Source organism: Streptomyces sp. HD, assembly GCF_028369295.1.
GTDB lineage: Bacteria > Actinomycetota > Actinomycetes > Streptomycetales > Streptomycetaceae > Streptomyces.
On sequence record NZ_JAQMYP010000026.1, the window covers coordinates 1 to 55,895 of the forward strand.

Here is a 55,895-nt window from a genome sequence, read left to right on the forward strand (position 1 = left end):
GCCCCCCCCCCCCGGGGCGCGCCCCCCCCCCCCCCCCTCGGCCGTGGGGAGCAGTGCCCCCCTACGTCGGGGTGACCAGCCCGCTACCCCTCCCGGACGCGCAACGCCCGTGCCAGGTCGTCGAGTTGGTCGACGAGCTTACGGCGCAGCGCCGGGATCGGCTCGCCGTCGCGCAGACAGTCCTCGCCCAGTCGCAGGGTGTCGGCGTCGACGGCGTGCGCCGGGAAGGCCCAGCGGCCGGCGGCGTCGGCGATGGCGGGGCCCCGGCGGGCGGCCACGGCGACCGCGTCGGCGTAGTAACGCGGCACGTACTGCCGTACGAGGTCAGCCTGTTCGGGCTGCCAGAAGCCCTGGGCGGTGGCGGTGAAGAGGTAGTTGGACAGGTCGGTGCTGTCGTCGGTGGCGAACATCGCGGCCCATGCCCTCGCCTTGGCCTCCTCGTCGGGCAGGGCGGCCCGGCAGCGGGCGGCGCCCTCCTGGCCGGTGGCGCTCGGGTCGCGTTCCAGCTCGGCGGCGATGGCGGCCTCGTCGACGGCGCCGAGGACGGCGAGGCGGCCGAGGACGCGCCAGCGCAGCTCGGGGTCGAGTTCGGGTCCGCCGGGCACGGTGCCGTCGGCGAGCCAGGCGGCGATCGTGTCGGGGTGGGCGGCGACGTCGATGAAGTGGCGTACGGCGATCAGGCGCAGGCCGGGGTTGTCGCCGTCCTCGGTGCGGCGGATGAGGTCGCGGCACAGGGCGGAGAGGGTGGCCAGGGCGGCGGGCCGCTCCTCGGGGGTGAGGTAGCGGGGGGCGATCTGGGCGGTGGCGAAGGCGAGGACGCCCTGGACGAGGGCGAGGTCGGTCTCGTGCGGCAGATGGGTGCGGGCGGCCTCCAGGTAGGCGGTGGCGGCCAGTTCGCCGTCGCGGACGGCGTCGCGCAGGGCGTTCCAGACGACCGCGCGGGTGAGCGGGTCGGGCAGTCCGGCGAGGCCCTTGCGGACGGTCTCGAAGGACTCGGGGTCGAAGCGGACCTTGGCGTAGGTCAGGTCGCCGTCGTTGAGGAGCAGCAGGGCCGGGCGCTTGCCGATGGGCTGTGGGTCGGTGTGCGGGACGTCGAGGTCGAGGCGTGCGCGCAGGGCGAGGTGGCCCTCGTTGTCGCCGAGGTCCTGGTCGTACAGGCCGACGGCGATGCGGTGCGGGCGGCTGCCGGCGCGGTCGACGGTGAGGTTGTAGGTGCCGTTCTCGCCGGGGGTGACGGCCGGGGTGAGGGTGTCGACGCCGGTGGTGCGCAGCCAGGTGTCGGCCCAGGCGTGGACGTCGCGTTCGGTGTTCGCGGCGAGGGAGTCGATGAAGTCGGCGAGGGTGGCGTTGGCGAACTTGTGGCGGGCGAAGTGGGTGTTGATGCCGGCGAGGAAGTCCTTCTCGCCGAGCCAGGCCACGAGTTGGCGCAGCGCGGAGGCGCCCTTGGCGTAGGAGATGCCGTCGAAGTTGAGCAGGGCCGCGGCGGTGTCGTCGACCGCTTCGGGGGCGACGGGGTGGGTGGAAGGGCGCTGGTCGGCGTCGTAGCCCCAGGCCTTGCGGGCGACGCCGAAGTCGGTCCAGGTGTCGGTGAAGCGGGTGGCCTCGGCGCAGGTCTGGTAGCCCATGTACTCGGCGAAGGACTCGTTCAGCCAGATGTCGTCCCACCAGCGCAGGGTGACGAGGTCGCCGAACCACATGTGGGCCATCTCGTGGGCGATGACCATGGCGCGGGTCTGGCGCTCGGTGTCGGTGACGGCGGAGCGGTAGACGAACTCGTCGCGGAAGGTGACCAGTCCGGGGTTCTCCATGGCGCCGGCGTTGAACTCGGGGACGAACGCCTGGTCGTAGGAGTCGAAGGGGTACGGCTCGTCGAACTTCTCGTGGTAGCGGTCGAAGCACGCGCGCGTGACCTCGATGAGTTCGTCGGCGTCCTGGTCGAGGTGGGGGGCGAGCGAGCGGCGGCAGTGCAGGCCGAAGGGCAGGCCGCGGTGCTCGGTGCGCACGGAGTGCCAGGGGCCGGCGGCGACGGCGACGAGGTAGGTGGAGATCAGCGGGGTGGTCGCGGCCCGCCAGTGGCCGTCGCCGAGCTGTTCGGTGATGCCGTTGGCGAGGACGGTCCAGCCCTCGGGGGCCCTGACGGACAGGTCGAAGACGGCCTTGAGGTCCGGCTGGTCGAAGGCGGCGAAGACGCGCTGGACGTCGTCCATGAACAGCTGGGTGTAGACGTAGGTCTCGCCGTCGGTGGGGTCGGTGAAGCGGTGCATGCCCTCGCCGGTGCGGGAGTAGCGCATGGCCGCCTCGACGCGCAGTTCGTGCTCGCCCGCGGTGAGGTTCTTCAGGGGCAGCCGGTTCCCGTCCAGGGTCTCGGGATCCAGGGGTTGTCCGTCCAGCGTGACGGAGCGCAGCTCGGCCGGCTTGATCTCGACGAAGGTGTCCGTGTCCGCGTGGTCCGCGCGCGTGGTGAACCGGACGACGGTGCGCGAGTCGAAGGTCTCGTCCCCGGTGGTCAGGTCGAGTTCGATCGTGTAGCGGTGGACGTCGAGGAGCTGGGCACGGGTCTGCGCTTCGTCGCGCGTCAGTACGGACATGCAGGACATGCTGCCTGATGCCGCTGACATGGCACAGGGGCGGATCGGTAAGTGCGTTATGTCCCGTCCGCAGTTGGCGTCATGCCGGGTTTGCGCATGGCGTCAGGTCCGGTCCGTGGTGGGTGTCGCCGCCTGGATGTCACGCTGCGGCGGGACACGGGCGTCGGGGTGGGGCAGGCCGGGGCGCGGGCCGTGGCCCTCGGCCCCGGGGTCCTCCTTGATCAGGGCGCGTAACTCTCGGACCTCCTGTTCCAGTGCCCGATGGCGCTGGTGAGCGTCGTACAGATAGCGGACCTTGGTGCGCAGGGCCCAGGGATCGATGGGCTTCATGACCAGGTCGGCGACACCGAGCCCGAAGGCGGTGGACACCAGCTCCTGGTCCGCTCCGAAACCGGTGAGCAGGACAACCGGTATGAGCTGGGTCTGTTCCACCCTCCGCATGTAGCGCACCACGTCCAGGCCGCTGACGCCGGGCATCCGGACGTCGAGGAGCAGCAGGCCGACCTGGCCGCGGAGCACTTGCTTGAGCGCCTCGTCACCGCTGGTGGCACGGGCGAGCCGGTAGCCCAGCGGGGCCAGGGCGCTCTCCAACGCGTACAGCGTGTCCTCGTGGTCGTCGACGATGAGGATCTTGGCATCCGACGGCATGGCTCGACGTCCCTCCCGCGTGGACATCGAAGGGTCTGTCCAGGTCGCTGACGGGGAGTACGTGTCAGCTGACTTGGAGTGCACAGCGCAGCATGCCCGGCACGGGCCGCCGTGTCACTCCCTCGGGAGGCCTGGTTCGGGCGCTGTCGTCACTTTCACGTCCTACGCCCGCCCGGCCAGGCCAAACGCGGAGGCACGTCCGGGGTCAGTTCGCCGTGGGCGCAACGCCGTTGACGGTGTCCTCGGCGATGCTCTCGTGGTGCCTGATGACCTCGGCGATGATGAAGCCCAGGAACTTCTCCGCGAACGCCGGGTCGAGCTTGGCGTTCTCGGCGAGGGTGCGCAGCCGGGCGATCTGCCGGGCCTCGCGCGCGGGGTCGGCGGGCGGCAGCTGGTGCCGGGCCTTGAGGTGGCCGACCTGCTGGGTGCACTTGAAGCGTTCGGCGAGCATGTGGACGACGGCCGCGTCGATGTTGTCGATGCTGTCGCGCAGCCGGGCGAGCTCCTCGCGGACGGCGGGGTCCACGTCGCCGGGGGACGGGTTGCTGGTGGTCATGGGGGCCCAGCCTACGGTGCGCTTCACGTGGTCGTTCGTTCGATCCTGGGTGGGTCGGCCGGGTCGGGGACCTGGTCGCTCCAGCCGCCGGGGACGGCGCGGCCCTGCTGGGCGCGGAAGCGGACGGGGGCCGTGCCGACGCGGCGGGTGAACAGCCGGGAGAAGTAGGCGGGATCGTCGTAGCCGACCCGGCGGGCGACGGCGGCGACGGGCAGTTCGGTGGCGGCGAGGAGTTCCTTGGCACGGCCCAGACGGATGCCGAGCAGATAGTCCTTGGGGCTGCATCCGGCGCCGCGCCGCACCGCGGTGCGCAGTTCGGCGAGGGTCATGCCGTGCCGGGCGGCGTGGTCGGCGACGGTCAGCGGCAGACAGGCGTCACGGGCGAGGGCCCTGAGGACCAGGTCGCCGTCCGGGGCGAGGTCGGCACGCGCGCGCCGCAGGGCGACCAGGAGCTCATGGACGGCGGCGCCCGTCTCGACCTCCAGGAGAGGGTTGTCGCGGCGGGCGGCGCGGGCCATGCGCCCGATGACGGCACGCGGGCCGGAGGCGTCGGAGAGGGGCACCACGGGGCGGTCCGGCTCGATGTAGCCGAGTTCGGTGTACGGGGCGGTGGCGGGCCCGGCGAAGTCCACGAAGCCCTCGTCCCAGCCGGTGCCGGGGTCGGGCGCGTAGTGGTGCGGGACGCCGGGGGTGAGCCACAGCAGCGCGGGCGCGGTGACGGTCGTACGGCGGCCGTCGGGGGCTGCGTACCAGCCGGCGCCGGTACTGATCACCACGGCGACATGGTGGTCCAGGACCCGGGGGCCGACGGTGGGCAGGGCGCCGTGCTGGAGGCCGACGCCGAGGCAGACGAGGCCGAGGCGGTGGTGGGCGGGGCCGGGCGTGAAGAACCGCATCCAGGTCTGGTACATCCCGTGCCTCCCATCCGTTCCCCGGGTCCAAGCAGCGCCGATCTTTGTCCATGGACGTGATCAGCGTCCAGAGGTGAGGGTGGGGCGCATGAGCGACTTCGCGGTGGGGGACGAGGACTTCCTGCTGGACGGACGGCCGGTGCGGCTGCTGTCCGGCGCGCTGCACTACTTCCGGGTCCACGAGGCGCAGTGGGGGCACCGGCTGGGGATGCTGCGGGCGATGGGCCTCAACTGCGTGGAGACGTACGTGCCGTGGAACCTGCATGAGCCGAGCCCGGGGCGGGTCCGGGACGTGGGGGCGCTGGGCCGGTTCCTGGACGCGGTCCGTCGGGCGGGGCTGTGGGCGATCGTGCGGCCGGGGCCGTACATCTGCGCCGAGTGGGAGAACGGCGGGCTGCCGTCCTGGCTGACGGCGGAGGTGGGCGCACACGCGCGTACCCGTGACAAGCGCTATCTGGGCCATGTGGCGAACTGGTTCGGGCGACTGCTGCCCGAGATCGTGCCCCGGCAGATCGACCGGGGCGGACCGGTGATCATGGTGCAGGTCGAGAACGAGTACGGCAGCTACGGCTCGGACGCCGAGTATCTGCGCCGCCTGGCCGGTCTGCTGCGCGAACTCGGCGTCACGGTGCCTCTGTTCACCTCGGACGGCCCCGAGGACCACATGCTCTCCGGCGGCTCGATCCCGGGCGCCCTGGCGACGGTCAACTTCGGCTCCCACGCGCGCGTGGCGTTCGAGACGCTGCGCCGGCACCGCCCCGAAGGGCCGCTGATGTGCATGGAGTTCTGGTGCGGCTGGTTCGACCACTGGGGCGGCGAGCACGTCGTACGGGATACCGGGGACGCGGCGGCCACCCTGCGGGAGATCCTGGAGTGCGGGGCCTCGGTCAACCTGTACATGGCGCACGGCGGGACGAGCTTCGCGGGCTGGGCGGGCGCCAACCGGGGCGGCGGCGCGCTGCACGACGGCCCGCTGGAGCCCGATGTGACGTCGTACGACTACGACGCCCCGATCGACGAGTACGGCCGCCCCACACGGAAGTTCTGGGCCTTCCGCGAGGTTCTCGCCGAGTACGCCGCTGCCCCGCCGCCCGAAGTCCCGCCCGCGCCCGCGCCGTTGGGCGCGCTCGCCGAGGTGGCCCTGACCCGCTGGACGCCCCTGGGCGACGTACTGGAGGCGCTGGGCGGCCCGGAGACGTCCGGCCCCGTCCCGCCCGCTTTCGAGGAACTCGGCGTCGAGCGGGGCCTGGTGCGCTACGAGGTGAGCGTGCCGGGGCCGCGGCGGCCGTACCCGCTGACGGTGCGCGGGCTGCGGGACCTCGCCGTGGTGTACGTCGACGGGGAGCGGGCCGGGGTGCTCACCGAGGACGACGTGCGCCTCAAGGAGCCCGTCGCCGGGTACGCGCGCGTGGAGCTGTGGGTGGAGTCCCTGGGGCGGGTGAACTACGGGCCGCGGCTGGGCGAGCCCAAGGGGATCACCGGGGGCGTTCTGCACGAGCGGCAGTTTCTGCACGACGTACGCGCGCGTGGGCTGCGGCTGGAGGCGCTGGACGACGGCGAGCGGGTCCGGGCGGTGCCGGCGCGGGAGCTGCCCGAGGACGGTGCCCCGGGGCTCTACCGGGGCACCGTCACGGTGCGGGGCGCCGGTGACGCCCGTCTGGAGCTGCCGGGGCTGACCCGCGGGTTCGTGTGGATCAACGGCTTCGGCCTCGGCCGTTACTGGTCCGCGGGGCCACAGTGCTCGCTGTACGTCCCGGGACCCGTGCTGCGGGAGGGCGACAACGAGGTGTGGCTGCTGGAGCTGGAGCGGACGGCCCGGTGCGGGTCCGGCGAGGCGGGTGCCCCGGTGCTCCGGGCCGTCTGACGTACCCCGGGTGACATACCCCTGGTGCGGCGATCGCCTACAGGGCGTTCGCCGCGCGGGCTATGTCCTTCGCGAAGGTGCTGACCTCCGTGTAGACGCCGGGCACACCCGAGCGGGCGCAGCCGTCGCCCCAGCTGACTATGCCGACCTGGATCCACTTGTTCGCGTCGTCCTTGCGGAACATGGGACCACCGGAGTCGCCCTGGCAGGTGTCGATGCCGCCGCGTTGCCAGCCGGCGCACAGTTCCTCCTTCGACACCAGCCGGTTCCCGTAGTGACGCTTGCAGGTGCGGTCGGCGACGAAGGGAACGGTGGCCTTGCGGAGCTTGGTCGTGCCCTCGCCGGCTCCCTCCTTGGTGTCGCCCCAACCGGCGATCGTGAACATGCCGCGGTTGTAGCGGTCCGTGGTGGCGATCTTCAGCGTCGGCTTGTCGATGGGCCGGGCGAGCTTGATCAGCGCCCAGTCCTTGCCGTTGCCGTCGTAGCCGGGGGCCACCTTGACCTTGGTCGACTTGACCTTGATCGCGGCGGAGGAGGTGATGTCGTTGACACCGGCGGTGACGGTGATGCTGGTGTTGTTGCCGGAGCCGTCCATGCAGTGGGCCGCGGTGAGGACGACGTCCTTCTTGTAGAGCGCCCCGCCGCAGCCCATCGAGAGATGGACCATGAACGGGAACTCGTTCTGCGCGGCGGGCGTTCCACCGACGACACGGGTGGACGCGGCGTTCGCGCTGAGGGGCTGGAGGGAGGCGACCGCGAGGGCGACGGCACCCACCGCCGCGGCTCTCTTGGCCAGGGTCATGCCGCTTCTCTTCGGCGAGCTGAGGGTCAACATACGTCCTTTCATGGCGAGTTGAGCGGCCCGCAGTATGAAGATCAGGTGGCAGGTTTGACAAGGACGGATCTCACGCCCCGGGTGTGGAACCTCGCCGGGGAAAAACCCCTCACATCCCCGTAGAGTGGGATTGGGTTCAAGGCGTCTTGGGGGTACGGGCGTGGCGAACGGCGGACCGGTCCAGCACGGCTTCCCACACCTGGAGACGGTGCGGGCCTCCATCACCGCGCTCTACCGGCGGCTGTCGTACGACACCGTCCAGACGTTCTCGGCCAGCGTGGCGCCGGCCGACGTGGCGTTCGCCGACGCGGACGATCTGCATCTGGGCGCTCAGCGCGTGGCCCGCGAGCTGGTGCGGCACTATCGCCTTCCGGACGCCCGGCTGATCGTCGGCTTCCGGGAGATGCACCATGCGGCGAACGTCGAACTCGCCGCCGGGCCCGAGTACTTCGTCGAGCTGAACGACCGGTTCCGCACGCATCGGCGGGACATCGGGGCGGCCCTCGCGCACGAGGTGATGCATGTGTATCTGCACCGGCTCGGGCTGTCCTTCCCCGGCACGCGCGACAACGAGATCCTCACGGACACGGCGGCGACGTATCTGGGGGCGGGCTGGCTGCTCCTCGACGCGTTCCGGGAGGACGCGGCGTCCTCGCAGAAGCTGGGGTATCTGACGCCGGAGGAGTTCGGGTACGTCCTCGCCAAGCGGGCGCTGGTGTTCTCCGAGGATCCGTCGGTGTGGTTCACCAGCCCGCAGGCCTACACGGCGTATGTGAAGGGCCTCGCCGAGGCGCGGCGCGACGAGGAGCAGCCGCCGTTGACCGCGGCCGGGTGGGCGGGGCGGCGACGGTACGCCCGGGACCGGCGGCATGCGCAGGACCGTCACGGGGGTGGGGGTGGCGGTGGGGGCGGAGCCGTGGCCGGGGGCCGACCGGGGGTGCCGTACGCGTTCACGCCGGACGGGCGGGGGCCGTTGCGGGTGTCGTTCCCGTGCCCTACGTGTCAGCAGCGGATTCGGGTGCCGGTGCGGGGGCGGGTTCGGGCGCGGTGTGGGTTGTGCCGGACGGTGTTGGAGTGCGACACGTAGGGATTTCGCCCCGCCGCCCCTACCCGTCCCATCCTGAAGGGGCTCCGCCCCTTCGACCCCGCCAGGGGGCGCTGCCCCCTGGACCCCCGCTCCTCAAACGCCGGAGAGGCTGGTTCTTCAGCCCGTCCGGCGTTTGAGGACGAGGCCCCTTCAGGGCCGAAGCGGGGTCTGGGGGCGGCAGCCCCGAGGGAAGGGACGGGTAGGGGCGGCGGGGGCGAAAGTCGCTCACGCCCCGTACACCGCCCCCGGCACCCCCGCCTCCCCCAGCAGCTTCAGCGCCGCCTCCCCCGCCTCCCCCGGCGTCCAGCGCGCCCCCTTGTCCGCTGTCGGCCCGGCGCGCCACCCCTCCATGACCGTGATCCGGCCGCCCTCCGCCTCGAAGACCCGGCCCGTCACCCCCTCGCTCGCTGCCGAGCCCAGCCAGACGACCAGCGGGGAGACGTTCTCCGGGGCCATCGCGTCGAAGCCGGCTCCGGGTGCTGCCATCGACTCCGCGAAGGTGCGTTCCGTCATGCGCGTGCGGGCCGCCGGGGCGATGGCGTTGACCTGGACGCCGTAGCGGGCGAGCTCGGCCGCCGCGACCAGGGTCAGGCCGACGATGCCCGCCTTCGCGGCGCTGTAGTTGCCCTGTCCGAGCGAGCCCAACAGCCCTGCCCCGCTGCTTGTGTTGACGATCCGGGCGTTCGGGGCGCGGCCCGCCTTCGCCTGCGCCCGCCAGTGCGCGGCCGCGTGCCTCAGGGGAAGGAAGTGGCCCTTGAGGTGGACACGTACGACGGCGTCCCAGTCGTCCTCGTCGAGGTTGACCAGCATCCGGTCGCGCAGGAACCCGGCGTTGTTGACGAGGGTGTCGAGACGGCCGTACGTCTCCAACGCGGCCGCCACCAGGGACGCCGCCCCGGCACTGGTGGCCACGTCACCGCCGTGGGCGACGGCCTCACCGCCCGCGGCGCGGATCTCGGCGGCCACCCGCAGCGCGGGGCTGTCGGCGGCCGGCGTCCGGGCCGCGTCGGCGTCCCCTGGTGTGCCGTCGAGACCGACGTCCAGGTCGTTGACGACGACCTTCGCCCCCTCGGCCGCGAACGCGAGCGCGTGCGCACGCCCCAGCCCCCGCCCCGCGCCGGTGACCACGACGACCCGCCCCTCACACATCCGGCTCATGTCATGCCCCCTTCTCCTCCTTCTTCTTGTTGACCGTCGCGGCGTCCAGGAACGCGGGCCGCTCTCCCCCGCCGTGCACGAGCAGGCTCGCCCCGCTGATGTAGGCGGCGGCGTCGGAGGCGAGGAAGACGGCGGCCGCGCCGATGTCGGCGGGTTCGGCGAGGCGGCCCAGCGGGACGGTGCGGGAGACGCCTGCGATGCCGTCCGCACCGCCGTAGTGGAGGTGCGACGACTCCGTGCGGACCATGCCGACGACCAGTGTGTTGACGCGCACCTCCGGCGCCCACTCCACCGCCATCGAGCGGGCCAGGCTCTCCAGCCCGGCCTTCGCCGCTCCGTACGCCGCCGACCCGGGAGACGCCCGGCCGCCGCTGACGCTGCCGATCATCACCACCGATCCCCGCACCCGTTTCAGTTGCTCGTACGCGGCCAGGGACGCCGTCATCGGCGCGACGAGGTTGAGCTCGATCACGCGCGCGTGCCGCTCAGCGCCCGTGTCCGTCAACCGTCGGTACGGTGTGCCACCCGCGTTGTTGACGAGGACGTCCAGCCGGGGCAGGGCCGCGAAGAAGGTGCGTACGGCCTCCGGGTCGCGAAGGTCGAGTGGCCTGAACTCGACGCCCGTCAAAGGGACTTCGGGCGGTCTGCGGGCGCAGACCACGACCTCCGCGCCGGCCTCGGCGAAGGCTCTCGCGATCCCCGCACCGACGCCCCGCGTACCGCCCGTGACGACCACGACCTTCCCGTCCAGCCCCATGCGCGGCTACCCTTCACCTAACAAACGTTTGGTGGAAAGGTAGCTGATGCGGCCATGGGTGTCTCCACCTCGTCCCCGGAAAAGGGGTCCGAAGAAGCGGGAATCGCCGTCGTCACGGTCGACTTCCCACCGGTGAACGCCCTGCCGGTGGACGGCTGGTTCGCCCTGGCCGACGCCGTGCGGGCGGCGGGCCGCGACCCGGAGATCCGCTGTGTCGTCCTCACGGCCGAGGGGCGCGGGTTCAACGCGGGCGTGGACATCAAGGAGTTGCAAGGGGGCGGGCACAGTGCGCTGATCGGCGTCAACCGCGCCTGCGCGGAGGCCTTCGCCGCGGTGTACGACTGCGAGGTGCCGGTCGTGGCGGCCGTGCACGGCTTCTGCCTGGGCGGCGGTATCGGCCTGGTGGGCAACGCGGACGCGATCGTGGCCAGCGAGGACGCCACCTTCGGGCTGCCCGAGCTGGACCGGGGTGCGCTGGGCGCCGCCACCCATCTGGCCCGGCTGGTCCCCCAGCACCTGATGCGCGCGCTGTACTACACCTCGCGCACGGCGACCGCGGCCGAGCTGCACGCGCACGGCTCGGTGTGGCGGGTCGTACCGCGCGAGGAACTGCGGGCCGCCGCACTGGAGCTGGCCCGCGAGATCGCCGCCAAGGACGGGCAGCTGCTGCGCCTGGCCAAGGCCGCCATCAACGGCATCGACCCGGTCGACGTGCGCCGCAGCTACCGCTTCGAGCAGGGCTTCACCTTCGAGGCGGGCCTGAGCGGGGTGGCCGACCGGGTCCGCGACACCTTCGGAAGGGACGGTGGCTGAGTGAGCGACAAGACGACGACCACGGACGAGGTCGTGTCCCGGCTGCACAGCGGTATGACCCTGGGCATCGGCGGCTGGGGCTCGCGCCGCAAACCGATGGCCCTGGTCCGCGCGCTGCTGCGCTCCGACCTCACCGACCTCACGATCGTCTCGTACGGCGGCCCCGACGTCGGCATGCTCGCCGCCGCCGGACGTGTCCGGAAGCTGGTCACCCCCTTCGTCACCCTCGACTCGATCCCACTGGAACCGCACTACCGCGCGGCCCGCGAGAGCGGCGCCTTCGCACTCATGGAGATCGACGAGGCGATGTTCATGTGGGGACTGCACGCCGCCGCGAACCGGCTGCCGTTCCTGCCGGTGCGGGCCGGCATCGGCTCGGACGTCATGCGGGTCAACCCGGCTCTGCGGACAGTGACTTCGCCGTACGACGACGGGGAGACGTTCGTGGCCGTGCCCGCCCTGCGTCTAGACGCCGCCCTGGTGCACGTCAACCGCGCCGACCGGCAGGGCAACGGCCAGTACCTGGGCCCCGACCCCTACTTCGACGACCTGTTCTGCGAGGCCGCGGACACGGCGTACGTCTCGTGCGAACGGATCGTCGACACGGCCGAGCTGACGAAGGAGGCGCCCCCGCAGTCGCTGCTGATCAAGCGGCACACGGTCACGGGGGTCGTGGAGGCCCCGAACGGAGCGCACTTCACGTCGTGCGCTCCGGACTACGGCCGGGACGAGGCCTTCCAGAAGGCGTATGCGACCACACCGTGGCGGGAGTTCGCGGCGCGGTTCCTCGGCGGGGGCGAGCAGGCGTACCAGTCGGCGGTCAGGGAGGGGTCGTGGAGGTCATGAGGGACGTCAGCCGCACCGAGTCCACAGGAGTCGACCGCGCCGAGTCCGCAGAGGTCACCCGCGCCGAGTACTGCGTGATCGCCTGCGCCGAGGCCTGGCGGGACAACGGGGAGGTGCTGGCCAGCCCGATGGGCCTGGTCCCGTCCATCGGCGCCCGGCTGGCCCGCCGCACCTTCGCGCCGGACCTGCTGCTGACCGACGGCGAGGCGATGCTCGTCGCGCCGGACGGCACGGTCGAGGGCTGGCTGCCGTACCGGCAACACCTCGCCCTGGTCACCGGCGGCCGCCGGCACGTGATGATGGGCGCGAGCCAGATCGACCGGTACGGCAACCAGAACATCTCGTGCATCGGCGACTGGGCGAGGCCGAAGCGGCAGCTGCTGGGGGTACGGGGCGCCCCGGTCAACACCCTCAACAATCCGACCAGTTACTGGGTCCCGCGGCATTCCCGGCGGGTCTTCGTCGAGAAGGTCGACATGGTGTGCGGGGTCGGATACGACCACGTGGGCGACGCCGCCCGGTACCACCGCATCCCCCGTGTCGTCTCCGACCTGGGCGTCTTCGACTTCGACACCCCCGACCACTCGATGCGGCCGGTCTCCCTCCACCCGGGCGTCTCGCCGGAGCAGGTCAGGGAGGCGACCTCCTTCGAGCTCGCCGTCCCGGACGACGTGCCCCGCACTCGTCGGCCCACCCCGGAGGAGCTCCGGCTCATCCGCGAGGTGATCGACCCGGGCAACACCCGCGCCAGGGAGGTCGGTGCGTGATGGAGACGGCGCTGACCCGGCTGGTCGGGGTCCGCCACCCGATCGTGCAGACGGGGATGGGCTGGGTGGCGGGCCCCCGGCTGGTCTCGGCGACGGCGAACGCGGGTGCGCTGGGCATCCTGGCCTCCGCGACGATGTCGGTCGACCGGCTGCGTGCCGCGATACGGGAGGTCAAGTCCCGTACGCAGGCGCCGTTCGGGGTGAATCTGCGGGCTGACGCCTCGGACGCCGGCGACCGGGTCCGCGTGATGATCGACGAGGGGGTGCGGGTCGCGTCCTTCGCACTCGCGCCCTCGCGTGAGCTGATCGCCGAGCTCAAGGGCGCGGGCGTGGTGGTCATCCCCTCGATCGGCGCCCGGCGGCATGCCGAGAAGGTCGCGGCGTGGGGCGCGGACGCGGTGATCGTGCAGGGCGGAGAGGGCGGCGGACACACCGGTGAGGTGGCGACGACGGTGCTGCTGCCGCAGGTGGTCGACGCCGTGGAGATACCGGTCGTGGCGGCGGGCGGCTTCTTCGACGGGCGGGGACTGGTCGCGGCGCTGGCCTACGGGGCGGCGGGCGTCGCCATGGGCACGCGGTTCCTGCTGACCTCGGACTCGACGGTGCCGGACGCGGTGAAGGCGCGGTATCTGGCGGCGACCGTACGGGAGGTCACGGTCACCCGGGCCGTGGACGGCCTGCCCCACCGCATGCTGCGCACCGACCTGGTCGACGCGCTGGAGCGCTCCGGCCGGGCGCGGACGCTCCTCCATGCGCTCCGCCGGGCGGCGGGCTACCGCAAGCTGTCCGGCACGAGCTGGCGCCGCATGCTCCTCGACGGCCGGGCCCTCAGGCACGGCAAGGACCTGACCTGGAGCCAGGTCCTGCTCGCCGCGAACACACCGATGCTGCTGAAGGCGTCCATGGTGGACGGCCGCACGGACCTGGGCGTGATGGCGTCCGGGCAGGTCGCCGGAGTGATCGACGACCTGCCGTCGTGCGCGGAACTGGTGGAGCGGATCATGAAGGAGGCGGAGGAGGCAAGGAAGCGACTGACCGGCTCCTGGCAGCCCACGGTGGGGCAACGCCCCTAAGGGGCGCGGGGCTGTGACATGTGCGGCTCCGCCGCGTGGGCGCGACCAGCCACGACGGCGCCGCAGACGAACGACGACACATCGCGGTCATCACACCCGTTCGATGATCGTCACATTGGCCTGTCCCCCACCCTCACACATCGTCTGAAGCCCGAATCGACCCCCGGTGCGCTCCAGTTCATGCAGCAACGTCGTCATCAGCTTCACACCCGTGGCCCCCAGCGGATGCCCCAGCGCAATCGCCCCGCCGTTCACATTGACCCTGCCAGGATCCGCACCCGTCTCCTTCAGCCAGGCCAGGACGACCGGCGCGAACGCCTCGTTGATCTCGACGAGGTCGATGTCGTCGATCGACAGACCGGTCTTCTTCAGGGCGTGGGCGGTGGCGGGGATGGGGGCGGTGAGCATGCGGATGGGATCCTCACCGCGCACCGAGAGATGGTGCACCCGGGCCCGGGGCGTGAGCCCATGCTCGCGCACCGCCCGCTCCGAGGCCAGCAGCATCGCCGCCGCGCCGTCGGAGACCTGCGAGGAACAGGCCGCCGTGACGGTGCCGCCGTCGATGACCGGCTTCAGTGCGGCCATCTTCTCCAGGGAGGTGTCCCGGCGCGGCCCCTCGTCCACGGCGACCTCCCCGTAGGCCACGACCTCCCGCTCGAAGCGGCCCTCGTCGATCGCCCGCAGCGCCCGCCGGTGCGAGCGCAGAGCGAACTCCTCCTGGTCCTGCCTGCTGATCCCCCACTTCGCGGCGATCATCTCGGCGCCGACGAACTGGTTGACCGGCTTCTGCCCGTACCGCGCCCGCCAGCCCTCGCTGCCCGCGAAGGGCCCCGCCGTGAGGCCGAGCGGCTCGGCGGCCTGCCGGGTGGCGAAGGCGATGGGGATCATCGACATGTTCTGCACGCCGCCCGCGACCACCAGGTCCTGGGTGCCGGACAGCACGCCCTGCGCCGCGAAGTGCACGGCCTGCTGCGAGGACCCGCACTGCCGGTCCACGGTCACGCCCGGCACCTCCTCGGGCAGCCCGGCCGCCAGCCAGCAGGTCCGCGCGATGTCGCCGGCCTGCGGCCCCACCGCGTCCAGGCAGCCGAAGACGACGTCCTCGACGGCGGCCGGATCCATGCCCGCCCGGAAGACGAGTTCCTTCAGCACATGCGCGCCCAGGTCGGCCGGATGGACCCCGCTGAGCCCTCCTCCGCGCCGCCCCACCGGCGTACGGACCGCTTCGACGATGTAGGCCTCGGCCATGGCAACTCCCCAGCCTTCCCCATGGGTTACGTGCGTACGGCGATCCCGTCCAGCACCATCGACAGGTACTGCCGGGCGATCTCCTCCGGGCTGTGCTGTCCGCCGGGCCGGTACCAGGACGCGGCGACCCACACCGTGTCCCGCACGAACCGGTAGGTGAGCCGGACGTCGAGGTCGGACCGGAACACTCCGGCGGCGACCCCGCGCTCCAGCGTGGACAGCCACGCCTTCTCGAACCTGCGCTGCGACTCGGCGAGGAACGCGAACCGCTCCTGCGCCACCAGCTGCCTGTTCTCCTTCTGGTAGATCGCGACGGCGGCGCGGTGCCGGTCGATCTCCCGGAACGACTCGGTGACCATGGCTTCGAGGGTCTCGCGGGGGCCCAGCTCGGCGCCCAGGACGGCGTCGTAGCCGCCCCAGAGCTCGTCGAGGAAGGTCCGCAGGATCTCCTCCAGCATCGACTCCTTGGAGTCGAAGTGGTAGTAGAGGCTGCCCGCGAGCATGCCCGCATGGTCCGCGATCTTGCGTACGGTCGTGGCGTTGTAGCCCTGCTCGGCGAAGACCTCGGCGGCGGTGTCGAGGAGTTCGCGGCGCCGGGCGGCCTGAGCGGCGCCGGCCGCGGGCTTTCCGGCGGCGGTCACCTGGGGCTTCTTCTTGGTCGGCACGGGTCCATTGTCGTCTGTCGTCCTAGGGGTGCCTGCTGCTGACGGAGACGATCTCCCCGGTCATGTACGACGAGTAGCCCGACGCCAGGAAGACGATCACGTTGGCCACCTCCCAGGGCTCGGCGTACCGCCCGAAGGCCTCGCGGGCGGTGAGCTCCTCCAGCAGTTCCGGGGTCGTCACCTTGGCCAGGTGGGGGTGCATGGCCAGGCTCGGCGCCACGGCGTTCACCCGCACCCCGTATTGGGCGGCTTCGACCGCCGCGCACCGGGTCAGCGCCATCACCCCCGCCTTCGCGGCGGCGTAGTGCGCCTGCCCGGCCTGGGCGCGCCAGCCGACGACGGAGGCGTTGTTGACGATCACGCCGCCGCCGGTGTCCCGCATCCGGCGCAGGGCGGCCCGGGTGCATCTGAAGGTGCCGTTCAAGGTCACGTCGAGGACCTTCGACCACTGCTCGTCGGTCATGTCGACGAGCGGTGAAGTGCCGCCGAGCCCCGCGTTGTTGACGACCACGTCGAGCCGGCCGTGTTCCCGCACGGCGGTGTCGAACAGCGCCCGCACCTGTGTCTCGTCGGTGACATCGCACACCGCGGACGTCACCGCGCCCTCGAACTCCCGGGCCAGATCCGCCTCGTGCTCCTTGATCCGCCGCGCGTGCGCGTCGCTGATCAGCACACGGGCGCCCTCTTCGAGGAAGCGGCGCGCGGTCGCCCCGCCGATGCCGGTGCCGGCCGCCGCGGTGATGACGGCAGTGCGTCCGCGGAGCAGTCCGTGCCCGGGAACGTACGTCGGCGCCTCGACGTTTGTCATGGCAGCACGCTAACCTACCAAACACTTGTTAGGGAAGGATGGTGACGGTGGACCTCACGCACTCTCCGGCCGACGAGGCGTTCCGCGCCGAGGCCCGCGGCTGGCTGCGCGCACATGTGCCGTCCGATCCGCTCCCCTCCCTGGAGACCGAGGAGGGGTTCGCGGCACACCGCGCGTGGGAGGCCGAGCTGGCCGCGGACCGCTGGTCGGTGGTCAACTGGCCGGCCGTGTACGGCGGCCGGGACGCCACGATCGTGCGGTGGCTGCTGTTCGAGGAGGAGTACTACGCGGCGGGCGCGCCGGGACGCGTCGGGCAGAACGGCGTCAGCCTTCTCGCCCCGACCCTCTTCGACCACGGCACGGAGGAGCAGCGCGCGCGTGTGCTGCCGTCCATGGCCACCGGTGAGGTGATCTGGGCGCAGGCGTGGTCGGAGCCGGAGGCGGGCTCCGACCTGGCCTCGCTCAGGTCGAGAGCCGTGCGCACGGACGGTGGCTGGCTGCTGTCCGGCCAGAAGACCTGGTCCTCGCGCGCCGCCTTCGCCGACCGCGCGTTCGGCCTGTTCCGCACCGACCCGGACACCCCGAAGCCCCACCAGGGCCTGACCTACCTGATGTTCGATCTGCGCGCGCCCGGCGTCACCGTCCGCCCGATCGCCCGCCTCGACGGCAAGCCCGCCTTCGCCGAGCTGTTCCTGGACGAGGTGTTCGTGCCGGACGAGGACGTGATCGGCGAGCCGGGCCAGGGCTGGCGGATCGCAATGTCCACGGCGGGCAACGAACGGGGGCTGATGCTCCGCTCCCCCGGCCGTTTCCTGGCGAGCGCCGACCGCCTCCACTCTCTCTGGCAGGCCCAGGGCGGCCCGGAGAGCACGAAGGCCCGGGTGGCCGACGCCCTGATCGGCGCCCGCGCCTACCAGCTCTTCACCTTCGCCGCCGCCTCCCGCTTCCTGGACGGCGAGTCGATCGGTCCGGAGTCCAGCCTGAACAAGGTCTTCTGGTCGGAGTACGACATCGCGCTGCACGAGACGGCCCTCGATCTGCTGGATGCCGAGGGCGAGTTGACCGACACCGACTGGTCCGAGCGCTACGTCTTCTCCCTCGCCGGCCCCGTCTACGCCGGCACCAACGAGATCCAGCGCGACATCATCGCCGAGCGCCTGCTGGGCCTGCCGAAGGGGCGACGCTGATGACGCCATGGATGCCGGGGGTGCGGTACTGATGCGCTTCCTTCTCGACGCCGAGCAGCGGGCCTTCGCCGGATCGCTGGGCGCGATGCTGGCGAGGTCGGACACGCCGTCGGTCATACGGGACTGGAGCCGGGGCGAGCATGCGAGGGGCCGTGCTTTGTGGTCCCGTATCGCCGAGGCCGGGGTGTTCGCGCTGGCGGTTCCGGAGGCGTACGAGGGGCTGGGGCCCCGGCCTGTTGAACTCGCCGTGGCGTTCGTGGAGTTGGGGCGTCATGCGGTGCCGGGACCTTTGGTGGAGACCGTCGCGGCCGCGGCGCTGCTCGCCGGGATACCGGAACCCGGCCCGGCCAAGCGGCTCCTGCCCGCGCTGGGGGCGGGCGAGGCGATGGTGACACTGAGCCACGCCGGTTACGCCCTGGACGCGGATGCGGCGGACCTACGGCTGGCGGTGTCGGGGGCGGATGTCCCTACGGGGTCGGCGGCAGGCCCAGCCGGGACAGGCCGCCCGGCGCATGAGCTGCGGCTGGCACCGGCGCCCGCCCCCGGCGCCCTGCGCCCCTCCCTCGACCCGGCCCGCCGTCTCAGCCCGCTCCCTTCCGGCGGGGAACTCCTCGCCGCAGGTCAACAGATCGTCGTGTCCGCCGCCGACGCCCTCGCATACGCCCGTCTCACCACCGCCGCCCAAGCCCTGGGCGTCGGTGAGGCCCTGCTCGACAAGACCGTCACCTATGTCAGGCAGCGCACCCAGTTCGGCGCGCCCATAGGCTCCTTCCAGGCCGTCAAGCACCGTCTGGCCGACGCGAAGATCGCCCTGGAGTTCGCCCGGCCCCTGCTGTTCGGCGCCGCGCTCACCATGGCGCCCGCCGACATCGCGGCCGCCAAGGTCACGGCGTGCGAGGCGGCGTACGCCACCGCCCGTACCGCGCTCCAGCTGCACGGCGCGATCGGCTACACGGCGGAGTACGACCTGTCGCTCTGGCTGACCAAGGCCCGCGCCCTGCGCACCGCCTGGGGCGGCCCGGACGTGTGCCGGGCCGAGGTGCTCAGTGGTGATCGCCGCTGGTGACCTCGCGGTACTCCTCCACCGTCGGCTTGGTGATCCGGGTCCGGGGCCCGAACATCGCCTTCGCCAGCCGGGCCCGCACCCGCGCGCTCGCTGCCACCCGGCGCCGCACGCCGTTGGCGTCGACCGGCGGGCCGACCTCGTAGGGCGGCGGCTGCTCGTGCTGGGTGAGGGTGAACAGCTGCCCCTGGGTGAGCGGCTCGTGGACCTCGATGTACTCGCCCTGCGGAAGCCGCTTGATGGTGCCCGTCTCCCGGCCGTGCAGCACCTTGGCCCGGTCCCGGCGCTGCAGCCCGAGACAGATGCGCTTGGTCACGGTGAAGGTGATGACCGGTGCCACGAAGACCGCGACCCGCACGAACCAGGTGATCACGTTGATGGACAGATGCAGATGCGTGGCCACCACGTCGTTGCCGCCGCCGATCAGCAGCACCGCGTACAGACTCAGCCAGGCCGCGCCGAGGCCGGTGCGCACGGGCATGTTGCGGGGCCGGTCGAGGATGTGGTGCTCGCGTTTGTCGCCGGTGACCCACGCCTCGATGAAGGGATACACGCCGAGCGCGAGCAGGATCAGCGGGAAGAGCGAGAAGGGGATGAAGACACCCGGCTCCAGAGTGTGGCCCCAGAGGTTGATCTCCCATCCCGGCATCACCCGGATCAGGCCCTCGGAGAAGCCGAGGTACCAGTCGGGCTGCGCGCCCGTGGTGACCATGTCCGGCCGGTAGGGCCCGAAGGCCCACACCGGGTTGATGCTCGCTACGCCGCCCATGAACGCCAGCACGCCGAAGACCAGGAAGAAGAAGCCGCCCGCCTTGGCCATGTACACCGGCAGGAAGGGCATCCCGACGACCGACTTCTGGTCGCGGCCGGGGCCGGGGTACTGCGTGTGCTTGTGGTAGAAGACCAGGATCAGGTGGGCGACCACCAGGCCCAGCATGATCCCGGGCAGCAGCAGGATGTGGATCGGGTAGAGCCGGGCGATGAAGTCCTCGCCGGGGAACTCCCCGCCGAAGAGGAAGAACGCCACGTACGTCCCCACGATCGGGATCGACAGGATGGCGCCGTGGGCGAACCGCAGACCGGTGCCGGACAGCAGGTCGTCGGGGAGGGAGTAGCCGGTCAGGCCGGTGATGATGCCGAGCATCAGCAGGGTCCAGCCGAACACCCAGTTCAGCTCGCGCGGCTTGCGGAAGGCGCCGGTGAAGAACACCCGCATCATGTGCACCAGCATGCCGGTGACGAAGACCAGCGCCGCCCAGTGGTGGATCTGCCGGATGAGCAGCCCGCCGCGCACGTCGAAGCTGATGTCGAGCGTGGACTCGTAGGCCCTGGTCATCAGGACGCCGTTGAGCGGCTCGTAGGTGCCGTTGTAGACGACCTCGTTGGTGCTCGGCTCGAAGAACAGGGTGAGGTAGACGCCGGTGAGGATCAGGACGAGAAAGCTGTAGAGGCAGACCTCGCCCAGCATGAACGACCAGTGGTCCGGGAAGACCTTGCGCATATTGGCCTTGGCCAGGGCATAGATACCGAGTCGCCCGTCGGCCCAGTCGGCGATCTTCTCGCCCTTCGGCGGCGGAGCCGGTCGCCGGGCCGCCGCTCCCTCGTTCCCCGATCGTGCGCCGTCCATGAGTCGTCGCCTTCCCGTCGGATCACCTCAGAGTGACACGGCCCCCTGGGCCGGGCCAACGGTGCGGGCAACCGGTCGACGGGTCAGGCCGGCGGGACGATCCCCTGGGCCCGCGCCGCCGCCAGCCACTGCGGGAACTCCCCGACCAGCCGGTCGTACAGCTCGGCGTCGGACACCTTGCGCGGCTGCGAACCGGCGTGGAAGAACCCCGCGTTGTCGACGATCCGCTTGTGCGGGACGGACAGCTCGTCGAGCTTGCGCAGATAGTCGAACTGCTTGCTGTCCGGATCGCCGAAGCCGATGAACTGCCAGAAGAGCGGAAGCCGGGCCGCCTTGCACAGGTAGCGTTCCGCGGCGAGCTTGTTGATGGGGCCGCCGTCGGTCTGGAACACGACCAGGGCGGGGTCCGTCGAGCCGCTGTCCAGGTAGTGGTCGATGACGGCGTCCATGGCCAGGTGGTAGCTGGTCTTGCCCATGTGCCCGAGCCCGGCCACGATCCGTTCGATCCGCCCCTGGTGGTCGGCCAGCACGATCTCGGTCTCGGCGTCGACGTCGGTGGAGAAGAACACCACCGGCACGGTCCCGTCGTCGTCGAAGTGCGCCGACAGCCCCAGCACCCGGTCGGCGAGCGCCTGCACGCTGCCGTCCTTGTAGTACGGCTTCATCGACCCGGAGTAGTCGACCACCAGATAGACCGCGGCCCGCACCCCGTCCAGCCCGTTCCTCCGGAGCGAGACCCCGGCGCTCTTGTACAGGCTGACCAGCGCGGGCGCGGTCTCCTCGACCTTGCTGAGACTGATCGCGGCCATGTCCTGTTTCCCCCTTGACGCACTGGTCCGGCTGCCGAGGTTACGACACCGTGGCCCCACCTCTCCCTCCGTCCCCGGGCATTGGCTATTTTGTTCGACGCCGTCCCCACCGGCTCATCGTTCGTCCAGTCCCCATGAGGAGCCGGCCGTGGAGTCCGAGTCCACCGTCACCACCTGCTATCGCCATCCCAAGGTGGAGTCCTACGTCAGCTGCACGCGCTGCGAGCGCTACATCTGCCCGGACTGCATGCGGGAGGCGGCCGTCGGCCACCAGTGCGTGGAGTGCGTGAAGGAGGGCGCCCGGTCGGTGCGGCAGGCCCGGACGATCGTCGGCGGCCGGATCTCGGCGACGCCGCTGGTGACCTCGGTGCTCATCGGGCTGAACATGCTCGCCTATGCGGCCGAGGTGGTGCGCCCGGAGATCGTGGACCGGTTCGCGATGCTCGGCGCGCGGATGGTCGGCCCGGACGGCGGCTACTACGTCTACGACCCGGGACACCCCTCGGACTTCCACGCCGAGGGCGTGGTCGCCGGGCAGTGGGAGCGGCTGCTGACCAGCGGGTTTCTCCACCTGCCGCCGACCGAGGGCACCTTCGGGCTGCTGCACATCGTGATGAACATGCTCTCGCTGTGGCAGCTCGGCCGGATCGTGGAGCCCATGCTGGGCCGGGTCCGGTACCTCGCGCTCTATCTGCTGGCGACGCTGGGCGGTGCGGTGTTCGAGCTGGTGCTCACCGACCAGCACGTGGAGTCGGTCGGCGCGTCGGGCGCGATCTTCGGTCTCGGTGCCGCCTACTACGTCCTCGCCCGCCGGGTCGGCGCCGACATGCGCTCCGTCAACCGGTTCATGGTGTTCCTGCTGCTGTGGCTGCTGCTCTCCGCGAGCGTCACCTCCTGGCAGGGTCACCTCGGCGGACTGCTGACGGGGGCCGCGGTCACCCTCGCCTACGCGTACACTCCGCGAGGGCCCCGGCAGGCCCTGATCCAGGCGGTCGCCTGTGTGGGCCTGCTGGTGCTGCTGGCGATGGTCGCGGTGGCCAGGGCCTCGGAACTGGCCGGCGGAGGGGTGCCGCAGTGAGACGTACCGGCATTCTGCTCTTCGCGGCCGTCCCGGTCGCCATCACGGCGGCCGCCTACTTCCTGGTCCCCACCGATTCCGCCGACGGCCCCGCGGGCCCCGCCGTCACCGACGCCCGGCAGGATGCCCGTCAGGAGGCCAAGAGCCGGGCCGAGCAGGAGCGTGCGGCGGACGACAAGCTGATCGCTCAGCTGCCGCCGGGGCTGGCCGACCCGGCCGAGAAGGAGCTGGCGCAGCAGATCGTGGCCAGCGCCGAGAACTCCACCCTGAACTGGCGCGGCGCCTACGGCTACATCGAGGACATCGGCGACGGCCAGGGCTACACGGCCGGCATCATCGGCTTCTGCACCGGCACCCACGATCTGCTCACCCTGGTCGAGAACTACACCAAGGCCCATCCGGGCAACGGTCTCGCCGCGTACCTGCCCGCCCTGCGCAAGGTCGACGGCAGCGACTCCCACGAGGGCCTGGACCCCGGTTTCACCGCCGCCTGGAAGGCCGAGTCGAAGGTCGCCGCCTTCCGCAAGGCGCAGGACACCGAACGCGACCGCGTGTACTTCAACCCCGCGGTCCGGCTCGCCAAGCTCGACGGCCTGGGCACGCTGGGCCAGTTCGTCTACTACGACGCGATGGTCTTCCACGGCCCCGGCACCAACGCCACCAGCTTCTACGGCCTGCGCGAAAGCGCCCTGCGGGAGGCGAACTCCCCGTCCGAGGGCGGTTCGGAGAAGGCGTACCTCGACATCTTCCTCGACGTCCGCGAGAAGGCGATGCGGAAGAAGAAGCAGGACATCGACACCACGCGCATCGACACCGCCCAGCGCCGGTTCCTCTACGACGGCAACTTCAAGCTCGCCACTCCCTTGGTGTGGCAGGTGTACGGGGAGACGTACAAGGTGCCCTAGTCGCCCTGGCCAGACGTACGAGACAAAAGCCGCCTCCGCCCACCATTGACGAAAGATGGCGTCTCATCGACGTTAATCACCCCAAGGGGGAACAACGTCAAACAAGGGGGACGCCATGGCAGCCGACACGGCCGAACCGGCCGCCGCCGGTTCGGGGTTCGGGCCCTACCAGGTCGGACCGGAGGTGCTGGCGGGTCTCGTCCAGCTGGCCGGCAAGGGGCCGAAGGCGGTCCAGTACACCGAGGTCGACGGGCAGCCCGTGTTCGAGGGCGACATCGTCCTCGACCTGATCGAGTCCAAGCAGATCTCCGTCGAGCACGCGGTGGCGCTGGAGGAGAACGGGGTCATCCTGCCCGGCCAGCAGTTCCGCTGGGTGAACGGCCTGGTGCCGTACGAGATCGACCCGGCCCTGCCCGACCAGGCCCGGGTGACCGGCGCGATCGACCACTGGGTGCGCAACACCCGTATCCGCTTCGTGCAGCGCACGCCCCAGAACGCGGCGCAGTACCCGGACTTCATCCGGTTCGTGCCCGGCGGCGGCTGCAGTTCGGCCGTGGGCCGGCGGGGCAACGTCCAGCAGATCACGCTGGGCCAGGGCTGCGAACTGGGCGCCGCCATCCATGAGATCGGGCATGCGGTCGGGCTCTGGCACGAGCAGAGCCGGGAGGACCGGGACCAGTTCGTCACCATCCACTGGGCCAACATCCAGCAGGGCATGGCCCACAACTTCAACCAGCACATCACCGACGGCGACGACGTCGGCGCCTACGACTACCACTCGATCATGCACTACCCGCGCTGGGCGTTCTCCGCCAACGGCCAGGACACCATCGTGCCCCGGCAGAACATCGAGATCGGCCAGCGGCAGGGCCTGAGCCCCGGCGACTGTCTCGCGGTCCGCACGATGTACGCCGCCCTGGAGTCGCCGGCGCGGTTCTCCGGTGTGCAGTTCACGGGGCGGGTCGCGGCCGGGCAGGTCGGGCGCTGGTTCACGCACAGCTGGCCGGCGCACTGGTACGTCCACTGGACGGTCGTGCCGACCGCGCCCGTGGTGGACGGGGAGGCGCAGATCGAGTCCTGGGTCCAGGTGACCCGGCAGTCGGGTGGACTGCTCAAGTACTTCCTCAACATCCGCAATCTGACCGGCGGTCCGGTCGACATCCAGGCCCGCTACGACGTGCTGGGCTGGGGCGCCAACGCGACCTGACGGGGTCCGGGAAGCACTCGCGATCCGAGAAACAGGGGGAACCATGCAACCGATGGGAATGCCGGGCGAGTCCATGCCCGCGGGCTGGGCCGACGCGGTCGACGCGGGTCCGGCGCCGAGCCTGAGCGGGGCGCCGGACGCGCCGGCGGGAACGGCCGTCAGCGGGACCGGCAGCGGCATCGGCGGGCCCGAGTTCGCGGGCGCCGGATACGCGCCGCTGGGCGCCGCACAGGACGGCGGAGGCGTCGCGGGGGTCCCGGCCGCGGAGAGTCTGCAGGACGGCGGGGTCGCACCGGAGGCCCCGAAGGAAGGGGGAGAGTCATGATTCTGGGAGTGCAGTTCCGCGGACAGGTACCGGCGAACACCAGCCGCCGCTGGTTCACGCACAGCTGGCCGGAGGCGTGGCGGGTCGACTGGACGGTCGTACCGACGTGGCCCATGGTGGACGGCAACGCCCAGGTCGAGTGGAAGATCCAGGTGGACCGTCAGGCGAGCAACCTGATCAAGTACTTCATCGAGATCCGCAACCTCACGGGCGGTCCGGTCGACATCGAGGCGCGGTACGCCGTGCTCAACTCCTAGCGAACGAGCGTGACATGGCCACTGTCTCCGGGCGGGTACTGCTCACTCCCGACCTGGGCGCCTTCGACGAGGCCGTCCTGCGGGTGAGCGTGCTCGACGTGACGGTGGCCGACGCTCCCTCACGGGAACTCACCGCGACGGCTCAGGACGTCTCGTACGACGGGCACGGCACGGTCAGCGTGTCCTTCCGGCTGTCGGCGGACTGGGGGCCACGGCAGCGGGTCGTGGTGAACGCCCACCTCGACCGGTCCGGCAGCGGAGTCGTGGAGAGTGGGGACGCGCTGACCGTGGAGTCGCTGCCCGTGCCGGATGATCCGGCCCCGGTGACCGTGCGACTGCGAGCCATCTGAGAAAGGCGACGGCGCCTGCCCATTCGTCCGGTCGGGGACAAGGGGCAGGCGCCGTCTGTGTTCCGTACGCCGTTGTACGGGACGTATGTGAGTGACCGTCAGGTCACCGGTGGTGCCGTCAGACCATCAGCGAGCGGTCCGTCGGCCTGATCGGTGCCGGCAGGTCGCTGGCGCCGGTCAGGAAGCGGTCGCAGCCGCGGGCGGCCGAGCGGCCCTCGGCGATCGCCCACACGATGAGCGACTGGCCGCGGCCCGCGTCACCGGCGACGAAGACGCCCGGCACGTTGGTCTGGAAGTCGGCGTCGCGGGCGATGTTGCCCCGCTCGTCGAGGTCCAGGCCGAACTGCTCGACGAGGCCGTTCTCCCGGTCGGTACCGGTGAAGCCCATGGCGAGGGTGACCAGCTGGGCGGGGATCTTGCGCTCCGTGCCCGGCTTCGGCGTCAGCTTGCCGTCGATGAACTCGACCTCGGTGAGGTGCAGCCACTGGACGTTGCCGTCCTCGTCGCCCTCGAAGTGGGTGGTGGAGACGGAGTAGACCCGCTCGCCGCCCTCCTCGTGCGCGGACGTGACCTTGTACAGCATCGGGAAGGTCGGCCACGGCTGGTGCGCGGCACGGTCCTCGCCCGGCCTGGGCATGATCTCCAGCTGCGTGACGGAGGCCGCGCCCTGGCGGTGGGCGGTGCCCACGCAGTCGGCGCCGGTGTCGCCACCGCCGATGACGACGACGTGCTTGCCCTCGGCCGAGATCGGAGCGGTGACGAAGTCGCCCTCCTGGACCTTGTTGGCCAGCGGCAGGTACTCCATGGCCTGGTGGATGCCCTTGAGCTCACGGCCGGGGACCGGGAGGTCACGGGCGGTCGTGGCGCCGGCGGCGATGACGACCGCGTCGTACCGCTTCTTCAGGTCGGTCGCCTTGAGGTCGCGGCCGATCTCGATGCCGGTGCGGAAGCGGGTGCCCTCCGCGCGCATCTGCTCGATACGGCGGTTGATGTGCCGCTTCTCCATCTTGAACTCGGGGATGCCGTACCGGAGAAGGCCTCCGATGCGGTCCGCGCGCTCGTAGACGGCGACGGTGTGGCCGGCCCGGGTGAGCTGCTGGGCGGCGGCCAGGCCCGCGGGGCCCGAGCCGATGACGGCGACGGTCTTGCCGGACAGGCGCTCCGGGGCCTGCGGAGCGACGGTGCCCGCGTCCCACGCCTTGTCGATGATCGAGACCTCGACGTTCTTGATGGTGACGGCCGGCTGGTTGATGCCGAGCACACACGCCGACTCGCACGGGGCCGGGCACAGGCGGCCCGTGAACTCCGGGAAGTTGTTGGTGGCGTGCAGACGCTCGGACGCGGCCGACCAGTCCTCGCGGTAGGCGTAGTCGTTCCACTCGGGGATGAGGTTCCCCAGCGGGCAGCCGTTGTGGCAGAACGGGATACCGCAGTCCATGCAGCGGCTGGCCTGCTTGCTGATGATCGGCAGCAGGGAGCCGGGGACGTAGACCTCGTTCCAGTCCTTCAGACGTACGTCGACCGGGCGGGACTTGGCGACCTCGCGGCCGTGGTTCAGAAAGCCCTTCGGGTCAGCCATTGATCGCCGCCTCCATCATCTTCTCGGTGATCTCGGTCTCGGACAGACCGGCTCGCTCGGCGGCGTCCTTGGCGGCGAGCACTGCCTTGTACGTGCTGGGGATGATCTTGCTGAAGCGCTCGACCCCTGCTCCAGGGGTGTCCCACTCGGCCAGGAGCTTCTCGGCGACCGTGGAGCCGGTCTCCTCCTGGTGGCGGCGGACCACGTCGTGCAGCCACTGCTTGTCGGTGTCGTCGAGGGCCTCGACGGCGCTGACGTTGCCGACGTTGACGTTGTCGCGGTCGAGGTCGATGACGTAGGCGATGCCGCCGGACATACCGGCCGCGAAGTTACGGCCCGTCTCGCCCAGGACCACCGCGTGGCCACCGGTCATGTACTCGCAGCCGTGGTCGCCCACGCCCTCGGAGACGACCGTCGCGCCGGAGTTGCGGACGCAGAACCGCTCGCCGGTGCGGCCGCGCAGGAACAGCTCGCCGCCGGTCGCGCCGTAGGCGATGGTGTTGCCCGCGATCGTCGAGTACTCGGCGAGGTGGTCGGCGGCCCGGTCCGGGCGGACGATCACACGGCCGCCGGAGAGGCCCTTGCCGACGTAGTCGTTGGCGTCGCCCTCCAGGCGCAGCGTGACACCGCGCGGGAGGAAGGCGCCGAAGGACTGGCCGGCGGAGCCCGTGAAGGTGATGTCGATGGTGTCGTCGGGCAGGCCCGCGCCACCGAACTTCTTCGTCACCTCGTGGCCGAGCATGGTGCCGACCGTGCGGTTGATGTTGCGGACCTTGACCTGGGCGCGCACCGGCTGGGCGTCGGTCGCGGAGTCCGCGGCGAGCGCGTCGGCGGCGAGCTTGATCAGCTCGTTGTCGAGCGCCTTCTCCAGGCCGTGGTCCTGCTCGATCAGCTGGTGGCGCACCGCGCCGTCGGGCAGCGCGGGCACGTGGAACAGCGGGGCCAGGTCCAGGCCCTGCGCCTTCCAGTGGTCGACGGCACGCGTGACGTCCAGCGTCTCGGCGTGGCCGACGGCCTCCTCGATGGAGCGGAAGCCCAGCTCGGCGAGGATCTCGCGGACCTCTTCGGCGATGTACCGGAAGAAGTTCACGACGTACTCGGCCTTGCCTGTGAACCGGTCCCGCAGGGTCGGGTTCTGGGTGGCGATGCCGACCGGGCAGGTGTCCAGGTGGCAGACGCGCATCATGACGCAGCCGGAGACGACGAGCGGCGCGGTCGCGAAACCGAACTCCTCGGCGCCGAGCAGCGCGGCGATGACGACGTCACGGCCGGTCTTCAGCTGACCGTCGGTCTGGACGACGATGCGGTCGCGCAGGCCGTTGAGCAGCAGCGTCTGCTGGGTCTCGGCGAGGCCGAGCTCCCAGGGACCGCCCGCGTGCTTCAGCGAGGTGAGCGGCGAAGCACCCGTACCACCGTCGTGCCCGGAGATCAGGACGACGTCCGCGTGCGCCTTGGACACACCCGCCGCGACCGTGCCGACGCCGACCTCGGAGACCAGCTTGACGTGAATCCGCGCCTGCGGGTTCGCGTTCTTCAGGTCGTGGATCAGCTGGGCCAGGTCCTCGATGGAGTAGATGTCGTGGTGCGGCGGCGGCGAGATCAGACCGACACCCGGCGTCGAGTGACGCGTCTTGGCGACCCACGGGTAGACCTTGTGGCCGGGCAGCTGGCCGCCCTCGCCGGGCTTGGCGCCCTGGGCCATCTTGATCTGGATGTCGTCGGCGTTGACCAGGTACTCGGAGGTCACACCGAAGCGGCCGGACGCGACCTGCTTGATGCTGGACCGGCGCGCCGGGTCGTACAGACGGTCCGGGTCCTCGCCACCCTCACCGGTGTTGGACTTGCCGCCCAGCTGGTTCATGGCGATGGCGAGGGTCTCGTGCGCCTCCTTGGAGATGGAGCCGTACGACATGGCGCCGGTGGAGAAGCGCTTGACGATCTCGCTGGCCGGCTCGACCTCGTCGATCGAGATCGGCTGGCGGTCGGACTTGAAGCCGAAGAGCCCGCGGAGCGTCATCAGGCGCTCGGACTGCTCGTTCACCCGCTCGGTGTACTTCTTGAAGATGTCGTAGCGACCGGTGCGCGTGGAGTGCTGGAGGCGGAAGACCGTCTCCGGGTCGAACAGGTGCGGCTCGCCCTCACGGCGCCACTGGTACTCGCCGCCGATGTCCAGCGCGCGGTGCGCGGGAGCGATGCCGGAGGCGGGGTAGGCCTTGGCGTGGCGGGCGGCGACCTCCTTGGCGATGACGTCGATGCCGACGCCGCCGATCTTGGTGGCCGTGCCGTTGAAGTACTTCTCCACGAAGGCGTCGTCGAGACCGACGGCCTCGAAGACCTGGGCGCCGCGGTAGGAGGCGACCGTCGAGATGCCCATCTTGGACATGACCTTCAGGACGCCCTTGCCGAGGGCGTAGATCAGGTTGCGGATGGCCTGCTCGGCCTCTATGTCCGACAGGAAGGTGCCCGCGCGGACCAGGTCCTCGACGGACTCCATCGCCAGGTACGGGTTGACCGCGGCGGCGCCGTAGCCGATGAGCAGGGCGACGTGGTGGACCTCGCGGACGTCACCGGCCTCGACCAGCAGGCCCACGTGGGTGCGCTGCTTGGTGCGGATGAGGTGGTGGTGGACGGCCGCGGTGAGCAGCAGCGACGGGATCGGCGCGTGCTCGGCGTCCGAGTGGCGGTCCGACAGGACGATCAGCCGGGCACCGTTCTCGATGGCGGCGTCGGCCTCGGCGCAGATCTCCTCTATACGCGCGGCCAGCGCGTCACCGCCGCCGTGCACCCGGTACAGGCCGGAGAGGGTCGCGGCCTTGAAGCCCGGCATGTCGCCGTCGGCGTTGATGTGGATCAGCTTGGCCAGCTCGTCGTTGTCGATCACCGGGAAGGGCAGGGTGACCGAGCGGCAGGAGGCGGCCGTCGGCTCCAGCAGGTTGCCCTGCGGGCCGAGGGAGCTGTGCAGCGAGGTGACGAGCTCCTCGCGGATGGCGTCCAGCGGCGGGTTGGTGACCTGCGCGAACAGCTGGGTGAAGTAGTCGAAGAGCAGACGCGGGCGGTCGCTCAGCGCGGCGATCGGCGAGTCGGTGCCCATCGAACCGATCGGCTCGGCACCGGCCTTGGCCATCGGGGCGAGGATGACGCGCAGCTCCTCCTCGGTGTAACCGAAGGTCTGCTGGCGGCGGGTGACCGAGGCGTGCGTGTGCACGATGTGCTCGCGCTCGGGCAGATCGGTCAGCTCGATCTCGCCGGCCTCCAGCCACTCGGCGTACGGCTGCTCGGCGGCGAGGGCGGCCTTGATCTCGTCGTCCTCGATGATGCGGTGCTCGGCGGTGTCGACGAGGAACATCTTGCCGGGCTGCAGGCGGCCCTTGCGGACGACCTTCGCCGGGTCGATGTCGAGGACGCCGACCTCGGAGCCGAGGACGACGAGGCCGTCGTCGGTGACCCAGTAGCGGCCGGGGCGCAGACCGTTGCGGTCGAGCACGGCGCCGACCTGGGTGCCGTCGGTGAAGGTGACACAGGCCGGGCCGTCCCAGGGCTCCATCATCGTGGAGTGGTACTGGTAGAAGGCGCGCCGGGCCGGGTCCATGGAGTCGTGGTTCTCCCACGCCTCCGGGATCATCATCAGCACGGAGTGCGGGAGCGAACGGCCGCCGAGGTGGAGCAGCTCCAGCACCTCGTCGAAGGACGCCGAGTCGGAGGCGTCCGGCGTACACACCGGGAAGATGCGGTCCAGGGCCTTGTCGTCGGATCCGAACAGGTCCGAGACCAGCTGCGACTCGCGGGCGACCATCCAGTTGCGGTTGCCCTTGACGGTGTTGATCTCACCGTTGTGCGCGACGAAGCGGTACGGGTGCGCCAGCGGCCACGACGGGAAGGTGTTCGTGGAGAAGCGCGAGTGGACGAGGGCGACGGCCGAGCCGAAGCGGCGGTCGGACAGGTCCGGGAAGAAGGGCTCCAGCTGACCCGTGGTCAGCATGCCCTTGTAGACGATGGTGCGGGCCGACAGCGACGGGAAGTAGACGCCGGCCTCGCGCTCGGCGCGCTTGCGCAGCACGAAGGCCTTGCGGTCGAGGGCGATGCCCTCCGAAGTACCGTCGGTGACGAAGATCTGCCGGAAGGCCGGCATCGTCGAGCGAGCCGTGGCACCGAGCAGCTCGGGGGCGACGGGAACCTCGCGCCAGCCGAGGACGGTGAGGCCCTCCTCGGACGCGATCGTCTCGATCCGCGAGACGGCGTCCTGGGTCCCCTCCTCCGGCAGGAAGGCGATACCGACGGCGTAGCCACCGGCCGCGGGAAGCTCGAACCCGGCCACCTCACGGAAGAAGGCGTCCGGCACCTGGGAAAGGATGCCCGCGCCGTCACCCGAGTCGGGCTCGGAGCCGGTGGCACCACGGTGTTCGAGATTACGCAGAACGGTGAGCGCCTGCTCGACCAGCGTATGGCTCGCCTCGCCGGTGAGGGTGGCCACGAACCCGACGCCACAGGCGTCGCGCTCGTTGCGGGGGTCGTACATACCCTGCGCAGCAGGGCGAGCATCCATGAACGACCAGTTCTGGCCATTCGCGGAGTGCTGGGACGGCTGGCGCGGCGTACGCATCGGCTCTCCCGTCGTCGTCATGTGGCATATGCAAGGTGCCGAGGGACGACGTTGGCCCTCTGCGTGATCGCAAAATTTCGTGCAGGTTACATGATGGAACGGTTCTCGGGAACCGGGATACTCCGTTCCAACATGCGGACGCCACGGCTTGCGGCGGGGGTCCCGCGCACGTGGCTTGAAGTATGTGGGGACCGAGCGGGACAGGTCCATGTCCGTCGATCCGAGGGGCGGAGGGGGCGTCGTCGCCCACCCCGCGAGTGCGCCCCAGGCGTCATTGCCCACAGCGCTTACGGCTCATGCCCCGTGGTCATGCATCCGAAACCAGCGAGTAACGGCTACTTATGCGGCCCAACGCATAAGTTCCAGTCGAACTATCCTACGGCCGTTCCGAAGAAGCTGCCCAGGGCGTACGTCACACCGGCCGCGGCACCCCCGAGCGCGAGCTGCCGCAGCCCGCTGAACCACCAGCTCCGCGCCGTCACCCTGGCCACCACGGCACCGCACAGGAACAGCCCGACGAGCGCGAGCAGCACGGCAGGCCAGAGCGCCGTCGCACCGAGCAGATAAGGCAGTACGGGAAGCAGGGCACCCAGCGCGAACGACCCGAACGACGAGACGGCGGCGACGATCGGCGAGGGCAGATCGCCGGGGTCGATGCCGAGCTCCTCGCGGGCGTGTATCTCCAGGGCCAGCTCCGGATCACGGGAGAGCTGCTCGGCGACGGCCCGCGCGAGCTCCGGCTCGACGCCCCGCGCCTCGTAGAGGGCGGCGAGCTCGGCCTCCTCGTCCTTCGGGTGCTTTCTCAGCTCCCGCCGCTCGACGTCCAGCTCGGCCTCGACGAGCTCGCGCTGCGAAGCCACGGAGGTGTACTCACCCGCCGCCATGGAGAACGCGCCGGCGGAGAGCCCGGCCAGTCCACTCAGCACGATGGTCTGGTGACTGACCGCGCCACCGGCGACACCGGTCATCAGGGCGAGGTTGGAGACCAGCCCGTCCATCGCACCGAAGACGGCGGGGCGCAGCCAGCCGCCGTTCACATCGCGGTGCGTGTGGTTGTCACGGTGCGCCTCGTGCAGCGCGGCCTCGGTCTCGATGATCGCCATGAGGGTCCCCCAGGAGGTTCGGGAAGCTTAGGAAAGGCTTCCTTTAGACATGTTCTATTCTTGGACAACACTGAATCTACGCCTGGAAATTCCACTCCGCCAGCAAGGAAAGGCTGGGCTAACCTGCGGTTTTCCCTTAGAAGGCTCATTCGTGTGTGGGTGCGCACAGATGTCGACCGGGTGACACCGACCCCTCCGAGGCTCAGGTCAACCGCCGACGGTGGGACACATCCGCAAAGGGCTCCACGCCCTGGGCGGAGCCCCCGGAGGAGAGGCCGCGCATGCCATCGACCGCCTGCATCCCCTCGGTTCCGGCGCCCGGGAACGCCGCCGAACTCCGCGAACGGGCACGCGGCGCACTCCTGGGCCTGGCCGTCGGCGACGCGCTGGGCGCCCCGGCGGAGAACATGAAGCCCTCCGAGATCCGCGCCCGCTGGGGCCGCATCACGGGATACGTCACCGACAACCCCTGCGGCACCGACGACACCGAGTACGCGATCTTCTCCGGCCTCCTCCTCGCCCGCCACGGCTCGGCCCTGACCCCGGCCCATGTGGACACGGCCTGGCACGAGTGGATCGCGGACCGGGCGGAGGGCCCGTTCAGGGGCGCGGGCTTCAGCGAACGCGGCACGCTGGAGAACCTCCGCCGTGGCCTGGCCGCCCCCATCTCCGCCCAGCACCGCCATGCCTGGAGCGACGGCCTCGCCATGCGGGCGGCCCCGTTCGGCGTCTTCGCGGCGGGCCGCCCCGCGGAAGCGGCCCGTCTGGTGGCGATCGACGGTGCGGTGAGCCATGACGGTGAGGGCATCTACGGCGGCCAGGCGGTCGCGGCGGGCGTGGCGGCGGCGATGGCGGGCGCTCCGACGATCGCGGTGGTCGCCTCGGCGCTCGCGGTGGTTCCGGACGACTCCTGGACGGCCAGGTCACTGAGGAGGGCGGTGGCGGTGGCCCACCGAGGCGAACGCGCGGTCCGCTCCGCGGTGGTGATCGGCGGCTACCCGTGGACCGACCTGGCCCCCGAGGCGGTCGCCCTGGCCTTCGGCGCGTACGCGGCGGCGGACGGCGACTTCGTCCAGGCGGTCCTCACGGCGGTGAACATGGGCCGGGACGCGGACACGACGGCGGCGGTGGCGGGGGCACTGGCGGGCGCGACACACGGCGAGTCGGCGATCCCGACGGAGTGGGCGACGGCGATCGGCCCGGCGAGGGGCAGCTGCCTGCCGTCAATGGCCGGGCATCACGTACTGGACGTGGCGGAGCTGCTGGTACCGGGAGAGGACAGAAAGTGGCCCCCGGGAGGCTGCACCACACCCGACCCACAGCCGACAACACCGACCCCGGCACCCGCACCAACCCCGGCCCTGGCACCGGCACCGGCACCGGCACCGGCACCGGCACCAGCCCCAACCCCAACCCCAACCCCAACCCCAACCCCAACCCCAGCAACGGCAACGGCAACGGCAACGGCAACGGCAACGGCAACGGCAACGGCAACGGTCGAAGGGACCCGCCGATGAGACCGCCCACACCATGGGACGAAGGGGCCCCGACAGCGACACCCCCCGAAACCGACCCCACGCTGCTCACCGAGCCACCCGATCCCACGGCAGCCGACACCACGCCCCTAGCCCAGCCCACGGAACCCACGACGCCCGACGCCACGCCTCTTCCCCAGCCGCCCGATCGCACGACCACCGACGCCACGCCCCTCCCCCGGCCACCCGACCTGGCGACCACCGACGCCACGCCCCTCCCCCGGCCACCCGACCTGGCGACCACCGGCAGCACCCCCCTTCCCCGGCCACCCGACCTGGCGACCACCGGCAGCACCCCCCTTCCCCAGCCCACCGACCTGGCGGCCGCCGACGGCGAGCACGCCCCACCGGGGCCACCCGCACCCGACGACGAGAGCCGCACGGGCGGTGCGGGTGGGAAACAACCGGCCGAAGGCGAGGCCGAGGCCGAGGCCGGTCAAAGAGTCCTCGGCCTCCTCCTGGGCCTCGCCGCAGGCGACGCCGCCGGCTGGCCCGCCGCCCGCCACCGAGCCGCCCGCATGCCCGAATGGACCCGCCGCCTCACCCGCGAACTCGACACCTTCGCCGAACACAACGCCACAACCACCCTCCCCGTCCCCATCGCCCTCAACCAACCCCCCGAGCCCCTCCGCCTGGGCCCCTCGGACGACGCCGAATGGGCAGCCTTCGCAGCAGAAGCCGTACTCCGAGCCGGCGACGACACAGCCCTCGGCGACCTCAGCCGAGAACGCCGCACCCGAGCCGCCATCGACCTGACCTGGAACGCCGTGGCCAGCGAAGTAGCCGCCGCAGCGGACCGCGCCCCCGAGGTCGAGTCGGCCATCCTCCCCCTGCGCGCCCGCATCTCCGTCCGCGCCGGCCTCGGCAACCTCGCCACCGGCCTCCGCCCACCCGCCACCGGCCACGACAACCCGCACTACTTCGACGACGCGGCCTGCGTAAGGGCCTGCGTCCTCGCCGTGGCCCACCCCGGCGACCCCCACCGCGCGGCCGCCCTCGCCGAGTTCGACGCCCGCTACACCCAGGACGGCGACGGCGTGCACGGCGCGAGGGCGATGGCGGCGGCCGTGGCCCTGGCCCTGACCGGCGCGAGCGCCACGGCCTGCGTAACAGCGGCCCTCGCCGAACTCCCCGAGGAGACGGAGATCGGCCGCAACGCCCGCCACGCCCTGACGCTCGCCCGGAACGCCGACAGCGCCTTCGCCCTGATCCCCCTCCTGGAACACCAGATCGTCGACCACGTCTACAGCTACGGCATCGCCGCCGCCGAAACGGTCCCGGTCGCCCTCGCCCTCACGGTCGCCGCGCACGGCCGTATCGCCGAGGCCGTCCCCGCCGCGGCATGCCTGTCCCGGGTCGCCGACTCGGCACCCGCGCTGGCCGGCGCACTGACCGGCGCGCTCGGCGGCGGTACGTCGATCCCGGCGTCCTGGCGCGACACCTGCCGCACCCTCTCCGGCTGCGTACTCCCCCGCCTCACCGGCACTGACCTGGTGGAACTCGCCGAACTCCTGGAAGCCGCACAACCGGCCCGACCAGGAGGATGATTCGGTGCATGACGCCCAAATCACAAGAAAGCAGTGGTCCGCATCTCGATGAGCGGATCACCGGCGCCCTGGTCGGCGCGGCGGTCGGCGACGCCCTGGGCGGCCCGGTGGAGGGCTACTCCCCCGACCAGATCGTGGAACGCCACGGCGGCCGTGTCCACGGCATCGTCGGCCCCTGGAACGGCGACGCCTGGCGGACGGCCCGTCCCATCGCGCCGTACCACAAGGGCGACGGGCACGTCACCGACGACACCTTGCTGACGCACGCGCTGGTCCGCGTCTACGCGACGGTCCGCGACCACCTCGACGCGTACGCGGTCGCCGACCACCTGGTCCCGGACCTGATGACGAACCCGCGCTGGATCCCGGAGCTGGAGGCGGAGGCGCTCCCCCTGCACCGCGTCTTCCTGGCGGAGAAATGGCTGGTGGCCCGCCTCCACTACGGCCATGTGGACCCGCGGGAGGCCGGCGTCGGCAACATCGTCAACTGCGGTGCGGCGATGTACATGGCCCCGGTCGGCCTGGTCAACGCGGCCGACCCGAGGGCCGCGTACGCCGAGGCACTGGACATCGCGGGCGCGCATCAGTCGTCGTACGGCCGCGAGGCGGCGGGCGTCCTCGCCGCGGCCGTGGCGGCGGCCTGCACCCCCGGCGCCACACCCGACTCGGTCATCTCGACCTGCCTGTCCCTGGCGAAGGACGGCACGAGGGCGGCGATCGAGAAGACCTGTGAAGTGGCGAGCGCCCACACGGACTTCGAGTCGGCCCTCGTCCCGCTCCGGGAGGCGGTCACCCCGTACGACACGGTCGGCCCCGACTACCGCCGGCCCTCCCTCGACGCGCGCCGCCCCTCCCGCCTGCACGCCATCGAGGAACTCCCCGTCGCTCTAGCCATGCTGCTGATCGCGGACGGCGACTACCGCCGAGCGGTCCTGGGCGCCGTCAACTACGGCCGCGACTGCGACTCGATCGCCACGATGACCGGCGCCCTGGCCGGGGCCCTGGGCTCACCACCCCCCGAGGACTGGTCGAAGACGGTCGCGGAAGCCAGCCGCCTGGACCTCTGGGAGCCGCCCCGCACCCTGGCGGAGGTCACGAGGGAGATCCACACCCGGGACGTACGCCGACGCCGGGCGCACGAGGCGGCGTTCACGGAGCTGGGGGGCCGAGCATGCTCCGACTGACCTGGGTCCAGCCGGAGGACCTGATCGGCCATGAGCTACGACAGGCGGCCCTGGACGGACGGGAGCCGTCGGCGATCGCGGCGCGCTGGAGCGCGGCGGGGGGCAGAGCGGCACCGCTGCGTGCGGGGGCGTCGCCCGAACCTGCGTCGAGATATCTGCGGACTCTGGCCGAGGACCTGCTGGATGAACTGGCGGACCTGCCCAGCAGGTTGGCGGACAGGGAGCCCACCGACCTCACGAGGATCAAGGCCGGCTGCCCGTCCTGGCCCGCGCCGGCTCCGGCAGGCGTCCCCACCCCGGCCCGCTACGAAGCCGCCTGGCTGGGCCGGGCCATCGGCTGTCTGCTCGGCAAACCCGTGGAGAAGCTCCCCCTCGAAGCCATCCGCCAACTGGCCGAGGCCGCCGGCAACCGGCCCCTGAACACCTACTTCACCGCCCGGGGAGTCCCCCCGGAACTCCTCGCGGCCCACCCCTGGAACCGCCGCTCGACCCACACCTCACTCGCCGAGAACATCGACGGCATGCCCGAGGACGACGACCTCAACTACCCCCTCCTCAACCTCCTCCTGCTCCAGCGCCACGGCAGGACCTTCACCACCACCGACGTGGGCCGTCTCTGGCTCGACGAACTCCCGGCCGGCCGCACCTTCACCGCCGAGCGCATCGCTTACCGCAACCTCCTCACCGGCATCGACCCCCCGCACACGGCCCGCCACCGCAACCCCTTCCGCGAATGGATCGGCGCCCTCATCCGCGCCGACGTCCACGGCTGGACCAACCCCGGCGACCCGGCCGCCGCGGCCGAACAGGCCCACCGCGACGCCACCCTCACCCACACCGCCAACGGCGTCTACGCGGCGATGTTCACGGCAGCGGTCATCGCACAGGCGGCGACCGCGACCGGCCCGCACGACATCCACACCTGCCTGCGGACGGGCCTCACCGTGATCCCCCCGACGTCCCGCCTGGCCCAGGCCGTCCAGCACGCCATCCAACTGGCCGACCGCCACGGCGACTTCGACACGGTCGTGGACGAACTCCACGCCGCCCACGCCCCCACCCACCACTGGGTCCACGCCATCCCCAACACCGCCCTGATCGCCGCCGCCCTCACCCATGCCAACGGCGACTTCACCGGCTCCATCTGCCGTGCCGTGTCGGGAGGTTGGGACACCGACTCCAACGGCGCCACCGCGGGCAGCATCGCCGCCCTCCTCGCCGGCGCCCCCACCTCCCTCCCCGACCGCTGGACGGCCCCCCTCAAGAACCGCCTCGCCACCTCCGTCGCCGACTTCAACGGCACCGGCTTCGACGCACTGGCCCACCTCACCCACCGGCTCACCCCCTTGGAGGCCCCCCACCCATGACCGGCATCGTCGTGCTCGGCAGCACGAACATGGATCTAGTCACCTATGTCGAGAAGGCCCCGCAGCGCGGCGAGACCGTGACGGGCCGGGAGTTCCGTACGATCCCCGGCGGCAAGGGCGCCAACCAGGCGATCGCGGCGGCCCGCGCGGGCGGCGACGTCCTGATGATCGGCGCCGTCGGCAACGACGCCTTCGGCACCCAGCTGCGCTCCACCCTCGAACACTCCGGCGTGGACACCGACGACCTCCGCACGGTCGAGGGCCCCTCCGGCACCGCGCACATCGTCGTGGACGACGAGGGCGGCAACGCGATCGTCGTGATCCCCGGCGCGAACGGCACGCTCGACCACCTCAGCCCCGGCGACGAGGGCGTCATCGCCTCCGCCGACCTGCTGCTGCTCCAGCTGGAGATCCCGTTGCCCGCGGTGGTGGCCGGCGCCCAGGCGGCCCACCGGCACGGCGTCCGTACGGTCCTCACCCCGTCCCCCGCCCGACCGCTCCCGGACGAACTCCTCGCCGCCATCGACCTGTTGGTGCCCAACGAGCACGAGGCCGCCACCCTCACCGGCCGCACCGACCCGCGCGAGGCGGCCGGCGCGCTGCTCGACCGGGTGCCCGAGGTCGTCGTCACCCTGGGCGCCGCCGGCAGCCTCTACGTCACGCGCGGCGCCGACCCCGTGACCGTCCCCGCGCCGAAGGTCACCGCCGTCGACTCCACCGGCGCCGGGGACACGTTCGTCGGCGCCCTCGCGGTGGCCCTCGGCGAGGGACGCCCGATGCGGGACGCGCTGACGTGGGCGTCCGCGGCGGCAGCACTGTCGGTCCAGCGGGAGGGTGCCACGGCGTCGATGCCGTACCGCCCCGAGATCGAGGAGCGGTACCCGTCATGACCGAGGCGACTCAGACGACCCGGGCCGCCCGGGCAACCCAGGCGCCCCAAGCCCCTCTGACCGGCGTACGCGTTCTCGACCTGGCCACCCTCTTCGCCGGCCCCCTCGCCGCCACGATGCTCGGCGACTTCGGCGCGGAGGTCATCAAGGTCGAGCACCCCGAGAAACCGGACCCCTCCCGCGGTCACGGCCCGTCGAAGGACGGCGTGGGCCTGTGGTGGAAGGTCCTGGGCCGCAACAAGCGCACCATCGCCCTGAATCTCTCCAAGCCCGGCGGCCGCGCCACCCTCCTGCGCCTGGCCGCCACCGCCGACGTCGTCATCGAGAACTTCCGCCCCGGCACCCTGGAGAAATGGGACCTGGGCTGGCCGGAGCTCGCCGCCGCCAACCCCCGGCTGATCCTCACCCGCGTCACCGGCTTCGGCCAGTTCGGCCCCTACGCCCACCGCCCGGGCTTCGGCACCCTCGCCGAGGCGATGAGCGGCTTCGCGGCCGTCACCGGCGAACCGGACGCGCCCCCGACGCTCCCGCCCTTCGGCCTGGCCGACTCGATCGCGGGCCTCGCGACGGCGTACGCGGTACTGACGGCACTGACCGCCCGCGAGCGCACCGGCGAGGGCCAGGTCGTCGACATGGCCCTCATCGAACCGATGCTGCTGGCCCTCGGCCCCCAGCCGACCTGGTACGACCAGCTGGGCTACGTCCAGGAACGCACCGGCAACCGCTCCGCGAACAACGCCCCGCGCAACACCTACCGCACCGCCGACGGCACCTGGGTCGCCGTCTCCACCTCCGCCCAGTCGATCGCCGAGCGGGTGATGCACCTGGTGGGACGCCCCGAGCTGATCGAGGAACCGTGGTTCGCGACGGGCGCCGACCGGGCCCGGCACGCCGACGTCCTCGACCGGGCGGTCGGCGACTGGATCGCCCGCCACACCCGCGCCGACGTCCTCGCGGCCTTCGAGAAGGCGGAGGCGGCGGTGGCCCCGATCCAGGACGTACGAGACGTCATGACGGACCCCCAGTACGCGGCCCTCGACACGATCACCACCGTCGAGGACCCGGAGCTGGGCCCGCTCCGCATGCAGAACGTCCTGTTCCGCCTCTCCGCCACCCCCGGCACGATCCGGTGGGCGGGCCGCCCGCACGGCGCGGACACCCACGACATCCTCACCGACCTGGGCCTGACCCCCGCAGAACTGGCGGCCCTGCGCGAGGAGGGCGCCCTGTGACGAGCCCGGAGAGGACCGTTCCGTCCGTCCCGCACCCCTTGACCTGGCTGTACGCCCCCGGCGACCGCCCCCATGTGGTCGCCAGGGCCCTGACCTCCGGCGCCGACATCGTCATCGTCGACCTGGAGGACGCGGTGGCCCCGGACCGCAAGGACTACGCCCGGGAGGCCACCGCCGAACTGCTCCGCGAACCGGGGCATCCCGTCCCCGTCCACGTCCGCGTGAACGCCCTGGACACCCCGACGGCGGCGAAGGACCTCGCGGCCCTGGCCGCCCTCCCCGGCCTCGCCGGCCTCCGCCTCCCGAAGGTGACCTCGGCCGAACAGGTCATCCACCTCGCCGAGACGACCCCACCCGCCGCGCCGGGCACGACCCCGCTGCACGCCCTCCTGGAATCGGCCCTCGGTATCGAACGCGCCCACGCGATCGCCTCCGCCCACCCCGCCCTGCGCGGCATCTCCCTCGGCGAGGCGGACCTACGGGCCGACCTGGGCGTACGCGGCGACGCGGGCCTCGACTGGTCCCGCTCCCGCGTCATCGTGGCCGCCCGGGCGGCGGGCCTTTCCCCGCCGTCCCAGTCGATCCACCCCGACATCCGCGACCTGGAGGGCCTGGCGGCGTCCTGCGCCCAAGGCCGCACCCTGGGCTTCCTGGGCCGGGCGGCCATCCACCCCCGCCAGCTCCCGGTGATCGAGCGCGCCTACCTCCCCACGGAGGCGGAACTGGAGCAGGCGGAGACGATCATCAAGGCGGCCACGACCGAGCAGGGCGCCCAGGCCCTGCAGGACGGCACCTTCATCGACGCGGCGGTGGTGGCGGCGGCCCACCGAACCCTGTCGCTGGCCCGCCGACGCTGACCCGCTTCCGCACCCACGACTCCGCACACACGATGAGGGCGCCCGGAAGACTCCGGGCGCCCTCATCGTCGTGGGACCAAGCCTTACGACTTCTTCGTCGCCGACTCGGCCTCGTCCTTCGCGTCGTCCTTGGCGTCGTCGGTCACGTCGGCATCGGCGTCACCGTCGGCCGCGGTCTCGGCCTTGGTGCCGGAAGCCTTGTCGTCGCCGAGGGACTTCTCGGCACCGCGCGTCTTCTCGTCACCGGAGGTCTTGTCATCGTCGGAGGCCGTGTCATCGCCGACTTCCACGGCACCCGGCTCGACAACGGCTTCCCGGCCCGGCCGCTTCTTCGCCGAGATCACGATGTACGCCACCGCGAGCAGGAACACGATCAACGCGGTCCAGTCGTTCAGGCGCAGACCGAGGATGTGGTGGGCGTCGTCCACCCGCATGTACTCGATCCAGAACCGGCCCACGCAGTACGCGGCGACGTACAGCGCGAACGCCCGTCCGTGCCCCATCCTGAAGCGGCGGTCGGCCCAGATCACCAGCAGGGCGACACCGATGCACCACAGGGACTCGTAGAGGAACGTCGGTTGGTACGTGCCCGGCACCCGTCCGTCCGACGAGGACGTGATCTCCAGGGCCCACGGAAGATCGGTCCGCCGCCCGTACAGCTCCTGGTTGAACCAGTTGCCCCAGCGTCCGATCGCCTGCGCGAGGGCGATGCCGGGCGCGATGGCGTCGGCGTACGCGGGCAGCGGGATGCCACGACGGCGGCAGCCGATCCACGCACCCACGGCGCCGAGGGCGATCGCGCCCCAGATACCGAGGCCGCCCTCCCAGATCTTGAAGGCGTCCACCCAGTCACGGCCATCGCTGAAGTACAGCTGGTAGTCCGTGATCACGTGGTAGAGCCGGCCGCCGATCAGGCCGAACGGCACGGCCCAGACCGCGATGTCGGCCACCGTGCCGGTCCGACCGCCCCGGGCGATCCAGCGTTTGTTGCCGAGCCAGACGGCTACGAAGACACCGATGATGATGCAGAAGGCGTAGCCGCGCAGCGGAATGGGGCCGAGGTGGATCACCCCGCGCGACGGGCTGGGAATGTAGGCAAGTTCCATGGCAAGGTCGACGCTACCTTGCCGGGCGGCACCGATGTCAGGCGGCCCGGCAACGGCTCCATAACAGGCAGCACCCCGAGCGGGGCCCGCCCGAGGAGCTCATCCCTTGGCGTTCTCCTCCACCATCTGCTTGAGCTTGGCCGGCGTCATCGTCTGGTCCTGGTAGATGTTCTTGCCGTTCAGCAGCACCGTCGGCGTTCCGCTGAAGCCGCCCTTCTTGAAGGCGTCGTTGGACTTCTCGACCCAGCTGTTGTGGGTGCCGTCCTCGACGCACTTGCGGAAGGCGGGCGTGTCCAGTCCCTTGACCTTGCCCGCGAGTTCGAAGAGCTTGCTGTTCTTGGCGAAGGCGTCGTCGACCTCCGGCGGCTGGTTGCGGTACAGCACGTCGTGGTAGGGCACGAACTGCCCGGTGTCCTGGGCGCAGGCCGCGGCGTTGGCGGCGTTGCGCGAGCCGGTGCCGCCCATGTTGCCGTCGATGATCGTCGCCAGGTGGTACTCGACCCGGAGCTTGCCGGCGTCCGTCAGCTCATGGATCGTCGACCGGTACGCGTCCTCGAAGGACTTGCAGGCCGGGCAGCGGAAGTCCTCCCAGACCGTGAGCGTCGACTTTGCGCTCTCCTCGCCCACCGGGATCGCGAGGCCGTCCTTGCCCTGTGCCCCCGAGGGCCCCACGACGGGCCCGGCCGAGTCACCGGTGTCCTTGCCGGCGTTCGCCGCGACGACCCCGACCACGGCCGCGAGTCCCAGGACGCAGACGACGCTCGCGCCGACGATCAGCGCACGGCGCCGCTTGTCGGCGGCCTTCTGCTTCTCACGCTCGACCGCCAGCCGCTCCCGGGCGGTCCGCTTACCCTCACGATTCTTTTCGCTCACACCCGCAGAAACGAACCGGGGAGGCGCAGCGCGCCTCCCCGGCCACAGGTCCACCCGTTCGAGCGACTCGTACGGAAGGCCCTTCTTCCGACGATTCCCCGGACGATGTACGGAGCTTGCGAGAAACTCGGCTACGCCTGTCCGCGCACGCCCTTCGCCAGCTCTCCGGCGAGACTGCGCACGGCCTCGACACCGGCCGCGTCGTCCGGCGCGTCCAGCATCCGCTTGACGAAGGCCGAGCCGACGATCACGCCGTCGGCGAAGCCGGCCACCTCGGCGGCCTGCTCGGCGTTGGAGACGCCGAGGCCGACGCAGACGGGCAGCTCGGTGCCGGTGGCCCGGGTGCGCTCGACCAGGTTCTGGGCCTGCGCACCCACGGACGCGCGGGTTCCGGTGACGCCCATGAGCGAGGCGGCGTACACGAAGCCGCTGCCGGCCGCGGTGATCTTTCCGAGCCGCTCGTCCTTGCTGCTCGGCGCCACGACGAACACCGTCGCGAGCCCGTGCTTCTCGGCGTGCTCCCTCCACAGCGCCGACTCCTGGACGGGCAGGTCGGGCAGGATGCAGCCCGCGCCGCCCGCCTCGGCCAGCTCGGCGGTGAAGCGCTCGACGCCGTAGCGGTCGATGGGGTTCCAGTACGTCATGACGAGGATCGGCTTGCCGGTGGCCTCGTGGGCCTCCTTGACCGTGCGCATGACGTCCGCGATCTTGACGCCGCCGCGCAGGGCGATGTCGTCGGCGGTCTGGATGACCGGGCCGTCGAGGACCGGGTCGCTGTGCGGCAGCCCGACCTCCACGACGTCCGCGCCGCCGTCGAGCGCGGCCTTGATCGCCTCGATGCCGCCGTCCACGGTCGGGAACCCGGCCGGGAGGTAGGCGATGAGGGCGGAACGCCCCTCGGCCTTGGCGCCGGCGAGAGTGTCGGACAGCAGCTGAATGTTCCCGCTCACTTGGCGTCCCCCTGGATCTCGGCGGCACCGCCATTGGCGTCGGCGGCGACCTCGGCATCGGCCTCGGTGTCGTACAGGCCGAAGTACCGCGCGGCCGTGTCCATGTCCTTGTCACCGCGGCCGGACAGGTTGACGACGATCAGGCCGTCCTTGCCCAGCTCCCGGCCGACCTCCAGGGCTCCGGCGAGCGCGTGGGCGCTCTCGATCGCCGGGATGATGCCCTCGGTGCGCGACAGCAGACGCAGGGCCTGCATCGCCGCGTCGTCGGTGACCGCGCGGTACTCGCCGCGACCGCTGTCCTTGAGGTAGGAGTGCTCCGGGCCGATGCCGGGGTAGTCCAGACCGGCCGAGATCGAGTACGGCTCGGTGATCTGGCCCTCCTCGTCCTGGAGGACGTAGGAACGGGAGCCGTGCAGGATGCCGGGCTCGCCGGCGGTCAGCGTGGCCGCGTGCTCGCCCGTCTCGACGCCGTGCCCGGCGGGCTCGCAGCCGATGAGGCGTACATCCGTGTCGGGGATGAAGGCGTGGAAGAGGCCGATGGCGTTGGAGCCGCCGCCGACGCAGGCGACGGCGGCGTCGGGGAGGCGTCCGGCGCGCTCCAGGAGCTGGCGGCGGGCCTCGACGCCGATCACGCGGTGGAAGTCGCGGACCATGGCGGGGAAGGGGTGCGGGCCGGCGACCGTACCGAACAGGTAGTGGGTGTGGTCGACGTTGGCGACCCAGTCGCGGAACGCCTCGTTGATGGCGTCCTTGAGGGTGCGGCTGCCCGACTTCACGGCGATGACCTCGGCGCCGAGCATGCGCATCCGGGCCACGTTGAGGGCCTGGCGCTGGGTGTCGATCTCACCCATGTAGATCGTGCATTCCAGGCCGAACAGCGCGCAGGCCGTCGCCGTCGCGACGCCGTGCTGGCCGGCGCCGGTCTCGGCGATCACCCGGGTCTTGCCCATGCGCTTGGTGAGCAGGGCCTGGCCGAGCACGTTGTTGATCTTGTGCGAGCCGGTGTGGTTGAGGTCCTCGCGCTTGAGGAACACGCGGGCGCCACCGGCGTGTTCGGCGAAGCGCGGGACTTCGGTGAGGGAGCTGGGCCGGCCGGTGTAGTTGACCAGGAGGTCGTCCAGTTCTCGGGCGAACTCGGGGTCGTGCTTGGCCTTGTCGTACTCGACGGCCACCTCGTCCACGGCGGCGACGAGGGCCTCCGGGATGAACTTGCCGCCGAACGCGCCGAAGTAGCCCTCGGCGCTGGGGACTTGACCCTCGGGGTCGGGAATGAAGAAGTCGCTGGGCATGCGGAAACCTCACGGTGAGTGTGTGTTGAGTGCACTAATCGCCGTGGGGCGTGGGGTTGTCAGTCGACTGCGGGCCGTCAGTGGCTGGTCGCGCCCGCGCGGCGGTAGCCGCTAATCAAACAGAGTCCCGCGCCCCTGAAGGCCTGCTGCCATCGCCGGCCGTTCACCTGCCCGGGTTCGTCACCGATGACGTACCGCACCCGGCGGCCATGTACCCGGCGGGCCGGCGCACGGCAACCACGGGGACGGCAGCCGCGCGCGAGGCGGGCGTGCCGGTCCAGGGTCGTCACGGTGAGAGTCATCGGGGTCAGCCTACCGGGTGATCAGCTGCGGCCGTGCCGGAGTGCCGGGTGCTCGCCCGCTGCCACCAGGTCGGCGACCGCGGACTTGGGGTCCTTGCCGGTGACCAGGGACTCGCCCACCAGGACCGCGTCGGCGCCGGCGTTGGCGTAGGCGATGAGGTCGTGGGGGCCGCGGACGCCGGACTCGGCGATCTTGACGATGCTGTCGGGGATCTCGGGGGCGACGCGCTCGAAGGTGCCGCGGTCGACCTCAAGGGTCTTGAGGTTGCGGGCGTTGACACCGATGACCTTGGCGCCCGCGTCCACGGCACGCTCGACCTCGTCCTCGTCGTGGACCTCGACGAGCGGGGTGAGTCCGATGGACACCGCGCGCTCGATGAGGGACTCCAGGGCGGGCTGGTCCAGGGCCGCGACGATCAGCAGGACGAGGTCGGCGCCGTAGGCACGGGCCTCCCACAGCTGGTACGAGGTGACGATGAAGTCCTTGCGCAGGACCGGGATGTCCACGCGGGCGCGGACGGCCTCCAGGTCGGCCAGCGAGCCGCCGAAGCGGCGCTGTTCGGTGAGGACGGAGATGACGGCCGCGCCGCCCGCCTCGTAGTCCGCGGCGAGCCCGGCCGGGTCGGCGATCGCGGCCAGCGCGCCCTTGGAGGGGCTGGAGCGCTTGACCTCGCAGATGACCTTGACGCCGTCGCCGCGGAGGGCGGCCACACCGTCCTTGGCCGCGGGAGCCTTCGCCGCGCGCTCCTTGAGCTCGTCGAGGCTGACGCGCGCCTGCCGCTCCGCGAGGTCGGCACGGACTCCGTCGATGATCTCGTCGAGCACACTCACGCGAGCGGCCCCCTTCCAGACGGTTGACTATGAAAGCGGTACGAAACCTATGGTCACTGTGATGGTATCCGTAGGACGGCGTAGGGCTCGCATCCGGTTGACGCGGGTTCCTCCCCCACCCTCGAACCAGCTTCGCATGGCTCGGGCGGGAGGTGCCCCCACCTGGACATTCGCTGGTTGATCAAGGATGCAGCCAGCCGCCGAACGGCAGGTTCCGGACAACGGTGAAGGCCAGCAGCAGCGCCCCCGCGGCCCACAGCCGGGCCGTCGGGAGATCGATCCTGAGCGGCCGTCCGCGCGCCGTCCGGACCACCCATACGGTCCACACCACGGCGAAGACCAGGTAGCCGACGACAGCGAGCGCGTTGTCCTGCAGCGCCGCCGCGAAGTCCCCGTGGACGACGGCGTGCGCGCTGCGCAGGCCGCCGCAGCCCGGGCAGTAGATGCCGGTGTACTGCAGGAGCGGGCAGGCGGGGTAGTGGCCGGGTTCGTTCGGGTCCACGGCGCCGACGTACGCGAAGGCGCCGACGACGGCCGCGAGCACCCCCGCGGGGACGGCCAGCCGCCCCAGCGCGGCGCCCGCGCCGGACCGCGTCGCCGGACCGCTGTCGCTCACCCTGTGGCTGTCGGCGTTCACGTCATGCATTGTGCCCCGCACACACGTGAGGGGCGCCCCCTGGCACCTCGTCGGCACCGGGTCGCCCCTCAGCGAAGTCGTGACGCCGTACGGGTCTCAGCCCTTGACGGGCGCCGTCTCGCGCTCCTGCGTCATGAGCAGCGCCTTGTGGGCGTCCTTCGGCTGTCCCATGCCCATCGCGCTCATGACCCAGCCGACGATGCCGCCGAGGGCCACGACGGCCAGGCCGGCCCAGAAGCCCGCGGGCTGGTCCATCACCATGAAGGCGCCCGCCACGCAGAAACCGATGAAGGCGATCGTGACACCGGTCCAGGCGGCCGGGGTGTGACCGTGGCTGCTGCCCGCCATTGCTTGCTCCTCGTTGCTGTGTACGTGTTGTACGTGGGTGAGCCGGTCGCTCGCTGTCATTGTCCCGCACGCGTGCGGGAGTGGTGATCGGGGGTAGCCCGAGCGATTCGACGCCGAGCGGGTCAACGCCCTGAAGGGCGCGGGGCCGTATCGATATGCGGCTCCGCCGCGGTGGCGCGACCAGCCCCACCGGCCCGCGGACAAGTCACGTCCCGCCCGCGGAGCGCTACGCGCCGGTCGGGTCCTCCCCCCGGTCCAGGGCCTTCCAGAGTTCCTCGGGCCGGTCGGGGTCGGTGGTCGGGGCCTTGCGGCGCGCGCGGGGTGTGCCGCCGCGCTCGTAGCGGCCGGACATGGCGGGCCACAGACGGCCGTAGCGCAGGGCGAGCAGCCCGGCGAGCAGGATCAGGACACCTCCTACGGCCGCTACGTACGGCCAGGCGGTGTGGGTGAGGGCCTGGACGGTGGCCGATGTGTCGCCGGAGGCCTGCGCGGCCTTCTCGTCGAGCGCCGCGCTGTCGGAGACGCCGAGCAGGGCCGCCGCGACGGTACCGGCGCCGGAGAGCGCGAGCAGGCCGGCGACCATGAAGCGGCCGGCCCGGCGGACGGCGAAGACGGCGACGAGCGCGGCGAGCCCCACTATGGCCAGGGCCGCGGGGACGCCGGTGACGTCACTGCCCTTGGCGGTCAGGGGGAAGGCTCCGCCGGCCACCGTCGCGGTGCCCTCGGACCAGCGCTGCCGGGTGGCGAGCAGCGCGACAGCCGAGCCGAGCGCCCCGCACAGCAGGGCGACGGCAAGACTCATACGGCCGGCCCGGGCGGAACCGGGGGCTTCGGAACGGGGGTGAGGTACAGCAGTCACGTAGTCCACTATCACCCGAACCCCGAACGATCAGTCACCCGGGGTTCATGTGAGACGGCCACCCGGGTTCATGACCGGCCGCCGGGCCGGGCGGGACGCCGGTTCAGCCGAGCCGGTTCGCCGTGTGCACCGCCCGCAGGACCGCCGCCGCCTTGTTCCGGCACTCGGTGTCCTCGGCGACCGGGTCCGAGTCGGCGACGATGCCCGCGCCGGCCTGGACGTAGGCCGTGCCCTCCCGCAGCAGTGCCGTGCGGATGGCGATGGCGGTGTCGGAGTCGCCGGCGAAGTCGAGGTAGCCGACGCAGCCGCCGTACAGCCCCCGCCTGGACGGCTCCAGTTCGTCGATGATCTGCATCGCCCGGGGCTTGGGGGCGCCGGAGAGGGTGCCGGCCGGGAAGCAGGCGGTGAGGACGTCGAAGGCGGTACGGCCCGGCGCGACCCGGCCGGTCACCGTCGAGACGATGTGCATCACGTGCGAGTACCGCTCGATGGACATGAAGTCGACCACCTCGACCGAGCCGGGCTCGCAGACCCGCCCCAGGTCGTTGCGGCCCAGGTCGACCAGCATGAGGTGCTCGGCGCGCTCCTTGGGGTCGGCGAGCAGCTCGTCGGCGAGGGCCTGGTCCTCCTGCGGGGTGGCCCCGCGCCAGCGGGTGCCGGCGATGGGGTGGACCATCGCCCGCCCGTCCTCGACCTTCACCAGGGCTTCCGGCGAGGAGCCGACCACGTCGAAGCCGTCGAAGCGGAACAGGTACATGTACGGGGAGGGATTGGTCGCCCGCAGTACCCGGTAGACGTCCAACGCGCTTGCCGTGCACGGCGTTTCGAAGCGCTGGGAGGGGACCACCTGGAAGGCCTCGCCGGCCCGGATGCGCTCCTTGATGTCCTCGACGGCCTCCTGGAAGTCCTCGCCGCCCCACAGCGCGGAGTACTCGGGCAGCTCCGAGGGCGGGAGGACGGCCGGGGGCTGGGCGACCGCGCGGGAGAGGTCGGCCTCCATGGCGTCGAGGCGGGCGACGGCGTCGGCGTACGCCTCGTCGACACCGGTGTCGAGGTCGTTGTGGTTGATCGCGTTGGCGATCAGCAGGACGGAGCCCTCCCAGTGGTCCATGACGGCGAGGTCACTGGTGAGCAGCATGGTCAGCTCGGGCACGCTTGTCGGATTACTGTCGTCCCGCTCGCCGGGGCCGATCTTCTCCAGGCGGCGCACGATGTCGTAGCCGAGGTAGCCGACCATGCCGCCGGTGAAGGGCGGCAGGCCCAGGTCGTGGGCGAGGTCGCGCGGGGTGTGCAGGGCCTCGATGGTGGCACGCAGGGCGGCCAGCGGGTCGCCCTCGGCGGGGACGCCGACGGGCGGGGTGCCGAGCCAGTGGGCCTGTCCGTCGCGCTCGGTGAGGGTCGCGGCGGAGCGGACGCCCACGAAGGAGTATCGAGACCATTGAAATGCAGTGCGGCCGTTCTCCGCGGACTCCAGCAGGAAGGTGCCGGGGCGCTCGGCGGCGAGCTTGCGGTAGAGGGCGACCGGGGTGTCGCCGTCGGCGAGGAGCTTGCGGGTGACCGGGATGACGCGCCGGTCGGTGGCGAGCTTGCGGAAGGTCTCAAGGTCCATGGCGGCTGACCCTACTGATCCGAGGCCGGTACGCCGGAATCGGCGCCGTCCTTGAGCAGTACGTCCTCGTCGAAGCAGGTGCGGGCGCCCGTGTGGCAGGCGGCGCCGACCTGGTCGACCTTGACCAGGACGGTGTCGGCGTCGCAGTCCAGGGCGACCGACCTGACCCACTGGAAGTGGCCGGAGGTGTCGCCCTTGACCCAGTACTCCCGGCGGCTGCGCGACCAGTAGGTGCAGCGGCCGGTGGTGAGCGTGCGATGCAGCGCCTCGTCGTCCATCCAGCCGAGCATCAGCACCTCACCGGTGTCGTACTGCTGGGCGATGGCGGGCAGGAGTCCGTCCGCGCTGCGCTTGAGGCGCGCGGCGATCTCGGGGTCCAGTCGGCTGGGCTGACGGGGCGTGCTGGTGGTCATGCCTGCCATTGTGCCGCCTGCCACTGACAGTGACGGCCCCATGTCCACTGGGCGGACTCGATACGTGGTCGTAGGCTGACTCCATGTCGACCTTCGCCCAGCGTGAACGACTTCTCCTGGCCGACCTCCTGGAGGCCGAGGGCCCCGACGCCCCGACCCTCTGCGAGGGCTGGCAGACCCGTGATCTCGCCGCGCACGTGGTGGTGCGCGAGCGCCGTCCCGACGCCGCCGCCGGTCTGCTGATCAAGCAGCTCGCGCCGCGTCTGGACAAGGCGATGGAGGAGTTCGCGGCCAAGCCGTACGAGGAGCTGATCCAGCTCATCCGCACCGGGCCGCCGCGTTTCTCGCCCTTCCAGCTCAAGCAGATCGACGAGGCGTCGAACACGATCGAGTTCTACGTCCACACCGAGGACGTCCGCCGCGCCCAGCCGGACTGGACGCCGCGCGAGCTCGACCCGGTCTTCCAGGACGCCCTGTGGTCCCGTCTGGAGCGCTCCGCCCGGCTGGTCGGCCGCAGCGCCCCCACCGGCCTGGTGCTGCGCCGCCCCAACGGCCAGACGGCGGTCGCCCACCGCGGCACACCGGTCGTCACGGTGACCGGCGAGCCGTCGGAGCTGCTCCTGTTCGCCTACGGCCGGCAGAGCGCCGCCAAGGTCGAGCTGGACGGCGACAAGGACGCGATCGCCAGGCTGCACGAGACGAAGCAGCTGGGCATCTGAAAGCCGGTGGAGAAACCTCCGTCGTCCACCCGAAACTCGGAGGGCGGGGGCTGCGGCGTCATGGCGTGCGATCGCAAGGCGCCGACGCCGCCCTCAGCGAGGGCGCGGCCCCACTCGGGGATTGCGCGCCGGGCATCGCGGCGCGGACGGGGGTTTGTTCACAGGCTCGGAGGGCTCACGCGGGCAGTTCCGCGCGGCGGAGCGGTCCGGCGCACAGGGCTACGGCGCCGCTCAGGGCGCACACCCCGGCGCAGGCCGTGAAGACCGGGCCGGTGCCCCAGTGCCCGCTCGCCCAGCCGACCAGGGGGAAGGTGAGCGGGGCGACGCCGTAGCTGACCAGGGTGGCGGCGGAGGTGACACGGCCGACGTAGGCGGGGCCGGCCGCAGCCTGCACCAGGGCGGTGCCCAGGGCTCCGGCCAGTCCGGCCAGCATCCCGACGCACAGGGCCACTCCGGCTGCGGCGAGGACGGACGGCGCCTGTGCGAGTCCGGCGATCGCCACGGCACTGGCGGCGTTCGTCACCGCCATCACGTACCCGGCGCGGGGCACCCGTCCGCGCCAGGTGAGCAGCAGTGCGGCGGACCCGGCGCCGGCGCCGAACCCGGCGAGCACCCAGCCCATGCCGGCCGAACCCCAGCCGCGTTCCTCGGAGAGCAGGGTCAGCCCGATGTTCATGGGACCGACGAAGCCCAGGTCGCCGAGGGCGATGACGACGATCAGCGGGCGGAGCACCCGGTCCCGCCGGATGTGGCGGAGCCCGTCGCGCAGCTCGGCCGACACGGCACCCCGCGCCTTCCGCTCGTCCGGGGGCAGTTCGCCGACGCGTACGGCCAGCAGCACCGGCAGGGACACCCCGATGAGCAGGGCGGCGAGCCCGAACGCGCCCGCCGTGCCGCCGAGGGCGACGCCCAGGCCGCCGAGTGGTCCGCCCAGGACGTTGGCAAGCCGGGTCGCGAGCCCTCGCATGCCCTGTACGCGGGTGAGCTGGCTCCGGCCGGTGATTCGTGCGGGAAGGGCGCCGGCCGCGGGTATGAAGACGGCGTCGACGACCCCGAAGACGGCGGCCACCGCACCCAGCGCCCAGAGACCGGGGCTGGTCACCAGCAGCAGCACTGCCGCGCTGAGCACCAGGGCGGAGCGCACCGCCGTACTGCCGACGACCACACGTCGCGGCCCGTACCGGTCGGCGACCACTCCCCCGCCGAGCATCAGCAGGGCGCGCGGCACAGCACTGACGGCCGTCACGAGGCCGGCCTGGGCGGCGGTGCCGGACTGGACGGCGGTCCAGGACAGGGCGATGTAGTAGACGTTGTCGCCGACGGCGGACGCGGTGAAACCGCCGAGCCAGCGCAGGACGTTGGGGTCGCGGTGGGCCGGTCTGTCATCCAGCACCGGGGACGCGAGTGTGGTGGTCACGTCGGTGGTCACCTCGGTCCTCTCAGGTCCGGAACGGGAAGCCGTAGGTGTGCACGGCGACGCTCTCGCGGCCGTCGGTGTCGCCCGCGGCGTCGGCTGCCCGGCCGAGTTCCTCGTACTTGCGGCACACGGCGTACAACTCCTTGGACAGCTCGCTCAGTTCGTCCGAGGTGAGCCTGAGCAGCCACTCGGAGGAGTCGGAGGCCGTGTTCCAGGCAGCGCTCCAGTGGGCGCGTTCGTCGAGGAAGCGCCGGTACATGTCGGCGCGCTGCTCGAAGAAGAGGCGGCTGGCCGCGGTGTGCGCGGCGGCCTTCTCCGGAGCGTCCCGGAAGTCCTCGTCATGGATGGACACCCCGTCGGAGGCAGGCTGCCACCAGCGCTCCCGCCCGTCGGCGCTCTGCGGCTCGGCCTCTTCCACCAGTGCGTGCTCGGCGAGCTTGCGCAGGTGGTAGCTGACCAGGGAGACGGCTTCGTCGACCTGTTCGGCGAGCTGTGAGGCGGTCGCCGTGCGGGCGATGGTCAGGGCCCGGTACAGCTGCATCCGCAGCGGGTGCGCGAGGGCCTTGAGCGTGCCCACGTCCTTGATCCGGCGGTCTCTCTTCCTCTCCGTCATGCCCTCACGTTAGATACGAAAGAAAAATTGCACAACAGATTTTGCGCAACTTTTCTTTCGCATCTCGGCATGAGAAAGCCCCGGCCACCGGGTGGCCGGGGCTCGGGACGGCGTCACCGCACGGCGTGCCCTGCTGCCCTCAGGGTTTCCTTCACCTCGCCGATCCGCAGGTCGCCGAAGTGGAACACGGACGCCGCCAGCACCGCGTCCGCCCCCGCCTCGATGGCCGGGCCGAAGTCGGCGAGCTTGCCGGCGCCTCCGGAGGCGATGACCGGGACCGTCACATGCTTGCGTACGGCCTCGATCATCTCGATGTCGTAGCCGTCCTTCGTGCCGTCCGCGTCCATCGAGTTGAGCAGGATCTCGCCCGCGCCCAGCTCGGCGGCCCGGTGCGCCCACTCGACGGCGTCGATGCCGGTGCCCTTGCGGCCGCCGTGGGTGGTGACCTCGAAGGAGCCGGAGTCGGTGCGGCGCGCGTCGACCGACAGGACCAGCACCTGCCGTCCGAACCGCTCGGCGATCTCACGGATCAGGTCGGGACGCGCGATCGCGGCGGTGTTGACGCCCACCTTGTCCGCGCCCGCGCGCAGCAGCTTGTCCACGTCCTCGGCCGTGCGGACGCCGCCGCCGACCGTGAGCGGGATGAACACCTGCTCGGCGGTGCGACGCACCACGTCGTACGTCGTCTCGCGGTTGCCCGACGAGGCGGTGATGTCCAGGAACGTCAGCTCGTCGGCGCCCTCGGCGTCGTACACCTTGGCCATCTCGACGGGGTCGCCGGCGTCGCGCAGGTTCTGGAAGTTGACGCCCTTGACGACCCGGCCGTTGTCCACGTCCAGGCAGGGGATGACTCGGACCGCCAGGGTCATGAATCCACGGCTCCTCTGTATGCCTCTAGCTCTACTTCGACCAGGATGCGCGAGTCCACGAAGCCCTCCACGACGAGCAACGTCGCGACCGGGCGCACCGTGTCGAAGAGCTCCTTGTGGGCCCGGCCCACGGCGTCCACGTCCCGCGCATGGGTCAGATACATCCTGGTACGGATCACGGACTCGACGCCGAGCCCGAACTCGCCGATCGCTTCGACCGCACTGGTGAAGGCGACCCTGGCCTGCTCGTACGGGTCGCCCTCGCCGTACAGCACATCCCCCTTGAAGGAGGTCGTGCCGCCCACCAGGACACGGTCACCCACCGCCACGGCGCGTGCGAAACCGAAGGACTCCTCCCAGGGACTTCCGCTCTGCACACGCCGTACGGCATCGGACGTCATGACGAGACAACCTCCAGGGCCTCTTCCAGGGTGAACGCCTTCGCGTACAGGGCCTTCCCGACGATGGAGCCCTCGACACCGAGCGGCACCAGCTCGGCGATGGCCCGCAGGTCGTCCAGGGACGAGACGCCGCCGGAGGCCACGACCGGGCGGTCGGTCGCCGCGCAGACGTTGCGCAGCAGCTCCAGGTTCGGGCCCTGGAGGGTGCCGTCCTTGGCGATGTCGGTGACGACGTAGCGGGCGCAGCCCTCGTTGTTGAGGCGCTCCAGCGTCTCGTAGAGGTCGCCGCCGTCGCGGGTCCAGCCCCGGCCGCGGAGCGTGGTGCCCCGTACGTCCAGGCCCACCGCGATCTTGTCGCCGTGCTCGGAGATGACCTTGGCGACCCACTCGGGGGTCTCCAGGGCGGCCGTGCCGAGGTTCACGCGGGTGCAGCCGGTGGCGAGCGCGGCGGCCAGCGAGGCGTCGTCGCGGATGCCGCCGGACAGCTCGACCTTGATGTCCATCGCCTTCGCGACCTCGGCGATCAGCTCACGGTTGTCGCCGGTGCCGAACGCGGCGTCCAGGTCGACCAGGTGCAGCCACTCCGCGCCGGAGCGCTGCCAGGCCAGGGCGGCCTCCAGCGGGGAGCCGTAGGAGGTCTCGGTGCCGGACTCGCCGTGCACGAGGCGGACGGCCTGGCCGTCACGGACGTCGACGGCGGGGAGGAGTTCGAGCTTGGCCATGTCTCTACAGGGTTCCGATCCAGTTGGTGAGCAGCTGCGCTCCGGCGTCGCCGGACTTCTCGGGGTGGAACTGGGTGGCCCACAGGGCGCCGTTCTCCACGGCGGCCACGAAGGGCTTGCCGTGCGTCGACCAGGTGACCTTGGGAGCGGTCATCAGCGGGTTCTCCGTCTCCAGGGTCCAGTCGTGGACGGCGTAGGAGTGCACGAAGTAGAAGCGCGCGTCCGCGTCCAGGCCGGCGAACAGCTCGGAGGCGGGCGGCGCGTCCACGGTGTTCCAGCCCATGTGGGGCACGATGTCGGCCTGCAACGGCTCCACCGAGCCCGGCCACTCGCCGAGGCCCGCGGTCTCGACACCGTGCTCGATACCGCGCGCGAACAGGATCTGCATACCGACGCAGATGCCCATCACGGGACGCCCGCCGGACAGCCGGCGGTCGATGATCCAGTCGCCGCGGGCCTCGGTGAGCCCCTTCATGCAGGCCGCGAAGGCGCCGACACCAGGCACCAGCAGCCCGTCGGCGTTCATGGCCCTGTCGAAGTCACGGGTGATCTCGACATCGGCTCCCGCGCGCGCGAGGGCACGCTCGGCGGAGCGGACGTTGCCGAAGCCG

Annotated in this window: 54 protein-coding genes (1 of these 54 running past the window's edge); 22 read left to right on the forward strand and 32 right to left on the reverse strand. The window is 71.5% G+C overall.

Features of this window, described 5'->3' with window-relative positions:
* Positions 1 to 83 precede the first annotated feature (83 nt).
* From pepN to POF73_RS24515, 4 genes are all read right to left on the reverse strand, one after another.
* A complete protein-coding gene (pepN, locus tag POF73_RS24500) occupies positions 84 to 2,588 on the reverse strand; it encodes an aminopeptidase N (protein WP_272119104.1) in 2,505 nt (834 codons plus the stop codon).
* Between the two features lie 102 nt (positions 2,589 to 2,690).
* Positions 2,691 to 3,236 (reverse strand): response regulator, encoded by a 546-nt coding sequence (locus tag POF73_RS24505; RefSeq protein WP_272119106.1) that lies wholly within the window; start codon positions 3,234 to 3,236, stop codon positions 2,691 to 2,693.
* A gap of 205 nt (positions 3,237 to 3,441) precedes the next feature.
* Complete coding sequence (locus tag POF73_RS24510; RefSeq protein WP_272119108.1) at positions 3,442 to 3,792, reverse strand: chorismate mutase; 351 nt, start codon at positions 3,790 to 3,792, stop codon at positions 3,442 to 3,444.
* Between the two features lie 23 nt (positions 3,793 to 3,815).
* Positions 3,816 to 4,703, reverse strand: coding sequence for a helix-turn-helix domain-containing protein (locus tag POF73_RS24515; protein ID WP_272119110.1), 888 nt, complete (start codon positions 4,701 to 4,703; stop codon positions 3,816 to 3,818).
* A gap of 88 nt (positions 4,704 to 4,791) precedes the next feature.
* Between POF73_RS24515 and POF73_RS24520 the strand changes: the two genes are divergently transcribed.
* Complete coding sequence (locus POF73_RS24520) at positions 4,792 to 6,567, forward strand: glycoside hydrolase family 35 protein (protein WP_272119112.1); 1,776 nt, start codon at positions 4,792 to 4,794, stop codon at positions 6,565 to 6,567.
* A 37-nt stretch (positions 6,568 to 6,604) separates the two neighbouring features.
* Here the strand turns inward: POF73_RS24520 and POF73_RS24525 are convergent, their stop codons facing one another.
* Entirely contained in the window at positions 6,605 to 7,369 is a 765-nt protein-coding gene (locus POF73_RS24525) for a S1 family peptidase (RefSeq protein ID WP_272119114.1), read from the reverse strand.
* A 193-nt stretch (positions 7,370 to 7,562) separates the two neighbouring features.
* Between POF73_RS24525 and POF73_RS24530 the strand changes: the two genes are divergently transcribed.
* Positions 7,563 to 8,489 carry a hypothetical protein gene (locus POF73_RS24530; RefSeq protein WP_272119116.1) on the forward strand — a complete coding sequence of 309 codons (927 nt, stop codon included), beginning with the start codon at positions 7,563 to 7,565 and terminating at the stop codon, positions 8,487 to 8,489.
* A gap of 225 nt (positions 8,490 to 8,714) precedes the next feature.
* On the opposite strand, the gene POF73_RS24535 is transcribed toward POF73_RS24530, so the two are convergent.
* Both POF73_RS24535 and POF73_RS24540 read right to left on the reverse strand, forming a co-directional pair.
* The gene (locus POF73_RS24535) at positions 8,715 to 9,647 is read right to left on the reverse strand and encodes an SDR family oxidoreductase (protein ID WP_272119118.1); all 933 of its coding nucleotides are present in this window, start codon (positions 9,645 to 9,647) and stop codon (positions 8,715 to 8,717) included.
* Position 9,648: 1 nt separating this feature from the next.
* Complete coding sequence (locus POF73_RS24540) at positions 9,649 to 10,404, reverse strand: SDR family oxidoreductase (protein WP_272119120.1); 756 nt, start codon at positions 10,402 to 10,404, stop codon at positions 9,649 to 9,651.
* Between the two features lie 54 nt (positions 10,405 to 10,458).
* Between POF73_RS24540 and POF73_RS24545 the strand changes: the two genes are divergently transcribed.
* Genes POF73_RS24545 through POF73_RS24560 form a run of 4 tightly spaced genes read left to right on the forward strand, consistent with a single transcriptional unit; the run spans position 10,459 to position 13,903 of the window.
* A complete protein-coding gene (locus tag POF73_RS24545; RefSeq protein WP_272119123.1) occupies positions 10,459 to 11,217 on the forward strand; it encodes an enoyl-CoA hydratase family protein in 759 nt (252 codons plus the stop codon).
* Positions 11,218 to 12,063, forward strand: coding sequence for a CoA transferase subunit A (locus POF73_RS24550; RefSeq protein WP_272119125.1), 846 nt, complete (start codon positions 11,218 to 11,220; stop codon positions 12,061 to 12,063).
* A complete protein-coding gene (locus POF73_RS24555; protein ID WP_272119127.1) occupies positions 12,060 to 12,830 on the forward strand; it encodes a CoA-transferase subunit beta in 771 nt (256 codons plus the stop codon). Before POF73_RS24550 ends, POF73_RS24555 begins: the two co-directional genes overlap by 4 nt.
* Positions 12,830 to 13,903 carry an NAD(P)H-dependent flavin oxidoreductase gene (locus POF73_RS24560; RefSeq protein WP_272119130.1) on the forward strand — a complete coding sequence of 358 codons (1,074 nt, stop codon included), beginning with the start codon at positions 12,830 to 12,832 and terminating at the stop codon, positions 13,901 to 13,903. Before POF73_RS24555 ends, POF73_RS24560 begins: the two co-directional genes overlap by 1 nt.
* 90 nt (positions 13,904 to 13,993) lie before the next feature.
* Here POF73_RS24560 and POF73_RS24565 read toward each other — a convergent pair whose 3' ends face one another.
* The 3 genes from POF73_RS24565 to POF73_RS24575 are packed head-to-tail and all read right to left on the reverse strand — an operon-like array spanning position 13,994 to position 16,624.
* The gene (locus POF73_RS24565; protein WP_272119132.1) at positions 13,994 to 15,151 is read right to left on the reverse strand and encodes an acetyl-CoA C-acetyltransferase; all 1,158 of its coding nucleotides are present in this window, start codon (positions 15,149 to 15,151) and stop codon (positions 13,994 to 13,996) included.
* 26 nt (positions 15,152 to 15,177) lie between these two features.
* Complete coding sequence (locus POF73_RS24570) at positions 15,178 to 15,816, reverse strand: TetR/AcrR family transcriptional regulator (protein ID WP_272119133.1); 639 nt, start codon at positions 15,814 to 15,816, stop codon at positions 15,178 to 15,180.
* 22 nt (positions 15,817 to 15,838) lie between these two features.
* Positions 15,839 to 16,624, reverse strand: coding sequence for an SDR family oxidoreductase (locus POF73_RS24575; protein WP_272119135.1), 786 nt, complete (start codon positions 16,622 to 16,624; stop codon positions 15,839 to 15,841).
* 47 nt (positions 16,625 to 16,671) lie between these two features.
* Here POF73_RS24575 and POF73_RS24580 point away from each other — a divergent pair, with 47 nt between their 5' ends.
* Positions 16,672 to 17,811 carry an acyl-CoA dehydrogenase family protein gene (locus POF73_RS24580; protein WP_272119137.1) on the forward strand — a complete coding sequence of 380 codons (1,140 nt, stop codon included), beginning with the start codon at positions 16,672 to 16,674 and terminating at the stop codon, positions 17,809 to 17,811.
* 31 nt (positions 17,812 to 17,842) lie between these two features.
* Positions 17,843 to 18,877, forward strand: coding sequence for an acyl-CoA dehydrogenase family protein (locus tag POF73_RS24585; RefSeq protein WP_272119139.1), 1,035 nt, complete (start codon positions 17,843 to 17,845; stop codon positions 18,875 to 18,877).
* Here the strand turns inward: POF73_RS24585 and qcrB are convergent.
* Together qcrB and POF73_RS24595 are read right to left on the reverse strand one after the other, a co-directional pair.
* Positions 18,855 to 20,501, reverse strand: a complete 1,647-nt coding sequence (qcrB, locus tag POF73_RS24590; protein WP_272119141.1) for a cytochrome bc1 complex cytochrome b subunit — start codon at positions 20,499 to 20,501, stop codon at positions 18,855 to 18,857. The two genes, POF73_RS24585 and qcrB, sit on opposite strands and share 23 nt — an antisense overlap.
* An 83-nt stretch (positions 20,502 to 20,584) precedes the next feature.
* Complete coding sequence (locus tag POF73_RS24595) at positions 20,585 to 21,310, reverse strand: vWA domain-containing protein (protein WP_272119143.1); 726 nt, start codon at positions 21,308 to 21,310, stop codon at positions 20,585 to 20,587.
* 148 nt (positions 21,311 to 21,458) lie between these two features.
* Here POF73_RS24595 and POF73_RS24600 point away from each other — a divergent pair, with 148 nt between their 5' ends.
* From POF73_RS24600 to POF73_RS24625, 6 genes are all read left to right on the forward strand, one after another.
* Positions 21,459 to 22,388 (forward strand): rhomboid family intramembrane serine protease, encoded by a 930-nt coding sequence (locus tag POF73_RS24600; RefSeq protein WP_272119145.1) that lies wholly within the window; start codon positions 21,459 to 21,461, stop codon positions 22,386 to 22,388.
* Positions 22,385 to 23,293: a chitosanase gene (locus POF73_RS24605; RefSeq protein ID WP_272119147.1), complete on the forward strand. Its 909-nt coding sequence runs from the start codon at positions 22,385 to 22,387 to the stop codon at positions 23,291 to 23,293. Before POF73_RS24600 ends, POF73_RS24605 begins: the two co-directional genes overlap by 4 nt.
* 115 nt (positions 23,294 to 23,408) lie before the next feature.
* Positions 23,409 to 24,500: a Dot/Icm T4SS effector Zinc-dependent metalloprotease LegP gene (legP, locus tag POF73_RS24610; RefSeq protein ID WP_272119148.1), complete on the forward strand. Its 1,092-nt coding sequence runs from the start codon at positions 23,409 to 23,411 to the stop codon at positions 24,498 to 24,500.
* A 52-nt stretch (positions 24,501 to 24,552) separates the two neighbouring features.
* Positions 24,553 to 24,825, forward strand: coding sequence for a hypothetical protein (locus POF73_RS24615; protein WP_272119151.1), 273 nt, complete (start codon positions 24,553 to 24,555; stop codon positions 24,823 to 24,825).
* The gene (locus POF73_RS24620; protein ID WP_093907081.1) at positions 24,822 to 25,082 is read left to right on the forward strand and encodes a hypothetical protein; all 261 of its coding nucleotides are present in this window, start codon (positions 24,822 to 24,824) and stop codon (positions 25,080 to 25,082) included. Before POF73_RS24615 ends, POF73_RS24620 begins: the two co-directional genes overlap by 4 nt.
* Before the next feature lie 14 nt (positions 25,083 to 25,096).
* Positions 25,097 to 25,432, forward strand: a complete 336-nt coding sequence (locus POF73_RS24625) for a YbaY family lipoprotein (protein ID WP_272119158.1) — start codon at positions 25,097 to 25,099, stop codon at positions 25,430 to 25,432.
* Between the two features lie 118 nt (positions 25,433 to 25,550).
* Here the strand turns inward: POF73_RS24625 and POF73_RS24630 are convergent, their stop codons facing one another.
* The 3 genes from POF73_RS24630 to POF73_RS24640 form a co-directional block, all read right to left on the reverse strand.
* Positions 25,551 to 27,011, reverse strand: coding sequence for a glutamate synthase subunit beta (locus POF73_RS24630; RefSeq protein WP_272119160.1), 1,461 nt, complete (start codon positions 27,009 to 27,011; stop codon positions 25,551 to 25,553).
* Positions 27,004 to 31,611 carry a glutamate synthase large subunit gene (gene gltB, locus POF73_RS24635; protein ID WP_272119353.1) on the reverse strand — a complete coding sequence of 1,536 codons (4,608 nt, stop codon included), beginning with the start codon at positions 31,609 to 31,611 and terminating at the stop codon, positions 27,004 to 27,006. The genes POF73_RS24630 and gltB overlap by 8 nt, the downstream gene beginning before the upstream one ends.
* A gap of 371 nt (positions 31,612 to 31,982) precedes the next feature.
* Positions 31,983 to 32,714 carry a VIT1/CCC1 transporter family protein gene (locus tag POF73_RS24640; protein WP_272119162.1) on the reverse strand — a complete coding sequence of 244 codons (732 nt, stop codon included), beginning with the start codon at positions 32,712 to 32,714 and terminating at the stop codon, positions 31,983 to 31,985.
* Positions 32,715 to 32,995: 281 nt separating this feature from the next.
* Here POF73_RS24640 and POF73_RS24645 point away from each other — a divergent pair, with 281 nt between their 5' ends.
* From POF73_RS24645 to POF73_RS24675, 7 genes are all read left to right on the forward strand, one after another.
* Positions 32,996 to 34,231 carry an ADP-ribosylglycohydrolase family protein gene (locus POF73_RS24645; RefSeq protein WP_272119164.1) on the forward strand — a complete coding sequence of 412 codons (1,236 nt, stop codon included), beginning with the start codon at positions 32,996 to 32,998 and terminating at the stop codon, positions 34,229 to 34,231.
* A gap of 293 nt (positions 34,232 to 34,524) precedes the next feature.
* Entirely contained in the window at positions 34,525 to 35,796 is a 1,272-nt protein-coding gene (locus POF73_RS24650) for an ADP-ribosylglycohydrolase family protein (protein WP_443049646.1), read from the forward strand.
* 8 nt (positions 35,797 to 35,804) lie between these two features.
* Positions 35,805 to 36,980 (forward strand): ADP-ribosylglycohydrolase family protein, encoded by a 1,176-nt coding sequence (locus tag POF73_RS24655; RefSeq protein WP_272119166.1) that lies wholly within the window; start codon positions 35,805 to 35,807, stop codon positions 36,978 to 36,980.
* Positions 36,968 to 38,347 (forward strand): ADP-ribosylglycohydrolase family protein, encoded by a 1,380-nt coding sequence (locus POF73_RS24660; protein WP_272119168.1) that lies wholly within the window; start codon positions 36,968 to 36,970, stop codon positions 38,345 to 38,347. Before POF73_RS24655 ends, POF73_RS24660 begins: the two co-directional genes overlap by 13 nt.
* The gene (gene rbsK / locus POF73_RS24665) at positions 38,344 to 39,237 is read left to right on the forward strand and encodes a ribokinase (RefSeq protein WP_272119170.1); all 894 of its coding nucleotides are present in this window, start codon (positions 38,344 to 38,346) and stop codon (positions 39,235 to 39,237) included. The genes POF73_RS24660 and rbsK overlap by 4 nt, the downstream gene beginning before the upstream one ends.
* Positions 39,234 to 40,469, forward strand: a complete 1,236-nt coding sequence (locus POF73_RS24670; protein ID WP_272119172.1) for a CaiB/BaiF CoA transferase family protein — start codon at positions 39,234 to 39,236, stop codon at positions 40,467 to 40,469. Before rbsK ends, POF73_RS24670 begins: the two co-directional genes overlap by 4 nt.
* The gene (locus tag POF73_RS24675) at positions 40,466 to 41,326 is read left to right on the forward strand and encodes an HpcH/HpaI aldolase/citrate lyase family protein (RefSeq protein ID WP_272119174.1); all 861 of its coding nucleotides are present in this window, start codon (positions 40,466 to 40,468) and stop codon (positions 41,324 to 41,326) included. Before POF73_RS24670 ends, POF73_RS24675 begins: the two co-directional genes overlap by 4 nt.
* An 83-nt stretch (positions 41,327 to 41,409) precedes the next feature.
* Here POF73_RS24675 and lgt read toward each other — a convergent pair whose 3' ends face one another.
* From lgt to hisI, 11 genes are all read right to left on the reverse strand, one after another.
* Positions 41,410 to 42,432: a prolipoprotein diacylglyceryl transferase gene (lgt, locus tag POF73_RS24680; protein WP_272119176.1), complete on the reverse strand. Its 1,023-nt coding sequence runs from the start codon at positions 42,430 to 42,432 to the stop codon at positions 41,410 to 41,412.
* Positions 42,433 to 42,531: 99 nt separating this feature from the next.
* A complete protein-coding gene (locus tag POF73_RS24685) occupies positions 42,532 to 43,305 on the reverse strand; it encodes a DsbA family protein (RefSeq protein WP_272119178.1) in 774 nt (257 codons plus the stop codon).
* Positions 43,306 to 43,436: 131 nt separating this feature from the next.
* The gene (gene trpA, locus POF73_RS24690; RefSeq protein ID WP_272119180.1) at positions 43,437 to 44,255 is read right to left on the reverse strand and encodes a tryptophan synthase subunit alpha; all 819 of its coding nucleotides are present in this window, start codon (positions 44,253 to 44,255) and stop codon (positions 43,437 to 43,439) included.
* Positions 44,252 to 45,544 (reverse strand): tryptophan synthase subunit beta, encoded by a 1,293-nt coding sequence (gene trpB / locus POF73_RS24695; protein ID WP_272119182.1) that lies wholly within the window; start codon positions 45,542 to 45,544, stop codon positions 44,252 to 44,254. Before trpB ends, trpA begins: the two co-directional genes overlap by 4 nt.
* Positions 45,545 to 45,621: 77 nt before the next feature.
* A complete protein-coding gene (gene trpM, locus POF73_RS24700; RefSeq protein WP_272119184.1) occupies positions 45,622 to 45,846 on the reverse strand; it encodes a tryptophan biosynthesis modulator TrpM in 225 nt (74 codons plus the stop codon).
* 21 nt (positions 45,847 to 45,867) lie between these two features.
* Positions 45,868 to 46,677, reverse strand: coding sequence for an indole-3-glycerol phosphate synthase TrpC (gene trpC / locus POF73_RS24705; RefSeq protein WP_272119186.1), 810 nt, complete (start codon positions 46,675 to 46,677; stop codon positions 45,868 to 45,870).
* Between the two features lie 181 nt (positions 46,678 to 46,858).
* Positions 46,859 to 47,323: a DUF2752 domain-containing protein gene (locus POF73_RS24710; RefSeq protein WP_272119188.1), complete on the reverse strand. Its 465-nt coding sequence runs from the start codon at positions 47,321 to 47,323 to the stop codon at positions 46,859 to 46,861.
* A gap of 87 nt (positions 47,324 to 47,410) precedes the next feature.
* On the reverse strand, positions 47,411 to 47,662 hold the full coding sequence (locus POF73_RS24715) for an HGxxPAAW family protein (RefSeq protein WP_272119189.1): 252 nt from the start codon (positions 47,660 to 47,662) through the stop codon (positions 47,411 to 47,413).
* Between the two features lie 226 nt (positions 47,663 to 47,888).
* Positions 47,889 to 48,530, reverse strand: a complete 642-nt coding sequence (locus tag POF73_RS24720; protein WP_272119191.1) for a TIGR02234 family membrane protein — start codon at positions 48,528 to 48,530, stop codon at positions 47,889 to 47,891.
* 94 nt (positions 48,531 to 48,624) lie between these two features.
* Positions 48,625 to 50,130, reverse strand: a complete 1,506-nt coding sequence (locus POF73_RS24725) for an anthranilate synthase component I (RefSeq protein WP_272119193.1) — start codon at positions 50,128 to 50,130, stop codon at positions 48,625 to 48,627.
* An 11-nt stretch (positions 50,131 to 50,141) separates the two neighbouring features.
* Entirely contained in the window at positions 50,142 to 50,543 is a 402-nt protein-coding gene (gene hisI, locus POF73_RS24730; protein WP_443049645.1) for a phosphoribosyl-AMP cyclohydrolase, read from the reverse strand.
* An 83-nt stretch (positions 50,544 to 50,626) separates the two neighbouring features.
* Between hisI and POF73_RS24735 the strand changes: the two genes are divergently transcribed.
* Positions 50,627 to 51,262: a TIGR03085 family metal-binding protein gene (locus POF73_RS24735; protein ID WP_272119198.1), complete on the forward strand. Its 636-nt coding sequence runs from the start codon at positions 50,627 to 50,629 to the stop codon at positions 51,260 to 51,262.
* A 175-nt stretch (positions 51,263 to 51,437) separates the two neighbouring features.
* Here POF73_RS24735 and POF73_RS24740 read toward each other — a convergent pair whose 3' ends face one another.
* The 6 genes from POF73_RS24740 to hisH form a co-directional block, all read right to left on the reverse strand.
* Positions 51,438 to 52,679 (reverse strand): MFS transporter, encoded by a 1,242-nt coding sequence (locus tag POF73_RS24740; RefSeq protein ID WP_272119201.1) that lies wholly within the window; start codon positions 52,677 to 52,679, stop codon positions 51,438 to 51,440.
* A gap of 22 nt (positions 52,680 to 52,701) precedes the next feature.
* A complete protein-coding gene (locus POF73_RS24745; RefSeq protein WP_272119203.1) occupies positions 52,702 to 53,292 on the reverse strand; it encodes an ArsR/SmtB family transcription factor in 591 nt (196 codons plus the stop codon).
* Positions 53,293 to 53,405: 113 nt separating this feature from the next.
* Positions 53,406 to 54,161, reverse strand: a complete 756-nt coding sequence (gene hisF, locus POF73_RS24750; protein WP_272119205.1) for an imidazole glycerol phosphate synthase subunit HisF — start codon at positions 54,159 to 54,161, stop codon at positions 53,406 to 53,408.
* The gene (locus POF73_RS24755; RefSeq protein WP_272119207.1) at positions 54,158 to 54,562 is read right to left on the reverse strand and encodes a RidA family protein; all 405 of its coding nucleotides are present in this window, start codon (positions 54,560 to 54,562) and stop codon (positions 54,158 to 54,160) included. Before POF73_RS24755 ends, hisF begins: the two co-directional genes overlap by 4 nt.
* The gene (gene priA, locus POF73_RS24760; RefSeq protein ID WP_272119210.1) at positions 54,559 to 55,284 is read right to left on the reverse strand and encodes a bifunctional 1-(5-phosphoribosyl)-5-((5-phosphoribosylamino)methylideneamino)imidazole-4-carboxamide isomerase/phosphoribosylanthranilate isomerase PriA; all 726 of its coding nucleotides are present in this window, start codon (positions 55,282 to 55,284) and stop codon (positions 54,559 to 54,561) included. The genes POF73_RS24755 and priA overlap by 4 nt, the downstream gene beginning before the upstream one ends.
* Positions 55,285 to 55,288: 4 nt before the next feature.
* Positions 55,289 to 55,895, reverse strand: partial view of an imidazole glycerol phosphate synthase subunit HisH gene (hisH, locus tag POF73_RS24765; protein ID WP_272119212.1) — the 3' portion only. It continues 47 nt past the right edge of the window; 607 of the gene's 654 nt are visible here — the last part of the coding sequence; its start codon lies off the right edge, out of view; its stop codon occupies positions 55,289 to 55,291.

What these genes read in the sequence shown, in the direction of transcription:
- pepN (WP_272119104.1), bottom strand. Translation starts at nt 2,588, where the DNA reads ATGTCCGTACTGACGCGCGACGAAGCGCAGACCCGTGCCCAGCTCCTC.
- POF73_RS24505 (WP_272119106.1), bottom strand. Translation starts at nt 3,236, where the DNA reads ATGCCGTCGGATGCCAAGATCCTCATCGTCGACGACCACGAGGACACG.
- POF73_RS24510 (WP_272119108.1), bottom strand. Translation starts at nt 3,792, where the DNA reads ATGACCACCAGCAACCCGTCCCCCGGCGACGTGGACCCCGCCGTCCGC.
- POF73_RS24515 (WP_272119110.1), bottom strand. Translation starts at nt 4,703, where the DNA reads ATGTACCAGACCTGGATGCGGTTCTTCACGCCCGGCCCCGCCCACCAC.
- POF73_RS24520 (WP_272119112.1), top strand. Translation starts at nt 4,792, where the DNA reads ATGAGCGACTTCGCGGTGGGGGACGAGGACTTCCTGCTGGACGGACGG.
- POF73_RS24525 (WP_272119114.1), bottom strand. Translation starts at nt 7,369, where the DNA reads ATGACCCTGGCCAAGAGAGCCGCGGCGGTGGGTGCCGTCGCCCTCGCG.
- POF73_RS24535 (WP_272119118.1), bottom strand. Translation starts at nt 9,647, where the DNA reads ATGAGCCGGATGTGTGAGGGGCGGGTCGTCGTGGTCACCGGCGCGGGG.
- POF73_RS24540 (WP_272119120.1), bottom strand. Translation starts at nt 10,404, where the DNA reads ATGGGGCTGGACGGGAAGGTCGTGGTCGTCACGGGCGGTACGCGGGGC.
- POF73_RS24545 (WP_272119123.1), top strand. Translation starts at nt 10,459, where the DNA reads ATGGGTGTCTCCACCTCGTCCCCGGAAAAGGGGTCCGAAGAAGCGGGA.
- POF73_RS24555 (WP_272119127.1), top strand. Translation starts at nt 12,060, where the DNA reads ATGAGGGACGTCAGCCGCACCGAGTCCACAGGAGTCGACCGCGCCGAG.
- POF73_RS24560 (WP_272119130.1), top strand. Translation starts at nt 12,830, where the DNA reads ATGGAGACGGCGCTGACCCGGCTGGTCGGGGTCCGCCACCCGATCGTG.
- POF73_RS24565 (WP_272119132.1), bottom strand. Translation starts at nt 15,151, where the DNA reads ATGGCCGAGGCCTACATCGTCGAAGCGGTCCGTACGCCGGTGGGGCGG.
- POF73_RS24575 (WP_272119135.1), bottom strand. Translation starts at nt 16,624, where the DNA reads ATGACAAACGTCGAGGCGCCGACGTACGTTCCCGGGCACGGACTGCTC.
- POF73_RS24585 (WP_272119139.1), top strand. Translation starts at nt 17,843, where the DNA reads ATGCGCTTCCTTCTCGACGCCGAGCAGCGGGCCTTCGCCGGATCGCTG.
- qcrB (WP_272119141.1), bottom strand. Translation starts at nt 20,501, where the DNA reads ATGGACGGCGCACGATCGGGGAACGAGGGAGCGGCGGCCCGGCGACCG.
- POF73_RS24595 (WP_272119143.1), bottom strand. Translation starts at nt 21,310, where the DNA reads ATGGCCGCGATCAGTCTCAGCAAGGTCGAGGAGACCGCGCCCGCGCTG.
- legP (WP_272119148.1), top strand. Translation starts at nt 23,409, where the DNA reads ATGGCAGCCGACACGGCCGAACCGGCCGCCGCCGGTTCGGGGTTCGGG.
- POF73_RS24615 (WP_272119151.1), top strand. Translation starts at nt 24,553, where the DNA reads ATGGGAATGCCGGGCGAGTCCATGCCCGCGGGCTGGGCCGACGCGGTC.
- POF73_RS24620 (WP_093907081.1), top strand. Translation starts at nt 24,822, where the DNA reads ATGATTCTGGGAGTGCAGTTCCGCGGACAGGTACCGGCGAACACCAGC.
- POF73_RS24625 (WP_272119158.1), top strand. Translation starts at nt 25,097, where the DNA reads ATGGCCACTGTCTCCGGGCGGGTACTGCTCACTCCCGACCTGGGCGCC.
- POF73_RS24630 (WP_272119160.1), bottom strand. Translation starts at nt 27,011, where the DNA reads ATGGCTGACCCGAAGGGCTTTCTGAACCACGGCCGCGAGGTCGCCAAG.
- gltB (WP_272119353.1), bottom strand. Translation starts at nt 31,611, where the DNA reads ATGCGTACGCCGCGCCAGCCGTCCCAGCACTCCGCGAATGGCCAGAAC.
- POF73_RS24640 (WP_272119162.1), bottom strand. Translation starts at nt 32,714, where the DNA reads ATGGCGATCATCGAGACCGAGGCCGCGCTGCACGAGGCGCACCGTGAC.
- POF73_RS24645 (WP_272119164.1), top strand. Translation starts at nt 32,996, where the DNA reads ATGCCATCGACCGCCTGCATCCCCTCGGTTCCGGCGCCCGGGAACGCC.
- POF73_RS24655 (WP_272119166.1), top strand. Translation starts at nt 35,805, where the DNA reads ATGACGCCCAAATCACAAGAAAGCAGTGGTCCGCATCTCGATGAGCGG.
- POF73_RS24660 (WP_272119168.1), top strand. Translation starts at nt 36,968, where the DNA reads ATGCTCCGACTGACCTGGGTCCAGCCGGAGGACCTGATCGGCCATGAG.
- rbsK (WP_272119170.1), top strand. Translation starts at nt 38,344, where the DNA reads ATGACCGGCATCGTCGTGCTCGGCAGCACGAACATGGATCTAGTCACC.
- POF73_RS24670 (WP_272119172.1), top strand. Translation starts at nt 39,234, where the DNA reads ATGACCGAGGCGACTCAGACGACCCGGGCCGCCCGGGCAACCCAGGCG.
- lgt (WP_272119176.1), bottom strand. Translation starts at nt 42,432, where the DNA reads ATGGAACTTGCCTACATTCCCAGCCCGTCGCGCGGGGTGATCCACCTC.
- trpB (WP_272119182.1), bottom strand. Translation starts at nt 45,544, where the DNA reads ATGCCCAGCGACTTCTTCATTCCCGACCCCGAGGGTCAAGTCCCCAGC.
- trpM (WP_272119184.1), bottom strand. Translation starts at nt 45,846, where the DNA reads ATGACTCTCACCGTGACGACCCTGGACCGGCACGCCCGCCTCGCGCGC.
- POF73_RS24710 (WP_272119188.1), bottom strand. Translation starts at nt 47,323, where the DNA reads ATGCATGACGTGAACGCCGACAGCCACAGGGTGAGCGACAGCGGTCCG.
- POF73_RS24715 (WP_272119189.1), bottom strand. Translation starts at nt 47,662, where the DNA reads ATGGCGGGCAGCAGCCACGGTCACACCCCGGCCGCCTGGACCGGTGTC.
- POF73_RS24725 (WP_272119193.1), bottom strand. Translation starts at nt 50,130, where the DNA reads ATGGACCTTGAGACCTTCCGCAAGCTCGCCACCGACCGGCGCGTCATC.
- hisI (WP_443049645.1), bottom strand. Translation starts at nt 50,543, where the DNA reads ATGACCACCAGCACGCCCCGTCAGCCCAGCCGACTGGACCCCGAGATC.
- POF73_RS24735 (WP_272119198.1), top strand. Translation starts at nt 50,627, where the DNA reads ATGTCGACCTTCGCCCAGCGTGAACGACTTCTCCTGGCCGACCTCCTG.
- POF73_RS24745 (WP_272119203.1), bottom strand. Translation starts at nt 53,292, where the DNA reads ATGACGGAGAGGAAGAGAGACCGCCGGATCAAGGACGTGGGCACGCTC.
- hisF (WP_272119205.1), bottom strand. Translation starts at nt 54,161, where the DNA reads ATGACCCTGGCGGTCCGAGTCATCCCCTGCCTGGACGTGGACAACGGC.
- POF73_RS24755 (WP_272119207.1), bottom strand. Translation starts at nt 54,562, where the DNA reads ATGACGTCCGATGCCGTACGGCGTGTGCAGAGCGGAAGTCCCTGGGAG.
- priA (WP_272119210.1), bottom strand. Translation starts at nt 55,284, where the DNA reads ATGGCCAAGCTCGAACTCCTCCCCGCCGTCGACGTCCGTGACGGCCAG.